Annotated in this window: 57 protein-coding genes and 1 tRNA gene (1 of these 58 cut by a window edge); 22 read left to right on the top strand and 36 right to left on the bottom strand. The window is 61.0% G+C overall.

From position 1 onward, the window contains the following. The 25 genes from HX811_RS05625 to HX811_RS05505 form a co-directional block, all read right to left on the bottom strand. Positions 1–253, bottom strand: the 5' portion of a protein-coding gene (locus tag HX811_RS05625; RefSeq protein WP_177045155.1) for a fused response regulator/phosphatase. 1,466 nt of this gene lie to the left of the window's left edge; the window shows 253 of its 1,719 coding nt (coding positions 1–253); it begins with the start codon at positions 251–253; its stop codon lies off the left edge, out of view. Beyond that, a complete protein-coding gene (locus HX811_RS05620; protein ID WP_177045153.1) occupies positions 250–555 on the bottom strand; it encodes an STAS domain-containing protein in 306 nt (101 codons plus the stop codon). The genes HX811_RS05625 and HX811_RS05620 overlap by 4 nt, the downstream gene beginning before the upstream one ends. Positions 556–643: 88 nt before the next feature. Further along, positions 644–1,093: a flagellar export protein FliJ gene (gene fliJ / locus HX811_RS05615; protein WP_008434833.1), complete on the bottom strand. Its 450-nt coding sequence runs from the start codon at positions 1,091–1,093 to the stop codon at positions 644–646. A gap of 3 nt (positions 1,094–1,096) precedes the next feature. Further along, positions 1,097–2,455: a flagellar protein export ATPase FliI gene (fliI, locus tag HX811_RS05610; RefSeq protein WP_087694334.1), complete on the bottom strand. Its 1,359-nt coding sequence runs from the start codon at positions 2,453–2,455 to the stop codon at positions 1,097–1,099. After that, positions 2,445–3,209: a flagellar assembly protein FliH gene (gene fliH, locus HX811_RS05605; RefSeq protein WP_008434837.1), complete on the bottom strand. Its 765-nt coding sequence runs from the start codon at positions 3,207–3,209 to the stop codon at positions 2,445–2,447. Before fliH ends, fliI begins: the two co-directional genes overlap by 11 nt. Positions 3,210–3,219: 10 nt before the next feature. Continuing rightward, complete coding sequence (gene fliG / locus HX811_RS05600) at positions 3,220–4,239, bottom strand: flagellar motor switch protein FliG (protein WP_003214577.1); 1,020 nt, start codon at positions 4,237–4,239, stop codon at positions 3,220–3,222. Further along, positions 4,232–6,007, bottom strand: coding sequence for a flagellar basal-body MS-ring/collar protein FliF (gene fliF / locus HX811_RS05595; protein ID WP_177045151.1), 1,776 nt, complete (start codon positions 6,005–6,007; stop codon positions 4,232–4,234). The genes fliG and fliF overlap by 8 nt, the downstream gene beginning before the upstream one ends. Positions 6,008–6,021: 14 nt before the next feature. Next, positions 6,022–6,354, bottom strand: a complete 333-nt coding sequence (gene fliE / locus HX811_RS05590; RefSeq protein ID WP_003214581.1) for a flagellar hook-basal body complex protein FliE — start codon at positions 6,352–6,354, stop codon at positions 6,022–6,024. A gap of 129 nt (positions 6,355–6,483) precedes the next feature. Beyond that, positions 6,484–7,866, bottom strand: coding sequence for a sigma-54 dependent transcriptional regulator (locus tag HX811_RS05585; protein WP_177045150.1), 1,383 nt, complete (start codon positions 7,864–7,866; stop codon positions 6,484–6,486). Between the two features lie 6 nt (positions 7,867–7,872). Beyond that, positions 7,873–9,084, bottom strand: a complete 1,212-nt coding sequence (locus tag HX811_RS05580) for a PAS domain-containing sensor histidine kinase (protein ID WP_032899354.1) — start codon at positions 9,082–9,084, stop codon at positions 7,873–7,875. Positions 9,085–9,194: 110 nt separating this feature from the next. Next, entirely contained in the window at positions 9,195–10,670 is a 1,476-nt protein-coding gene (locus HX811_RS05575; RefSeq protein WP_003214588.1) for a sigma-54 dependent transcriptional regulator, read from the bottom strand. Positions 10,671–10,841: 171 nt separating this feature from the next. Continuing rightward, complete coding sequence (locus tag HX811_RS05570; protein ID WP_003214590.1) at positions 10,842–11,138, bottom strand: hypothetical protein; 297 nt, start codon at positions 11,136–11,138, stop codon at positions 10,842–10,844. Between the two features lie 24 nt (positions 11,139–11,162). Further along, positions 11,163–11,558, bottom strand: a complete 396-nt coding sequence (fliS, locus tag HX811_RS05565) for a flagellar export chaperone FliS (RefSeq protein ID WP_003214591.1) — start codon at positions 11,556–11,558, stop codon at positions 11,163–11,165. A 129-nt stretch (positions 11,559–11,687) separates the two neighbouring features. Beyond that, a complete protein-coding gene (gene fliD, locus HX811_RS05560) occupies positions 11,688–13,079 on the bottom strand; it encodes a flagellar filament capping protein FliD (RefSeq protein ID WP_087694336.1) in 1,392 nt (463 codons plus the stop codon). Between the two features lie 80 nt (positions 13,080–13,159). Further along, positions 13,160–13,519 carry a flagellar protein FlaG gene (locus tag HX811_RS05555; RefSeq protein ID WP_177045148.1) on the bottom strand — a complete coding sequence of 120 codons (360 nt, stop codon included), beginning with the start codon at positions 13,517–13,519 and terminating at the stop codon, positions 13,160–13,162. Between the two features lie 74 nt (positions 13,520–13,593). Next, positions 13,594–15,027, bottom strand: a complete 1,434-nt coding sequence (locus HX811_RS05550) for a flagellin (RefSeq protein WP_087694338.1) — start codon at positions 15,025–15,027, stop codon at positions 13,594–13,596. A 266-nt stretch (positions 15,028–15,293) separates the two neighbouring features. Next, positions 15,294–16,223: a ketoacyl-ACP synthase III gene (locus tag HX811_RS05545; protein WP_003214601.1), complete on the bottom strand. Its 930-nt coding sequence runs from the start codon at positions 16,221–16,223 to the stop codon at positions 15,294–15,296. Positions 16,224–16,526: 303 nt separating this feature from the next. Then, positions 16,527–18,110 carry a flagellar hook-associated protein 3 gene (locus tag HX811_RS05540; RefSeq protein WP_003214602.1) on the bottom strand — a complete coding sequence of 528 codons (1,584 nt, stop codon included), beginning with the start codon at positions 18,108–18,110 and terminating at the stop codon, positions 16,527–16,529. 14 nt (positions 18,111–18,124) lie between these two features. Next, on the bottom strand, positions 18,125–20,161 hold the full coding sequence (gene flgK, locus HX811_RS05535; protein ID WP_177022174.1) for a flagellar hook-associated protein FlgK: 2,037 nt from the start codon (positions 20,159–20,161) through the stop codon (positions 18,125–18,127). Positions 20,162–20,171: 10 nt separating this feature from the next. Beyond that, positions 20,172–21,434 (bottom strand): flagellar assembly peptidoglycan hydrolase FlgJ, encoded by a 1,263-nt coding sequence (flgJ, locus tag HX811_RS05530; protein ID WP_003214604.1) that lies wholly within the window; start codon positions 21,432–21,434, stop codon positions 20,172–20,174. A 4-nt stretch (positions 21,435–21,438) separates the two neighbouring features. Then, on the bottom strand, positions 21,439–22,527 hold the full coding sequence (locus HX811_RS05525; protein WP_032899355.1) for a flagellar basal body P-ring protein FlgI: 1,089 nt from the start codon (positions 22,525–22,527) through the stop codon (positions 21,439–21,441). A gap of 27 nt (positions 22,528–22,554) precedes the next feature. Continuing rightward, a complete protein-coding gene (gene flgH, locus HX811_RS05520; RefSeq protein WP_003214607.1) occupies positions 22,555–23,250 on the bottom strand; it encodes a flagellar basal body L-ring protein FlgH in 696 nt (231 codons plus the stop codon). Positions 23,251–23,303: 53 nt separating this feature from the next. Beyond that, positions 23,304–24,089: a flagellar basal-body rod protein FlgG gene (gene flgG, locus HX811_RS05515; RefSeq protein ID WP_003214609.1), complete on the bottom strand. Its 786-nt coding sequence runs from the start codon at positions 24,087–24,089 to the stop codon at positions 23,304–23,306. Positions 24,090–24,152: 63 nt separating this feature from the next. After that, positions 24,153–24,893 (bottom strand): flagellar basal body rod protein FlgF, encoded by a 741-nt coding sequence (locus HX811_RS05510; protein ID WP_003214611.1) that lies wholly within the window; start codon positions 24,891–24,893, stop codon positions 24,153–24,155. Positions 24,894–25,200: 307 nt separating this feature from the next. Continuing rightward, positions 25,201–26,766 (bottom strand): sigma-54-dependent phenylalanine hydroxylase transcriptional regulator PhhR, encoded by a 1,566-nt coding sequence (locus HX811_RS05505; protein ID WP_003214613.1) that lies wholly within the window; start codon positions 26,764–26,766, stop codon positions 25,201–25,203. Positions 26,767–27,032: 266 nt separating this feature from the next. Here HX811_RS05505 and phhA point away from each other — a divergent pair, with 266 nt between their 5' ends. From phhA to HX811_RS05490, 3 genes are all read left to right on the top strand, one after another. Beyond that, a complete protein-coding gene (gene phhA, locus HX811_RS05500) occupies positions 27,033–27,824 on the top strand; it encodes a phenylalanine 4-monooxygenase (RefSeq protein ID WP_003214615.1) in 792 nt (263 codons plus the stop codon). A gap of 104 nt (positions 27,825–27,928) precedes the next feature. Next, positions 27,929–28,285, top strand: coding sequence for a 4a-hydroxytetrahydrobiopterin dehydratase (locus HX811_RS05495; RefSeq protein ID WP_010166022.1), 357 nt, complete (start codon positions 27,929–27,931; stop codon positions 28,283–28,285). Further along, positions 28,285–29,481, top strand: a complete 1,197-nt coding sequence (locus HX811_RS05490; protein ID WP_177045146.1) for an amino acid aminotransferase — start codon at positions 28,285–28,287, stop codon at positions 29,479–29,481. Before HX811_RS05495 ends, HX811_RS05490 begins: the two co-directional genes overlap by 1 nt. A 125-nt stretch (positions 29,482–29,606) precedes the next feature. Here HX811_RS05490 and HX811_RS05485 read toward each other — a convergent pair whose 3' ends face one another. After that, positions 29,607–30,416, bottom strand: coding sequence for a UDP-2,3-diacylglucosamine diphosphatase (locus HX811_RS05485; protein ID WP_003214618.1), 810 nt, complete (start codon positions 30,414–30,416; stop codon positions 29,607–29,609). 133 nt (positions 30,417–30,549) lie between these two features. Here HX811_RS05485 and HX811_RS05480 point away from each other — a divergent pair, with 133 nt between their 5' ends. Both HX811_RS05480 and HX811_RS05475 read left to right on the top strand, forming a co-directional pair. Then, positions 30,550–31,341: an AraC family transcriptional regulator gene (locus HX811_RS05480; RefSeq protein WP_177045144.1), complete on the top strand. Its 792-nt coding sequence runs from the start codon at positions 30,550–30,552 to the stop codon at positions 31,339–31,341. A gap of 154 nt (positions 31,342–31,495) precedes the next feature. Continuing rightward, entirely contained in the window at positions 31,496–32,386 is an 891-nt protein-coding gene (locus HX811_RS05475; RefSeq protein WP_003214622.1) for a DMT family transporter, read from the top strand. Here the strand turns inward: HX811_RS05475 and HX811_RS05470 are convergent. Beyond that, entirely contained in the window at positions 32,380–32,667 is a 288-nt protein-coding gene (locus tag HX811_RS05470; protein ID WP_003214624.1) for a SelT/SelW/SelH family protein, read from the bottom strand. The two genes, HX811_RS05475 and HX811_RS05470, sit on opposite strands and share 7 nt — an antisense overlap. Before the next feature lie 83 nt (positions 32,668–32,750). Here HX811_RS05470 and HX811_RS05465 point away from each other — a divergent pair, with 83 nt between their 5' ends. Continuing rightward, complete coding sequence (locus HX811_RS05465; protein WP_177045142.1) at positions 32,751–34,940, top strand: patatin-like phospholipase family protein; 2,190 nt, start codon at positions 32,751–32,753, stop codon at positions 34,938–34,940. Between the two features lie 132 nt (positions 34,941–35,072). On the opposite strand, the gene HX811_RS05460 is transcribed toward HX811_RS05465, so the two are convergent. Continuing rightward, positions 35,073–35,507, bottom strand: a complete 435-nt coding sequence (locus tag HX811_RS05460) for a MarR family transcriptional regulator (RefSeq protein WP_004371158.1) — start codon at positions 35,505–35,507, stop codon at positions 35,073–35,075. Positions 35,508–35,628: 121 nt separating this feature from the next. Further along, positions 35,629–37,755 (bottom strand): DNA helicase RecQ, encoded by a 2,127-nt coding sequence (gene recQ, locus HX811_RS05455; protein WP_177045140.1) that lies wholly within the window; start codon positions 37,753–37,755, stop codon positions 35,629–35,631. A 276-nt stretch (positions 37,756–38,031) separates the two neighbouring features. Between recQ and HX811_RS05450 the strand changes: the two genes are divergently transcribed. Next, complete coding sequence (locus tag HX811_RS05450) at positions 38,032–38,619, top strand: YecA family protein (protein ID WP_004371163.1); 588 nt, start codon at positions 38,032–38,034, stop codon at positions 38,617–38,619. A 20-nt stretch (positions 38,620–38,639) separates the two neighbouring features. Continuing rightward, the gene (locus HX811_RS05445) at positions 38,640–39,032 is read left to right on the top strand and encodes a YbaN family protein (RefSeq protein ID WP_004371165.1); all 393 of its coding nucleotides are present in this window, start codon (positions 38,640–38,642) and stop codon (positions 39,030–39,032) included. Positions 39,033–39,149: 117 nt separating this feature from the next. On the opposite strand, the gene HX811_RS05440 is transcribed toward HX811_RS05445, so the two are convergent. Next, positions 39,150–39,836, bottom strand: coding sequence for an HAD-IA family hydrolase (locus tag HX811_RS05440; RefSeq protein WP_177045138.1), 687 nt, complete (start codon positions 39,834–39,836; stop codon positions 39,150–39,152). A gap of 155 nt (positions 39,837–39,991) precedes the next feature. Here HX811_RS05440 and HX811_RS05435 point away from each other — a divergent pair, with 155 nt between their 5' ends. The 4 genes from HX811_RS05435 (at position 39,992) to HX811_RS05420 (ending at position 45,059) form a co-directional block, all read left to right on the top strand. Continuing rightward, complete coding sequence (locus HX811_RS05435; protein ID WP_177045136.1) at positions 39,992–40,519, top strand: sigma-70 family RNA polymerase sigma factor; 528 nt, start codon at positions 39,992–39,994, stop codon at positions 40,517–40,519. Next, on the top strand, positions 40,512–41,447 hold the full coding sequence (locus HX811_RS05430; RefSeq protein WP_177045134.1) for a FecR family protein: 936 nt from the start codon (positions 40,512–40,514) through the stop codon (positions 41,445–41,447). Before HX811_RS05435 ends, HX811_RS05430 begins: the two co-directional genes overlap by 8 nt. 95 nt (positions 41,448–41,542) lie before the next feature. Then, positions 41,543–44,275: a TonB-dependent receptor gene (locus tag HX811_RS05425; protein ID WP_177045132.1), complete on the top strand. Its 2,733-nt coding sequence runs from the start codon at positions 41,543–41,545 to the stop codon at positions 44,273–44,275. A gap of 1 nt (position 44,276) precedes the next feature. Beyond that, a complete protein-coding gene (locus HX811_RS05420; RefSeq protein ID WP_177045130.1) occupies positions 44,277–45,059 on the top strand; it encodes an energy transducer TonB in 783 nt (260 codons plus the stop codon). 168 nt (positions 45,060–45,227) lie between these two features. Here the strand turns inward: HX811_RS05420 and HX811_RS05415 are convergent, their stop codons facing one another. Further along, positions 45,228–46,076, bottom strand: coding sequence for an oxidoreductase (locus tag HX811_RS05415; protein ID WP_177045128.1), 849 nt, complete (start codon positions 46,074–46,076; stop codon positions 45,228–45,230). A gap of 97 nt (positions 46,077–46,173) precedes the next feature. Between HX811_RS05415 and HX811_RS05410 the strand changes: the two genes are divergently transcribed. After that, positions 46,174–47,070, top strand: a complete 897-nt coding sequence (locus tag HX811_RS05410; RefSeq protein WP_177045126.1) for a LysR family transcriptional regulator — start codon at positions 46,174–46,176, stop codon at positions 47,068–47,070. Positions 47,071–47,094: 24 nt separating this feature from the next. Next, entirely contained in the window at positions 47,095–47,451 is a 357-nt protein-coding gene (locus tag HX811_RS05405) for a DUF2784 domain-containing protein (RefSeq protein WP_177045124.1), read from the top strand. Here HX811_RS05405 and HX811_RS05400 read toward each other — a convergent pair. Next, complete coding sequence (locus HX811_RS05400) at positions 47,438–48,406, bottom strand: SDR family oxidoreductase (protein WP_177045122.1); 969 nt, start codon at positions 48,404–48,406, stop codon at positions 47,438–47,440. The two genes, HX811_RS05405 and HX811_RS05400, sit on opposite strands and share 14 nt — an antisense overlap. Before the next feature lie 96 nt (positions 48,407–48,502). On the opposite strand from HX811_RS05400, the gene HX811_RS05395 reads away from it, so the two are divergent. The 5 genes from HX811_RS05395 (at position 48,503) to HX811_RS05375 (ending at position 51,635) form a co-directional block, all read left to right on the top strand. Beyond that, positions 48,503–49,387 (top strand): LysR family transcriptional regulator, encoded by an 885-nt coding sequence (locus HX811_RS05395; RefSeq protein ID WP_177045119.1) that lies wholly within the window; start codon positions 48,503–48,505, stop codon positions 49,385–49,387. A gap of 54 nt (positions 49,388–49,441) precedes the next feature. Continuing rightward, entirely contained in the window at positions 49,442–50,020 is a 579-nt protein-coding gene (locus tag HX811_RS05390) for a DUF4337 domain-containing protein (RefSeq protein WP_008434886.1), read from the top strand. A 68-nt stretch (positions 50,021–50,088) separates the two neighbouring features. Continuing rightward, positions 50,089–50,751 (top strand): M24 family metallopeptidase, encoded by a 663-nt coding sequence (locus tag HX811_RS05385; RefSeq protein WP_177045117.1) that lies wholly within the window; start codon positions 50,089–50,091, stop codon positions 50,749–50,751. Positions 50,752–50,768: 17 nt separating this feature from the next. Continuing rightward, on the top strand, positions 50,769–51,122 hold the full coding sequence (locus HX811_RS05380; RefSeq protein ID WP_177045115.1) for a gamma-glutamylcyclotransferase family protein: 354 nt from the start codon (positions 50,769–50,771) through the stop codon (positions 51,120–51,122). A gap of 243 nt (positions 51,123–51,365) precedes the next feature. Beyond that, on the top strand, positions 51,366–51,635 hold the full coding sequence (locus tag HX811_RS05375; RefSeq protein ID WP_087692753.1) for a short-chain dehydrogenase: 270 nt from the start codon (positions 51,366–51,368) through the stop codon (positions 51,633–51,635). 75 nt (positions 51,636–51,710) lie between these two features. Here the strand turns inward: HX811_RS05375 and HX811_RS05370 are convergent, their stop codons facing one another. The 3 genes from HX811_RS05370 to HX811_RS05360 all read right to left on the bottom strand — a co-directional run bounded on the left by HX811_RS05370 (position 51,711) and on the right by HX811_RS05360 (position 52,607). After that, positions 51,711–52,169, bottom strand: a complete 459-nt coding sequence (locus HX811_RS05370; protein ID WP_087692754.1) for a DUF2442 domain-containing protein — start codon at positions 52,167–52,169, stop codon at positions 51,711–51,713. Positions 52,170–52,172: 3 nt separating this feature from the next. Continuing rightward, a complete protein-coding gene (locus HX811_RS05365) occupies positions 52,173–52,406 on the bottom strand; it encodes a DUF4160 domain-containing protein (protein ID WP_087692755.1) in 234 nt (77 codons plus the stop codon). Between the two features lie 111 nt (positions 52,407–52,517). Continuing rightward, positions 52,518–52,607 (bottom strand) — tRNA-Ser (locus HX811_RS05360). Between the two features lie 333 nt (positions 52,608–52,940). Between HX811_RS05360 and HX811_RS05355 the strand changes: the two genes are divergently transcribed. From HX811_RS05355 to HX811_RS05345, 3 genes are all read left to right on the top strand, one after another. Next, positions 52,941–53,630, top strand: coding sequence for a crotonase/enoyl-CoA hydratase family protein (locus HX811_RS05355; protein ID WP_102369687.1), 690 nt, complete (start codon positions 52,941–52,943; stop codon positions 53,628–53,630). A 215-nt stretch (positions 53,631–53,845) separates the two neighbouring features. Further along, positions 53,846–54,601, top strand: coding sequence for a 1-acyl-sn-glycerol-3-phosphate acyltransferase (locus HX811_RS05350; protein ID WP_008434894.1), 756 nt, complete (start codon positions 53,846–53,848; stop codon positions 54,599–54,601). A 71-nt stretch (positions 54,602–54,672) separates the two neighbouring features. Further along, positions 54,673–55,644: a magnesium and cobalt transport protein CorA gene (locus tag HX811_RS05345; protein ID WP_004371189.1), complete on the top strand. Its 972-nt coding sequence runs from the start codon at positions 54,673–54,675 to the stop codon at positions 55,642–55,644. Positions 55,645–55,775: 131 nt separating this feature from the next. Here HX811_RS05345 and HX811_RS05340 read toward each other — a convergent pair whose 3' ends face one another. Further along, a complete protein-coding gene (locus tag HX811_RS05340; RefSeq protein WP_177045113.1) occupies positions 55,776–56,504 on the bottom strand; it encodes an amidotransferase in 729 nt (242 codons plus the stop codon). Positions 56,505–56,581: the final 77 nt, after the last annotated feature.

The raw sequence follows: 56,581 nt of genomic DNA, 5'->3' as shown, positions 1-56,581 counted from the left end.
CCAGCGCCTCCCCCGCCCGCTGCTTGATCTGGCGGGCCGCCTCGAAGCCGTCCATCACCGGCATCAGGGCGTCCATCAACACCAACTGCGGCCGTTCACGGGTAAACACATCGACCGCTTCCTGGCCGTTACTGGCGGTCAGCACCTGGTGGCCCTGGCGGCGCACGATGGTCGACAGCAACAACAGGTCGGCGGCGCTGTCTTCGGCGATCAACACCGTCAGCGCCTCGAGGACCGGGGCCAGGACGCTCAAGTGAGGTCGAACAGTTTGTCGAAGTTGGAAATGGCCAGGATCTTGCGCACATCGGAGTTGGCGTTGACCACCTGCACTTCGGCATTGTCGCCTCCGGCATGGTCACGCAAGAGCAGGAGCATGCCCAGGGCCGAGCTGTCCATGTAGGTGGTTTCCTTCAAGTCCACCACGTAGATCTCGGGCACCTTGTCGAACCGCTCGTAGGCATCACGAAAGGCCTGGTGGCTACCGAAATCGAATCGCCCCCTGACGGTGATCGTCAACTTCGTCCCGTCCAGGGACACTTCTGATTCGACTGACATACGACTGCTTCCTTGTCATTGGCAATGTGCAACAAGGTGTAGCAGGTGATAGGGAAGTGGGCAAATCCATGTAGGAGCGAGGGCGTGGTTAATAGGGGTTTTGGCGGGGAAGACGCTGGGACAATTCATCCAGCAATTTCTGCTCGCGCTTGTCTTCCAGTGCACGGGCTTCGTCGATGTAGCGCTGCACCAGTTTGCGCAGGCCTTCGACCCGGGCATAGGCCTGTTGCCAGCTGTCGCGGGCCTTGTCGACGTTGGCCTGGTGCCAGGCCAGGCTCTGGCGCTGCTGGCCGACGGCGGTTTCCAACTGGTTGAGAAAGCCCTGGTAGCCCATCAGCCACTGCCCGGAGACGCCCTTGCTGCCACGCTCGATCCACTGCTGCTGATACTCGCCGCGAAAGCGCTCCAGATCCCCCAGCTTGCTTTCCGCCAGGCGAACCTGGCCCTGGAAGTACCCCAGGCGCTGGACGGCGGTCTTTTCAGCTTTTTCGGCCATGTCCACCACCGGGGCAAGGCGCGCGGCGCGAGTGTTGGCCATGGTTTATCCGCCCGGCGCCGGCGCGAAGATGGTGCCCAGGTGTGCCTCGCTTTCACCCATGCTGATCTTGTCGTTGAGGCCCTGGCGCAGGTACGTCACCAGTTGCGGTTGCAGGGCAATCGCCAGGTCGGTCTCGCGATCGCCGCCGGCCACATAGGCGCCGACGCTGATCAGGTCGCGGCTCTGTTGATAACGCGACCACAGTTGCTTGAACTGCTGCGCGCGCATCATGTGCTCCGGGGTGACCACCGACGGCATCACCCGGCTGATGGAGGCTTCGATGTCGATGGCCGGGTAGTGCCCTTCTTCGGCCAGGCGCCGGGACAGCACGATGTGCCCGTCGAGCACGCCCCGCGCCGAGTCGGCAATCGGGTCCTGCTGGTCATCGCCCTCGGAGAGTACGGTGTAGAACGCAGTGATCGAACCACCACCGGCTTCGGCGTTACCGGCACGCTCCACCAGCTTGGGCAGCTTGGCGAACACTGACGGCGGATAGCCCTTGGTGGCCGGCGGCTCGCCGATGGCCAGGGCGATTTCCCGCTGGGCCTGGGCGAAACGGGTCAGGGAGTCCATCAGCAGCAGGACGTTCTTGCCCTTGTCGCGAAAATATTCGGCGATGCGTGTGCAGTACATCGCGGCGCGCAGGCGCATCAGCGGCGCGTCATCCGCCGGCGAGGCCACCACAACCGAACGCTTGAGGCCTTCTTCGCCGAGGCTGTGCTCGATGAATTCCTTCACCTCCCGGCCCCGCTCGCCGATCAGCCCGACCACGATGATGTCGGCCTCGGTAAAGCGCGTCATCATCCCCAGCAACACCGACTTACCGACGCCGGTACCGGCAAACAGGCCCAGGCGCTGGCCGCGGCCCACCGTCAATAAACCGTTGATGCTGCGAATGCCCACGTCCAGCGGCACGCTGATGGGGTTGCGCTTGAGCGGGTTGATGGTCGGGCCGTCCATCGGCACCCAGTCTTCGGCCTTCATCCCGCCCTTGCCGTCGAGGGCGCGCCCGGCGCCATCCAGCACGCGGCCGAGCATGCTCATGCCCATCGGCAGGCGGCCGGTGTCGGCCAGCGGCACCACGCGAGCGCCGGGGGCAATGCCGGCAACGCTGCCGACGGGCATCAGGAATACTTTGCTGCCGGAGAACCCCATCACTTCGGCTTCGACCTGCACCGGGTGGTAGCTGTCGTCGTTGATCACCATGCAGCGGCTGCCCATGGCGGCGCGCAGGCCTTCGGCTTCCAGGGTCAGGCCGACCATGCGCAGCAGCCGGCCCTCCAGGATCGGCTGGCCGGGCAACTCGGTGACTTCGGCATAGCCACCCAGGCGCTTGGCGAAGCTGGTGCGATCAAGGCGCATCGGGGGTGTCCAGCTCGACACTCAAGTCCGGCTCTGCCGGGTGCAGCGCCTGCTCGTGCAACTGATCGAACAGCTTGGCCATGATCTGCGTGATGCGCGTCTCCACCGTGGCATCGATGCGGCTGTGCTCGGTCTCGACCCGGCAACCACCGGGCAGCAGCGCAGCGTCTTCGACGATGCGCCAGGTTTCTTCATGGCGCTCGCGCAGGGCTTTGACCTGTTCGAAATCCTGCGGGTTGATGTACAGCCGCACGTTGCCGACGCCCAGGGGCAGCAGCTTGAGGGCTTCGCGCATCACGCTTTCGATTTGCGTGGAGTCCAGGGCCAATTCGCGCTGAATCACCTGGCGGGTGATGTGCTCCACCAGCCCGACCATGGCTTTTTCAATCTGCGAGTCCTGCTCGGCGATGGGCTCGAACAGGCTGCCCATCAGGGTTTCCAGGCTGGCCAGCTTGACGCTCAGCGCGGCCTCGGCTTCCTGGCGGACCTTGAGGGTGGTGCTGCGAAAACCGTCCTTCTCGCCGGTGGAGAAACCTTCGTTGTAGGCTTCCTGACGAATGCTTTCGAGCTCTTCCAGGGTCAGTGGCTGGACTTCCTCCAGCGGCACTTCTTCCATCTCGGCCGGGGGTTCTTCTACCGGCTCCGGCTCAGGCTCCGGACGATGCGGGTCGAAACTGGGCAGCGACCAGACGTCGAACCCTCCGACGTCCCGTGCGCGAATCAGATCGCTGGGCGTCTCATCTTTGTTCGACATGCGCGGCGCCTTAAATCATTTCTTCGCCGCCCTTCCCACCGAGAACGATTTCTCCGGCTTCGGCCATACGGCGGGCAATGGTGAGGATTTCCTTCTGTGCAGTTTCCACGTCGCTGACGCGCACCGGGCCCTTGGCCTCGAGGTCGTCGCGCAACAGTTCGGAAGCCCGCTTGGACATGTTCTTGAAGATCTTTTCCTTGACGCCTTCGTCGGAGCCCTTGAGGGCCAGCACCAGCACGTCGGAGGAGACTTCCCGCAGCAACGCCTGGATGCCACGGTCGTCGACATCGGAGAGGTTGTTGAACACGAACATGAGGTCTTCGATCTGCACCGACAGGCTGTCGTCGATCTCGCGGATCGAGTCCATCAACTGGCCTTCCACCGAGCTGTCGAGGAAGTTCATGATGTCGGCCGCACGCTTGATGCCGCCCAGGGTGGTGCGCGAAGCGTTGGAATTGCCCGAGAACTGCTTCTCGAGAATCGTGTTCAGTTCTTTCAGGGCCGCCGGCTGCACGGTGTTCAACGACGAGACGCGCAGGATGATATCCAGGCGCACCTTATGGTCGAAGTGGCCGAGCACTTCACCGGCCTGGTCGGGGTCGAGATACGCCACCACGATCGCCTGGATTTGCGGGTGTTCGTAGCGGATCACGTCGGCCACGGCCCGCGGCTCCATCCACTTCAGGCTGTCGAGGCCGCTGGTGTTGCCACCCAGCAGGATGCGGTCGATCAGGCCATTGGCCTTGTCTTCGCCCAGGGCCGAGGTGAGCATCTTGCGAATGTAGCTGTCGGAGCCGACGCCCAGGCTGGTCTGGTCGCCGACGATCTCGACGAACTCGCTCATCACCTGCTCGACTTGCTCGCGGTGCACATTGCGCATTTGCGCCATGGCCACGCCGACACGCTGAACCTCTTTGGGCCCCATGTGGCGCAGCACTTGGGCGGCGTCGGTTTCTCCGAGGGACAGCAACAGCACGGCGGCTTTGTCGACCCGGGAGAGTTTGGCTACTGCAGCTCGGCTATCACTCATCTGCGTTAATCCACTCTTTCACGACCTGGGCCACACGACCCGGGTCTTCGGCCACCAGGCTCTTGATTGCGTTCAACTGAGCGTCGTACCCCTCGCTCGGGCTCGGCAACAGAATGCTTTGCGGGCCACCGAGGCTCACGCGGTCGTTGGCCAGTTCGCCATCGAGGCCGCCCATGCCACCCAGCTCGACGTCGCCACCGGCCAGGGCCAGTTGCTTCTTGCCGTGGCCGGTGATGTTGTTGAGCACCGGGCGCAGTACGCCGAACACCAGCACCAGGATGAACAACACACCCAGCACTTGCTTGACGATGTCCCAGAACCACGGCTGAGTATAGAACGCTGCCTCGGCGATGACTTCGCCACGCTCGGCGGAGAACGGCATGTTGATCACGCTGACGCTGTCGCCACGGCTGGCATCGAAGCCCACCGCGTCCTGCACCAGGCGAGTGAAGCGCGCCAATTCATCGGCGCTCCATGGGGCGCGGGTGATGGCGCCGTCTGCGGCATTGACCTTGACCTGGTCATCCACCACCACCGACACCGACAGGCGATTGATCCGGCCCTGTTGCTGCTTGGTGTGGCTGATGGAACGATCAAGCTCGAAGTTCTTGGTGGACTGGTTGCGCTTGTCGGCCGGGTACGGCGCGAGCATGGGCTGGCCGGTGGCCGGGTCCATGATCTGCTGGCCGTTGGCGTCCAGCAGCGGCTGGCCAGGCTGCACCGCGCCTGCGGTAGCGGCAGCGCCACCGGTGGTTTGCGGGGCAGTGGCCGGGGTTGGCGGCTGGTTGCTCAGGGCACCCGGCACGCCTTGCGGGCCATTGCTGGCGGTACGTTGCTCGGTGGTCGATTGCTCGCTGCGCAGGGCCGGCTGGTCCGGGTTGAACTGCTCGGAGGTCGATTCGACGGCACTGAAGTCGACGTCGGCCGACACCTCAGCCTTGTAGCGATCATTGCCCAACACCGGTTGCAGGATGTTGTGCACCCGCTGGGTCAGCATGCTTTCCATGCGACGGCTGTAGTCGAACTGCTTGCCGGCCATGGTCAGCGAAGAGTTCTCCGCGAGGTCCGACAGCAGGTTGCCCTTCTGGTCGACTACGGTGATCTGCGACTTGCTCAATTCAGGAACGCTGGTGGCCACCAGGTTGATGATCGCCAATACCTGGCCAGGCTCAAGGGAGCGGCCGGCAAAGAGTTCGACCAGGACCGAGGCACTGGGCTTGCGTTCATCACGCACGAACACCGAGCTTTTCGGAATCGCCAGGTGCACGCGGGCGCCCTTGACGTTGTTCAGGGCAGAGATGGTGCGCGCCAGTTCGCCTTCCAGGCCGCGACGGTAGCGGGTGGCTTCCATGAACTGGCTGGTCCCCAGGCCCTGGTCCTTGTCGAGGATTTCAAAGCCGATATTCGCGTCGGACGGGGTAACGCCGGCAGCCGCCAGTTTCATCCGCGCACGGGCCACATCGTCGGCCTTGACCAACAGGGCGCCGGAATTCGGTTCGACGGTGTAGCTGATGTCTGCCGCCGCCAGGGTTTCCATGATCTGCTTGGAATCCATGCCCGCCAGGCTGCCGTACAGCGGGCGGTAATCCGGTTGCTGGGACCACAGCACCACGGCAAAACCAATCGCCACGCTGGCAGCCAGGCCGACCATCAGGCCTACCTGACGCAACATGGTCATCTCGGAGAGGTTTTCCAGGAACGACAGGCCAAACAGCGGCGGCTTGCCGTCTGCCTTGGCGGGTGCGTTATCCACGAGTGCTTCTGCCATGACTCAAATCGTCCTTAAACCGGCATCTGCATGATGTCTTGATAGGCTTGAACCAGTTTGTTGCGCACCTGGGTCAAGGCCTGGAATGAAACGCTGGCTTTCTGCGAGGCGACCATCACGTCGGTGAGGTCCACGCCGCTCTTGCCGATCTCGAAGGCGGTCGCCAACTGATTGGATGCCTGCTGGGTGTCGCTGACTTTGTTGATGGCCTGGCCGAGCATGTCGGCAAAGCTGCTCTGGCCCAATTCCGGTACGGCTTGCGCGGCGGATTTCGGTTGAGCCATGGCATCCATTTGCATGGACCGCATATCCAACATCAACCGATTGAACTCAACACCTTGGCTCATGAACTTTCTCTCCGACGACCCGCAATTTTTTGACACTACACAGCGATTACAGGGGTGGTAGCAACAAGGGTGCCAGCTCCGTGGCATTCTGTAAGAAAAGGCGACTGGCCCTGTCGGCTTTGAGAATTTTCAGGTGGCGTAGAGGTAGGCTTCCACGTCCATCCCGGCGTCACGCATCTGCGCCAGCTTGTAGCGCAGGGTGCGCGGGCTGATGCCCAGGCGCTCGGCGGCTTCTTTGCGGCGCCCGCGCTCGGAGCGCAGGGTGTCGATGATCATCTGGAATTCCCGGCGACGCAGGTCGTCGCCCAGGGCGCCGGCGGATTCGGCAGGCACGGCTTCGACCTGTGGCGCGGCAGCCAGGCTCGGCTGCGGGGCTGCGCCCGCGCCCATGGCCAGGCAGAAATCCTGGGGCTGGATCAGGCCGCCCTGCTGCAAAATCAACGCACGCTGGATCGCGTTGTCCAGTTCCCGCACGTTGCCGGGCCACGGGTAGCTGATCAGACAGGCCTGGGCCTCGGCCGACAGGCGCGCCTGGGCATGCTTCATTTTATTGACGTGCTTGCCCAGCAGGCGCTCGGCCAGCGGAATGATGTCTGCCGGGCGCTCGCGCAACGGGCGCCAGGCCAACGGGAACACCGAGAGCCGGTAGAACAGGTCCTCACGGAAGCGCCCCGCCGCCACTTCGCCCGCCAGGTCGCGGTTGGTGGTGGCGACCACACGGATGTCCAGTTGGATCGGCTTGCGTGCGCCCACCCGCTCCACTTCGCGCTCCTGCAATACCCGCAGCAACTTGGCTTGCAGGCCCAGGGGCATTTCGGAGATTTCGTCGAGCAGGATGGTGCCGCCGTCAGCCTGCTCGAACTTGCCGGCCTGCGCCGCGATGGCGCCGGTGAACGAGCCCTTCTCATGGCCGAACAAGGTGGCTTCGAGCATGTTGTCGGGAATGGCCGCGCAGTTGATCGCAATGAACGGCTGGCTGGCACGATGGGATTGCTGGTGGATGTAGCGCGCCAGTACTTCCTTGCCGGTACCGGACTCGCCGGAGATCAGCACGGTGGAATCGCTGCGGGCAACACGGGCCGCCAGTTCCAGCAATTGCGCGCTGGCCGGTTCGAAGGCAATCGGGCCTTCACCCTCGGCAGCGCCCAGGGTGCCAAGGGCATGCCGGGCGACCAGTTCGATCAAGGCTTTGGGTTCGAAGGGCTTGACCAGGTAATCCGCAGCGCCCTGACGCATGGCGTCGACGGCACGCTCCACGGCGCCGTGGGCGGTCATCAGCAGCACCGGCAGTTGCGGCTGGCGCGCACGCAACAGGCCGAGCAACTGGTGTCCGTCCATACCCGGCATGTTGACGTCGCTGACCACCAGACTGAAGGACTCCTGCTCCACCGCGTCCAGGGCTTCTTCGGCAGAACCGACCGTCCGATAGTCATGGCCCGCCAGCAACAGCGTGTCAGCCAATGCTTCACGCAGGGCGCGATCGTCTTCAACCAATAAAACCTTGATAGCCATGACCTTTTACTCCGCGCTGACGGCGCATGAAAACAGCGGCAGCGTGATCAACGCGCACGTGCCACGACCCAACCGGGAATGCAGCTGCAATTCTCCCTGATGCGCACGGGCGACTGCCTTGACCACGGTCAGGCCCAGGCCGGTCCCGTTGGTCTTGGTGGTAAAAAAAGGCTCGCCGAGGCGCTGCAGCACCACCGGGTCAATCCCGCTGCCGCTGTCGCTGATGCTCAGGCGCAGGGTCTCGCCACGGTTGTACAGGTGCACCTTGAGCCGCGCCCCGGGGCCGCTGGCCTGGGTCGCGTTTTCGATCAGGTTGAGCAGCGCGCCCACCAGGGTGTCGCGGTTGCACAGCAACTCGCCGTAATGGCTGTCGCACTGCCAACGGACTGACGCTTCCTGGATATGAGTGGCGGCCGCCGCTTGCAGGGACTGCATCAAGGCGGCCGGGGTGACGCGATCGGTCAGCGGCAATTCGCCGCGGGCAAACACCAGCATGTCGCGCACCTGATGCTCCAGTTCGTGCAGGCGCTCCTTGAGGCGGCCGGCAAAACGCTGGTGGGTGGCGGCGGGCAATTGCTCATCAGTCAAATGACTGGCGTAAATCAGCGCGGCCGACAATGGCGTACGAATCTGGTGGGCCAGGGAAGCGACCATTCGCCCCAAAGACGACAGGCGCTCATGGCGGGCCAACTGGTCTTGCAGGTGCCGGGTTTCAGTCAGGTCGTTGAGCAACACCAACTGGCCAGGCTCGGCATCCAGGGAACGCGTGGCGATGGACAGGCGGCGTCCATCCTTGAGGGAAATTTCGTGGCCGTCGTCTTCCCGGGGGGCAAAGCAGCGGGTGATGACCTCGCGCCACAGCTCGCCCTCCAGCGGCAGGCCAAGCATGTTGCAGGCCGCCGGGTTGGCTTCGCGCACACGGCCCTGCTCGTCGATGACGATCACGCCACCGGGCAACAGGTCGAGGAGGTTTTGCAGACGGTTGGCCAGTCGCTCTTTCTCGGCCAGCTCTTCCATGCGCTGGGCACTGACCACGGCCAACTCGCCTTTAAGCTCGGAAACCCGGGCTTCCAGCAGGCTGTAGGAGTCAGTCAACTGGCTCGACATCTGGTTGAACAGGGAAAAAGCCTGTTCAAGCCCCAGACGGCTGATCTGCTCTACGGAGGGGGCCGGCCCCTGAGTGTCAGGGACCGAAGATAGTTGGGCGGCGTGGGGCATCATGCTCTCTCGCTTGGCTGACCGTCAGTTAAACGGAACGTTGCGAGTGCTGTAGCAATACCCGTGCCTAAAAAAATAGGCTTAGTTTTCAGTCAGTTGAAAAACAGGCGTCAATCATCCGCCTGTTCATCACCTTCCTTGCGACTCATGCCGTACTTGCGCATCTTCTCCACCAGGGTGGTACGCCGGATGCGCAGGCGCTCGGCGGCACGGGCGACGATACCGTTGGCGTCGTCGAGTGCCTGCTGGATCAGGCCTTGTTCGAGGCTGCCGAGGTAGTCCTTCAAGTCCAGGCCTTCCGGCGGCAGCATGGCGGTGGAGCCGAAGTCCGGCGTGTGGCCGTTGATGGCCACGCGCTCTTCCAGGTCGCTGCGCAGGCTGTCCACCAATTGCTCGTCTTCGTCGTCGACGTAGCGGAATTTCTTCGGCAGCTCGACCACGCCGATCACCCCGTACGGGTGCATGATAGCCATGCGCTCCACCAGGTTGGCCAACTCGCGGACGTTGCCCGGCCAGCCGTGGCGACACAGGGACATGATCGCCGCCGAGTTGAAGCGAATCGAACCACGCTTTTCGTGCTCCATGCGCGAGATCAGTTCGTTCATCAGCAGCGGGATGTCTTCGACGCGCTCGCGCAGGGGCGCCATTTCGATCGGGAATACGTTGAGGCGGTAGTACAGGTCTTCGCGGAAGCTGCCGACCTCGATCATGCTTTCGAGGTTCTTGTGGGTGGCCGCGATGATGCGTACGTCGACGCTCTGGGTCTTGTTGCTGCCCACGCGCTCGAAGGTGCGCTCCTGCAATACCCGCAGCAGCTTGACCTGCATCGGCAGCGGCATGTCGCCGATTTCGTCGAGGAACAGGGTGCCGCCGTTGGCCAGTTCAAAACGCCCGGCACGGCTGGTGATCGCCCCGGTAAAGGCACCCTTCTCGTGGCCGAACAGTTCGCTTTCCAGCAGTTCTGCCGGGATCGCCCCGCAGTTGACCGGCACGAACGGCCCGTCACGACGCTTGGAATGGTAGTGCAGGTTGCGTGCGACCACTTCCTTGCCGGTGCCCGACTCGCCAAGGATCAGCACACTGGCGTCGGTGTCGGCTACTTGCTGCATCATCTGGCGCACGTGCTGGATCGCACGACTGGTGCCGACGAGGCTGCGGAACAGGTTGGGTTCGCGGTGACGGCCGCGCTCGCGGGCCTGGTCGTACATCTCGCGGTAGACCTGGGCACGGTGCAGGGAGTCGAGCAATTTGCTGTAGCTGGGGGGCATTTCAAGGGTGGAGAGCACGCGGCGGCGCTGGTCTTCCGGAAGGTCCACGGAAGAAATATCGCCCATCAGCAACACCGGAAGGAACTCATCCCAGGTCGACAGTGTCTTTAACAAGCCCAGCACTGCACCAGGAGCGTTTACCGTCCCGATCAGCACACAAATGACTTCGCGGCTCGACGACAAAGAGCTGACCGCCTGCTGCCAGTCGTGGCTGCCGCAGGGTAGATTTTCTTCGCCAAGAAAATTCAGGATCACCGCCAGATCGCGGCGCCGAACGCTATCGTCATCGATCAGCAGAATTTTGGTTTCACGCCACATGCAATAGCAACTTCCCTAGTAAAACTCTAATGCCCTCGAGTTGGGGCAATCTAGATTGCTGTAGGCATTTTCTGCGCTACGGCTTTCTGACGTCTGAAAATAGCACTAGTTAAGTCAAAAAATCGTGCACAGTCAAATTTATGACGCGCGGTGTTCGGATTAACTGAGCCTTCAGCCGAACATATGGTAAACCTTTGACGCATGTTTAGCTCGGTTGAACTGCGACATCTCTTCGAAAATAGCCTGTCGCTCCCCTGTCGTCGCCTCAAGCAACTGCTGGTAGACCGAAAGCAAGTCTTCCAGTTTTGCCCGAATGGCTGCCTCATCCGCCGATTCCTCGTTGAGCGCAGCATCGATCAACGCGCGGCAGCCCAAATCCAGTTCGCCGATCGCACCCCAGTTGCGTTCAGCCAACGCCTCGGACAGCGCCTCACGGGTCTCGTCGATTTTTTGCAATGCTTGGCTCATGACATCGTCCTCAGGCCTTACGGCCTACTGTACCTCTGTGGCAATACCGTCCCAGCCTTCCTTGAGCGTAATCATCAGACCTGCGACCTCATCGATCATCGCAGCGTCATTCTGACGGTTGGCTTCCAGCAGGCGCATGGTCATGAAGGCATACAGGTTATCCAACTGCTGCAGTGCAATCGGGTCCGGGGTCTTCTCGGGGTTCAGGCCGTCACGCAACCCGACGAGGATGTCCACCGCCTTGCCCAGCATCAACCCCTTCTGCGCGATATCACCGCGAGCCATCGCACCCTTGGCCTGCGCCATACGATCCAGTGCGCCTTCCATCAGCAACTGCACCAGGCGGTGCGGGCTGGCTTCGGAGATCTGGGCGTGGGTGTTGACCTTCTGGTATTGGCGAAGGGCTCTCATGGGATTCATGTTTCTACCTCGTGACAGGCGACAGCTAAAAGGGTGGACGCTGATTATTATGTCGACGGCGTTACACAAAACTTTAGCCCGCCTGGCGCTTTGACTCAGCGCCTTCGGCGGGTTTTATCCATCCGCCAATCAGGTGGACTTCGGATTGTTCAGCGAGTTGAGCGTGGTCATGACGCTGTCGCCCTGAGCCTTGAGCTGGGCAACCAGGGAGTCCATGGCGTTGTATTTCAGGGTCAGGGACGCCGTCAGGGCATCAGAGCGCGTGTTCAGGGCGGTCTGTTGGTTGGTCAGGTCCTTGAGGTTGTCCTGCAGGGTCGTGGACTTTTGGGCGAACACCCCGGTCTTGCTCAGCGCATAGTTGGCTGTGGCATTCGTCAGGCTCGTCAACAGCCCATTGGGGCCGGTGAAGATGCTGTTGATGTCGGAGCCGTTAGTGAGGGCGGCCTTGTCAAACGCCACATCACTGACGCTCAGCGTGCCCGCTGTCTGGTCCGTGGTCACGCCAAACTGCGCCAGGGATGAAAACGTGCCGCTACCGGTCACCGAGTTCATCACGTTGCGGATCGACGCCATCATGGTACGCACAGAGCTGTCCCCGGTCAGCGCGCCTGGCGTGACGGAACCGTCGGCATTGGTGGTGACCTGAGTCTCGGCATTCACAGCCTTGACCAACGCTGTGTAAGTGTCCGTGAAACCCTTGACTGCCGACTTCAGGGTGGCGGCGTTCGCAGACACCTTGATCGTCGAATCGCCGTTAGGGCCGTCGGCAGCTGCCGAAACCCCCGTCAACGTGATGCTCACACCACTGATTGCGTCGGGCAGGGTATTACTCGTGGACTCTTGAGGACTGCCGTCCAGGGTATACACGGCGTTCACCGGTGCCGCGCCCACGACAGTCGCGCCCGTATCCAGGCCCGAGGACCCCTTGAAGGTGATGTCACTACCTTTACCGGTAGTCGAGGACGTGACCACCAACCGGGAACCGTTGGAGTCAGTCAGGATGTTGGCACTCAAGCCCGAATTGCCGTACTGCGTGTTGAGCGAGTCACGCACCTGCTGCAGGGTCCCGCCCGGCGGCACACTGACGCTGTAATCCTTGCCGGACTGGGAGACCGTAAACACCGTCGCCGAAGCCCCGGAATTGACGACGGCCGTCGGCCCGCCAGGAATCACTGCCGTGGAGACTTTGGACGCCGTGGCCAACTTGGTAACGTTCAACGTAAAGTTACCGGCCGCGGCACCCGGGCCCAACGTGACCGTCGCGAGCTTATCGTTCGAAACCGTCGAACTCAGGCCGCTGAAGTTGACGGTCTTGGTCATATTGTCCAGCGCGCCCCGGAACGCGTCCAGGGCCGCCTGGATTTTACCGATCGAGGTCAGTTGCGCAGTGGATATTTTGGTCTGGCTGTCGATCTGCGCTTGCTTGGGTGCGGTTTGCGAACCCACCAATGACTTAACAAGACCTTGAACGTCGATACCCGTACCCGGGCCGTTGACCGTTAGACCTGCTACGACTGTCATCGTCTTTCTCCTAATCCGGGGCTGATGCTTTATTGACGAATCACACTCTAGGCAGTTTTCGCAACAAAGTTCATGCCAGTTTAGACCTTGGCGTCAAACAGCAAGCTGCTGGCGTCATGAAGGCTCTGGGCGAGTTTCAGGGCCAATTCCGAAGGAATCTGGCGAATGACTTCACCGCTCTCGGTTGCGATGACCTTAACCACAACCTGGTGGGTGGAGTCATCAATGGAAAAATCCAGTTTGCGCTGGGCAGCCTGGATGAATTCGTTTATGTCCTTGACCGCTTTTTTCAAATCGGTGTGGCTCGATGACTGCTGGGCATCTTTCGCGCCAGCAACGGAGTCCACCTTGGGTTTCTGCGGATCGGCACTGACAGGAGCTGGAGCATTCTGTGGCGCTGCCGCAGGGTAAGACAGGTTCAGTTTGACGCTCATGTCCATGACCAATCACCTCATTAGACAAAAGACAAAAGGGCACGTAAACGCGCCCTTCCGTCAGTTACCAAGCGCCGTTATTACTGAAGCAGCTTCAGTACAGCGGATGGCAGTTGGTTCGCCTGGGACAGGATCGCAGTCGAAGCCTGTTGCAGGGTTTGTTGCTTGGTCAGCTGAGCGGTTTCAGCAGCGAAGTCAACGTCCTGGATCACGCCACGGGCAGAAGTGGAGTTGTCCGAGATGCTCTGCAGGTTGGCGATGGTGTTGTCGAAACGGTTTTGTACAGCACCGAGGTCAGCACGCTGGGAGTCGATGGTGGACAGTGCCTGGGTCAGCACGTCAACAGCGCTCTGTGCGTTGGCAGCGGTGGTCACGTCAGTGTTGCTGACAACGACTTTGCCCGAGTTGACAGCAGTAGCACCCGCTGCGCCGAACACGCCGGTAACGCCGTCGCCAGCCAGCGAGTAGCTGGAGCTGGAGTTCAACGAGACTTGGCCAGTAGCAACCAGGTTTGCAGCGGTCAGGGTTGCGGCAGTGCCGAACTGACCGTTGCCGCCCTTGGTTTGCACGCCGATGGTCTGGCCGCCAGCGTCAGCACCGGAGAAGGTGAAGTTCTCACCCGAGTCGGATTTGATCGACAGGGAGTCGGTCGACTGGTCGAAGTTAACGCTGATGCCCAGTTTGGCAGCGTTGGAGTTCAGTTGGTCAGCCAGGTCAGAAGCTTTGGTGATACCGGTGAAGCTAACCGAAGCGCTGCCTACGGCCAGAGTGAAGCTGCCACTTGGGTTAGGAGCCGCGAAGGCTGGAACAGTGAACTTGGCTTCGTTGCTGGCAGAGGCCTGCAGGCCGCCGACCGCGCCGTTCAGTTGAGCAGCGATAGCCTTGGCAGAGGCGCCGGCAGCAATGGTCAGTGCAGCAGAGGTCTGGCCGCCACCGGTAACAGTGATAGTGCCGCCTGCAACGCCGGCGCCTGGAGTCTGAGCACTGGACAGCAGCTGCTGCGAACCAATGTTGTTAGCCGATACGTTGCCCAGGCTCATGTTGATGGTCTGGTTGGCGTTGGCGCCCACTTGGAAAGCGGTAGTACCGAAAGAACCGTCCAGCAGGTTACGACCACCGAAAGTGGTGGTAGAAGCGATACGGGTCAATTCAGAAGTCAGAGCCGCGTACTGAGCCTGGTTCGACTTACGGTCGTCAGCGCTGAGGGAGCCGTTAGCGGACGACAGAGCCAGGGAACGCATGGTCTGCAGGATGTTGGTGGATTGCTGCATCGCGCCTTCAGCAGTTTGCGCGATGGAGTTACCGTCACCGGCGTTCTTGATGGCAACGCCCAGGCCGTTGATCTGGCTGGTCAGACGACCAGCGATTTGCAGGCCGGCCGCATCGTCTTTGGCGCTGTTGATACGCAGGCCGGAGGACAGGCGCTGCATGGAAGTTTGCAGGGCGCTGGAAGCCTTGTTCAGGTTGTTCTGAACGGTCAACGAAGCAAGGTTGGTGTTTACTGTTAATGCCATGACGAAATCCTCGTGGGTGGTGTACTGCGGCTTCCGGCCCTGGCAACCGCCGGGTGTGGCCTAGAGAACCTTCGTAATAGTTATCGTCGTGAAAGCAGGTTGCTTGAGGACTTTTTTGATTTTTTTTACTGGCGCCGTGCCACCCCTTTTAATTCAAGCATTTACGATAGCCCAAACCCCAGCAATTGTTGGCTTTCTGGCGCCAAATAAAAAACGCCCATGATCTTTCGATCATGGGCGTTTTTTTGTGCAGCGCCTTTAAGTCGTCAAGGGCGGTGCAAAATCGCCGAGCCCCAGGACAGCCCCACACCAAAACCACTGATGGCGACGCGCTTCCAGGTGGAGTCGAGCATGTGCTTTTCCAGCAGCAGCGGAATGCTCGAGGACACGGTGTTGCCGGTCTCGACCATGTCCTTGATGAACTTGTCCACCGGCGCGTCTTCGAAACGCCGGGCCACGGCGTCGACAATCGCCGCACTGCCCTGGTGGATGCAGAACGCATCGATCTCGTCAGCCTTGAGGTCCGATTCGTTGAGCAGCTCGTGCAAATGCGCCGGCACCTTGAGCAAGGCGAAGTTGAACACCTGGCGGCCGTTCATGAAGAACACGCCATCGCTGACCTTCAAGTGCGGCGCACCGGAGCCGTCAGTGCCGAACTTGGACTTGCCCAACTGCCACGGCGCGTCTTCACCCATCCAGGTGGCGGTAGCGGCATCGCCGAACAGCATGGTGGTGTTGCGGTCTTCCGGGTCGACGATCTTCGAGTATGGATCGGCGGTCACCAGCAGGCCGTTCTTCAGGCCGGTAGCCTCCATGAAGCCCTTCATCGCATAGATGCCGTAGACGTAGCCCGAGCAGCCCAGGGAAATATCGAAGGCCGCCACGTGCGTCGGCAGGCCCAGCTTGTCCTGGACGATGGCGGCGGTGTGAGGCAAGCCCTCTTCGTCGCCATTCTGGGTAACGACGATCAGCGCATCGATGGACTCGCGCTTCAAATCGGGGTTGTTGGCAAACAAGGCGTTGACCGCCTCGACGCACAGATCGGAGGTTTCCTGCGCGGCATCCTTGCGCGGCAGGAACGCCGAACCGATCTTGCCAATGATGAATTCTTCATCCTTGGCGAATTTGGCACCCTGGGCGTAGTTATCAATCCCGTCTGCCGGCACGTAACTGGCGATGCTTTTTATGCCAATCATTGTGGCTTCCCAATACTAAATAGCTGGAGAACACCCCGCGAGACACGTCGCCGGGTGCTGACAATAATGGGGATGACCCCGCAAAAAACTCGCCGAAAACCGCCTTTGTACCCTGGCGGCAGGCCCTCGCAGAGACCTGGCGACGACCTATCCTTTTCACACGATACAGTGAAGATGCGCTTTATGACTCACAGGTCACTCAATTTTCTGCGCTTTGTGCGAAACACGGGGACATACAAACGCCAAAAACCACAACGGCCCACCCCGTTTCCAGGGTGAGCCGCCGGTTTGCAGCTGCGGACATCACATTTTGTTGAACAGGCTCAACTGAGAGATTTTCACAAAGGCCAACTGAGAGGCCTGCAACATGGTTTGCTGAAGCTGCAGGTTGATCGCCGCCTGACCCATGTCGACGTTGCCCAGGGAACTCATGGTGTTGGTATTGGCAGTCCCCAGGCTGGTGTTTTCATCTGTTTGAAGATCCAGGGCATTCTGGCGAGCACCAATGGAGCCGCGCACCTGGTCAATCTGTGAACTGGCGTTGTTCAGGTTGCCGATGGTTTTGGCCACCACATCCTTGAGGTTGTTCTGCGCGACCAGATTGCCGTCAGCCGGCGTTTCCAGGGCTTTGCGCAATTGGCTCAACGTGTCCAGGGCGTTTTCGTTCTTGTTGCTGACGGCGCTGACCGCAAACTGGTCGCCCGCCCCTGGCGCACCACTGATGTCGAACGTCACGCCGGCCGCGTTGATCGAGGTGGCACCGGCAGCCATGGTGCCGGTCGCGATGGTCTTGCTGTTCGGACTGTAGGGCTGCGCATACACCTCATACGTGGTGCCGCTGGTGAATTTGATCACCGCACCGGTATCAGGGAAGGTGCTGGCGTAGGCCGCCTGATCCGTCACCTGGCCACCGGTCACTTGTGCAGTCGACGCGTTGCCTGGCGAACGCGAAGCACTGAAGGTGTCCGGCTTGGATTGCAGGGTGAACGCCTTGCCCGCCACCAGTGCGTCGGAGTCAGCGCCGGGCGCAACGTCCGCGCCGAGCGTCAGGCTGATATCGAACTTGACGCCGCGCAGGTTGACGCTGGAAGCGCCCTCTTTAGTCGCGTCGAAAGTGCCGTTGCCGGGAATCTCCGAGGTAACGTCGTTACCGTCCTTGTCGGTCACGGAATACTGCGTGCTGCTGCTGAAGGTCAGCTTGTAGGGCTGGCCGTCGGTAAAACTCTTGGTGTAGGTGACACCGGAGGTCACCGTGCCCGCCGATACCGCGACCTTGCCGTCATTGACCGCAGGCGGCAACAACGTAGCCTGGGTGCGACCGGTGTTGGTCGAACTTTCCATCATCGACTTACCGGTGTCGCCCCCCGCCATCGACAGATTGTCCGAGATCTGCAAGCTCAGCGGCGTCTCGTCACCCTGATACGTGTAGGTGCCGTCGTTATTGCGGATGTAAGGCGGCGTGTCGGTTTTCGACCCGGAAAACATGTAGTTGCCGTTGGCATCCTTGGAGTTGAGCAAGCCCAGCACCTGGTCCTCAAGCGCGCCCACTTCGCTGGCGATGGATTTACGATCGTCATCGCTCAGGGACTGGTTGGCCGCACGCAGCGCCAGTTCATTACCGCGCTGCAAGGCGGTGTTGATGCTCTTTAACACCGATTCTTCGTTGGTCAGCGAGTTCTGCAGGGTGTTGATGTTGCCGTTGAACTGGCCAAGCATGTCTTTCTGTTGCTGCAATTGCAGCAAGCGCGCGGCGGCGACCGGGTCATCGGAGGCGGTCTGCACCCGGATACCGCTGCTCGCCTGGTCCTGGGCTTTCACCACACCGGAATAGTTCGTCTGGTACTTGCTGGCGCTGGTGTCGAAATACTGCTGTGTAGAAATACGCATCGTCCCAGACTCCTTTAAAGGGCATTAATCAGTGTGCTGAAAGTTTCTTGCGCAGCCTTGATGATCTGCGACGACGCGGTGTAGTACTGCTGGAACTTGATCATGTCACCCGCCTCTTCATCCAGGTTGACCTGGGACACCGAGTTGCTGGCCGCCTTGTTCGCTGCCAACAGCGCACCCGTCGCGGTGGAGTCGGTAGCGGCCTGGCTGGCTTTGGAGCCCACCTGCGACACGAGTCGGGCGTTGGCGCTGACCAGGCTCACACCCGGGCTGCCGTCGCTGGCGCCCACGGTGGCCTTGGTCTGCAAGTCCAGCAATTGCTGGGCGTTGCGGTTGTCGGAGGTGCCCGAAGCGTTGAACGAGAAAGTCGTGCTGTCACCATTGGCAGGCGAGCCGCCGACCGTGGTGTCGAAGTTGAAGCTTTTGCCCGGGATCAACGCACCGGAGGCATCGCGCATCGGTACGTTGATGCTGATCTTGTTGCCCTGGCCCGGGATGATGGTGCCACTGCCGATCGGATTGCCTTGCGCGTCGCTCACCGTATACGACTGGGTGCCGTCGGCGGCCGGCTTGCCAAAGAGCATTTTTACCGGCATGGAGTTTTCGATGCCGGCGCGCAACTGGGCGGTATCAGCGCCGCCATGAATATCCAGCGGCACAGTCAGCTGAGGCGGTGTGAACGTACCGGTGCCGGTGTTGGTCTTGCTTGCGTTCCCCGCCAAGGGGCCCGCGAAGGCGAGCTTGTTGACGTCCTTCAGGTCGACACCGATGCCCGTGGCCCCGTTGGCCGTGGGGCTGACCTTGAAGCTGTCACCGGCAGCCATGGGCCCTTTGCCGTCCAGTGCCAGGGTAAAGCCATCAATCACCGGCGGCGGCGTGGTGGTGGTGTCGAACGAACCCATGGCCTTGCCGTCGGAGCGGACGACGCTGTACTGGTTACCACTGGTAAACGTGACTTTGTAGTCGTAGGTCGTCAGCTGGCTGCTGTCCTTGATCGTGACATTCAGGTTGCCAGACCCCGCGCTGTTGCCGGCGGCCCCTTGGCTACGCTGGGAAATCGCCGCCGCGCTGTTGATATCGGTGAACAGCGACGAACCGAATTCGCCGTTGAGGTCCAGGCCCTGGCCCAACTGGTTGTTGATCGTGTCTGCCGTGGCAATCGCGATGCGCCCCAGATCATTGATGGCCGGCATCAGCACGTCACTGCGATAGCGCAGCAAGCCACCGATACTGCCGCCGGTGACCACATTGCCAAGGTCAATGGACGAGTCGCCCATCGAGAGCTGGATGGTGTACTGGCTATTGTCGGTGCTACTCGGTACCGCAGAGATATTATTGGATATCCCGCCTTCCACCAGCGACTGCCCCGTACCGGTCGTAATACTGAACTGTCCGTTTTTTTCCGTGGCCGTAACGCCGATCAGCTCGTTGAGCGAGCGCACCGCTTCGTCACGCGAGTCCAGCAGGTTGGCCGGCGCACTGCTGGAAGTCCCCTGGGCCTGGGCAATCTGCTTGTTGAGCGAGGCGATCGAGGACGTCAGCTTGTTGACCTGGTCCGTCATGGTGCTCAACTGACTGTTGATCGTTTGTTTCTGCTGGTTCAACTGGCCGGAAATGGAGTTGAAGCGGTTGCTCAGGGTCTGGGCGCTGGTCAGCAGCAATTGGCGCGCGGACACGTCGCCCGGGGTGGCAGAAGCCGTCTGCGCCGCCGCGAAAAAGGCACTGAGCACCGAAGACATGCCGGTGTTGGAATCCGACAAGGTCTTGTCGATGGCACTGGCCTGGTCCAGGTAGGCGTTGGCATCGCTGTCGAGTGCCGTGCTGTTCTGGTAAGCCGTGGTGAGAAACTGGTTGTACACCCGACGCACGTCCGCGAGGGTCGTACCGGTGCCGATAAATACGCCGCCGTAGGCGTTCGACGCATTCGCGGTCTGAGCGCTCTGTTGACGCGAGTATCCCGGGGTGTTGACGTTGGCGATGTTGTTACTTAAGACCGACAACGATCCCTGGGCGGCATTGAGCCCCGACATCCCGATATTGAGCAAACTCATGATTCAGACCTTATAAATGAGTGGAAGCGCCCGCGGCAGCGTAGTTCTGGTAGCTGTTCATCGTTTTTGCGATCTGCGAAATCTTGCTGGCGTAATCCGGGTCGGTTGCATATCCGGCTTTTTGCAACTCGCGCACAAACTGTTCCGGGTTGTCGGCTGATTTCACAACTTCTTTATAGCGATCATTGCTTTGCAGCAACGTGACCAGGTCATGGAAGCTGTCCTGGTAGGAATTGTAGGAACGGAACTGCGCCGTCTCCTTGACCATCGCGCCATCGCGAAACTCGCTGGTGATCGCCCGGGCCTGTTCGCCCTGCCAACTCTGGCCGGCCTTGATGCCGAACAGGTTGTGGCTGCTGGTGCCATCCTCGGCACGCATCACCGATTTACCCCAACCGGTTTCCAAGGCGGCCTGGGCCACCAGGTAGCGTGGGTCGACGCCAATCCTCGCAGCGGCCTGCTTGGCCATCGGCAACATGGTGGCGACAAATTCATCCTGCGAGCTGAAGGCTTTCTTCGCCGGTGCCAGCGGTGGCTGGGCGACGGCACGGCCGTAAACCTGCATCTGCCCGCGAGGCGGTATGGCGGCAAGGCTGCGGGCGGTGCTGTTGACCACGCCATCATCGGCAGCGCTGTTGCGCAGCGGCGCGGCCTTGGCGGCAGTGGAAGCCTCGGCACCCGGCACGATGCCGGCCAGCAGGCGATCCGTCAGCTTGCTCGGCAACGAGATGCGTCGCTGGTTCATCAGCGCCATGTCGTTGGCGTGGGAGTTGGTGCCTTCAGGCACCGCCACGCGGTATGCCCACAATGGCCGCTGACCATTGCTGCGGCCCAGCGGGCCATCGGCCTTGGTACCGGCGGCAATTTCAGTCGGCACATCCACCTTCTTCGCGGGCGCAGCCGGGCCTTGCAGGGTGGCCGCCTGGGCGTCCACCGGTTTGTTCTTCTGCATCTGGCGCAGCAGCACGTCCGCCAGGCCGATACCACCGCCCTCGCGAGACAGGGAAACCGCCAACTGCTGGTCGTACATTTCCTGGTACTGCTTGGCCGCCGGGGTATTCAGCGGGTTGTCCTTGCCCAGGGCTTCGGTGGCCGAACGCATGGACTTGAGCATCTCGCCGAGAAACAGCGACTCGAATTCCTGCGCGACCTTGCGCATGTTGCCGTCGCTGTTCTTGTCGCCGACCTTCAACTGGTTAAGCCGGTTGAGGTCGGAATAGGAACCCGAATCCGCCGTGCTGGTCAGGCCGCTCTTGCGCATGTCCATGGCCATGGCGTCAGATCACGATCAGGTCGGCTTGCAAGGCGCCGGCCTGTTTCAATGCTTCGAGGATCGCCATCAAGTCGCCGGGCGCTGCGCCCACCTGGTTCACCGCACGGACAATCTCGTCCAGGGTGGTGCCGGGGCCGAACTTGAACATCGGCTTGGCTTCTTGCTGGGCATTCACCCGCGAACGGGGGACCACGGCAGTCTGGCCGTTGGACAACGGGCCAGGCTGGCTGACGATCGGGTCTTCGGTGATGGTCACGGTCAGGCTGCCGTGGGTCACGGCCGCTGGCGAAACCTTGACGTTCTGGCCGATCACGATGGTGCCGGTCCGCGAGTTGATGATGACTTTCGCCACCGCCTGGCCCGGGTCAACCTCAAGGTTTTCCAGCAGAGACAGGTAGTCCACACGCTGGCTTGGGTCCAGCGGTGCCGTCACACGAACCGAGCCGCCATCGATGGCCTGGGCCACGCCCGGGCCGAGCAGCTCATTGATCTTGTCGACCACGCGCTTGGCGGTGGTGAAGTCAGAGCGATTGAGGTTCAGGGTCAGGCTGTTGCCCTGGTTGAAGCCGCTGGGCACGGTGCGCTCCACCGAGGCACCACCGGGAATCCGCCCGGCCGACGGCACGTTGACGGTGATCTTCGAACCGTCGCGGCCTTCGGCATCAAAGCCACCCACCACCAGGTTGCCCTGGGCAATGGCGTAGACGTTGCCGTCGATACCTTTGAGCGGGGTCATCAGCAAGGTGCCGCCGCGCAGGCTTTTCGAGTTACCCATGGACGAGACGGTGATATCGACCACCTGCCCCGGCTTGGCGAACGGCGGCAAGTCAGCGCTGATGGACACCGCCGCGACGTTCTTCAACTGCACGTTGCCCGAGCCCGGCGGTACCTTGATGCCGAACTGCGAGAGCATGTTGTTGAAGGTCTGCAGGGTGAACGGGGTCTGGGTGGTCTGGTCACCCGTGCCGTTAAGCCCCACCACCAGGCCGTAGCCGATCAGTTGGTTGGACCGCACGCCGGAAATGCTCGCGATGTCTTTCAAGCGCTCGGCCTGGGCGCCTGCGCTCAGGGCCAGCAGCAACATCGCAGCCATCAGCTGTTTGAAGTTCAAAGTGATCACCTAGAAAGGGAACAGCGGGCTAAGGAAGAAACGGTCAAACCAGCCCGGCTGACTGGCGTCAGCAAACGAACCCGTACCCGAGTAGGTGATGCGTGCATCGGCAATCCGTGTCGACGGCACGGTGTTGTCGGTGGAGATATCGTCGGCGCGAACCATGCCCGCAATGCGCACCAGTTCGTCACCGGTGTTGAGGGTCATCCACTTCTCGCCGCGTACGGCAATGATGCCGTTGGGCAGCACGTCGGCCACGGTCACGGTGATCGAGCCGGTCAGGCTGTTGCCCTGCCCTGCCGCACTCTTGCCGTTGGTGGCGCGGTCGCCGCTGTAGCCGGCGTCCAGGCTCAGGTCACCGCTGCCCAGCGGGTTGTTGGTGTTCGGTACACCGCCAAACAATGAAGTCAGGCCGATACTGGTCTTGCTGGTCTTGCCGATCTGCGAGTTGGCGTTCTTGCTCGCCTGGGTCTTCTCGTTCAGCGTGATGGTGATGATGTCACCGACCCGGAAGGCCTTGCGGTCGCTGTACAGGTTCTGTTCGAACCCGGCCTGGTAGATCGAGCCATTGTTGGCGGCCGCCGGCAACGGCGTGCGCGGCAACACCGGCGCATAGTACGGGTCATTGGGCTTAGGCGTCGGGGCGACACAGCCCGCGAGCACAGCAATCCCACTCAATGCCAGAACAGAAACATAGCGATTCATGACCCATACCTCACGGTGTTGCAGGCGCCTTCAAGGGCGCCCCATAGACTTGATTACAGATTCTGCGTTACGAACGAAAGCATCTGGTCGGCGGTGGAAATCACCTTGGAGTTCATCTCGTAGGCGCGCTGAGTGGTGATCATGTTGACCATCTCTTCAACGGTGCTGACGTTGGACGTTTCCAGGGTGCTTTGCAGGGTGGTACCAAAACCGTTGAGGCCCGGGGTGCCGATTTGCGGCGCGCCGCTGGACGCGGTTTCCAGGAACAGGTTGTTACCGATCGCCTGCAGGCCGGCCGGGTTGATGAAGTCAGCGGTTTGCAGGTTGCCGATCACCTGGGACGCCGGGTTGCCGGCCACGGTGATCGACACGGTGCCGTCGTTGCCGACGGTGAAAGTCTGGGCGTTGTTCGGCACGACAATCGCCGGCTCCAGCGCGAAGCCATTGGCGGTCACGACCTGGCCGTTGGAGTCCAGGTGGAACGTACCGTCACGGGTGTAGGTGGTGGTGCCGTCCGGCTGCAGGATCTGGAAGAAACCCTTGCCGTTGACTGCCAGGTCGAGTGGCTGGCCGGTCTGCTGCAGGTTACCGGCGCTGAAGTTCTTCTGGGTGCCAACGATTGCCACACCGGTACCCAGTTGCAGGCCCGACGGCAATTCGCTGTCCTGGGTCGACTGGGCGCCAGGCTGCTTCTTGATCTGATAGAGCAAGTCCTGGAACTCGGCGCGGTCACGTTTGAAACCCGTGGTCGACACGTTGGCCAGGTTGTTGGAAATGGTGGTCAGGTTGGTGTCCTGGGCGGACAGGCCTGTCTTGGCAACGTATAGAGCCGGAAGCATGTTCTTCTCCTTCGTGCGCCTGTTTTATGGCGCCGCGCTACAAAAATTAGTGTGTGGCTGCTATCAGCTCATCGCCAGGACGCGGGTCATGGCCTGGTCGTCTTCTTTGGCGCTGTTCATCATCTTGATGTGCAATTCGAACTGCTTGGACAGGGCCAGGACTGCCGTCATTTCTTCGACGGCGTTCACGTTGCTCGCCTGCAGGAAGCCCGACGTCAGCTTGACGTTGGCATCGGCCTGGGCCGGCTGGCCATCCTTGGTGTGGATGGTGCCGTCGAGGCCCTTGGTCATGTTCTTGAGGTCGGGCTGCACCAGCTTGATCCGGTCCACTTCAGCCATCACCCGCGGGCCTTCGCCCATGGCGCGGATGCTGATGGTGCCGTCCTGGCCGACTTCGATCTGCTGCTGGGGCGGCACGGCAATCGGGCCGCCGTTGCCCATGATCGGCATACCGTTGCCGGCCCGCAGCACGCCCAGCGCATCGACGTTCATGCTGGCGCTGCGCACGTAGGACTCGCCGCCATCCGGGTTTTGCACGGCCATCCAGCCGTCACCGCTGACGGCCACATCGAGGTCACGGCCGGTTTCAATCATCGCGCCAGGGGAAAAGTCCGTGCCTGGGCGCTCGGTCAAGGCAAAGGCCCGCGCCGGAAAGCTGTCACCGAACACCGGCATCGAGCGCGCCTGTTCCAGGTCACGCTGAAAACCATTGGTGGAAACGTTCGCCAAGTTGTTGGCGTGGGCCTTCTGCGCCAGTGCATTCTGGCTGGCGCCGGTCATTGCCACGTAAAGGTACTTATCCACGCTCTTTCCTCTTTCTGACGGACGCTTGCCGCCCACCGCTGTACTGATGAGGCTTAAGCAATTTGCGAACCAACTTTTTGAAATGAGGAAAAGTCCAGGCGGGGCGGGGGTTTGCCGGCAGGTGGCAGCTGAGGGCAGTAGGAAGAGAGTCGAAAAAACGGCGGACTTATGCCGCTAACGGCAAGTACAGGTATCAAGACCGACAAAGAACCCATGTGGGAGCGGGCTTGCTCGCGAATGCGGAGTGTCAGTCACCGGATAATTCGACTGACCCACCGCATTCGCGAGCAAGCCCGCTCCCACAGGTTTAACCGCGTTCGGCTTTGACGACTTCGTAGTCGCGCAACTTGTTGGCAATAGTGGTGTGGGACACGCCCAGCCGCTTGCCCAACAGCCGGCTGCTGGGATGTTCGGCATACAACTGCGCCAGCACCGCCTTTTCAAAGCGCCCGACGATCTCCTCCAACCCGCCTTCCAGGGAAAAATCCCCCAGCGGCTGGCGCACGCCATAGTCCGGCAGGCGAATGTGCTCGGCCTTGACGGTGCCGCCCTCACACAGCGAAACCGCCTGGAACAGCACGTTCTCCAACTGCCGCACATTCCCCGGCCAGTGGTAATGGCTGAGGCGTTCCATCGCCGCCGGTGCGAGCTTGGGCAGCGGGCAGCCGATCTGCCGGCTGGCCTGATCCAGGAAGTGCTCCACCAGCGGCGGCAAACCGTCGAGGCACTCGCGTAGCGGCGGGATATGCAGCGAGAGCACATTGAGACGATGGTAAAGGTCCTGGCGGAATTCGCCCCGGGCGCACAGTTCGGAAAGGTCCACCTGGGTCGCGCAGATCACCCGCACATCCAGGTACACCTCTTCATCACTGCCTACACGGCGAAAGCAGCCGTCCTGCAGAAAGCGCAGCAACTTCACCTGCAATCGCGCGCTCATTTCGCCGACGCCGTCGAGAAACAACGTACCGCCCGCCGTCAGCTCCAGCAGTCCCAACTTGCCCTCCGCCCTCGCCCCTTCAAAGGCGCCGGGACCATACCCGAACAACTCGGTCTCGGCCATGGACTCGGGCAAACCGGCGCAGTTGAGCGCCATCAACGGCGACTGGCCGCGCGGGCTGGCCAGGTGGCAGGCGCGGGCCAGCAACTCTTTGCCGGTGCCGGTTTCGCCTTCTATTAATAGAGGCGCATCCAACGGCGCCATGCGCCGAGCCTCACGCACCACGGCGGCCATGACCCTGGAGCTTTGGAAAATGCTGTCGAAGCCGCGCAGTTCCTGCTTGCGCACATTGTAGATACGCTCACCCACCCGGTCGGCGCGGTGCAGGGTCAGTACGGCGCCGGCCATGGCTTCGCTGTCGTCATGCTCGGAGGATTGCAGCGGCGCAATATCGGCCAGGAATACATCGCCCTTGACCTTGACCCGCAGGCCGTTGATTCGCGATTTGCTGGCCCGTACCAGTTCCGGCAAATCGAAGTCTTCGGCGTAGCGCGACAACGGAATGCCCGGCACCTCATCCACCCGTACTCCGAGCAACTGCGCCGCCGCGCGGTTGGCCGCGACGATGGAGCCGCCCATGTCGATGGACAGCACCGGAAACTCCAGCGCCCCCAGCAGCGCGTTGAGCTCCATATGCCGACGCTCGCTGGGCATCAGCCCTACCCGCTTGACGCCAAATACCCCGGCAATCGCCTCGAACTGCGGGCGCAATGCCTGGAACTGCAGGTTCACCAGGTTCGGGCAATAGAGGTAGATGGCGTTGCCGTGCTCGCCACCGACCTCGCCCTTGGCAACGTTTACGCCGTACTCCACCAGCAGGTTGAGGATGTCCCGCAGGATGCCGATGCGGTTCTGGCAATGCACTTTGATACGCATGAGAAGGCCCGAAGAGGTGGAGTCGCTGCGTCTTTTTGCCGCCGGCCGCAGATAATCGTCAAGATTATGTGACAGCTGCGAGGCGATTCACACCCAAAATACGCCACAGGGAGAACGAATCGCCTCAGCCGTAACGAAAACTTTACGAATACCGGTAACTTTTCCTACAAAAGCGTGGCGCAGGAGGATGGCTTCCTGGCCCAGGCGGCGTATCAATAGGCTCATCCCAGGACATAACAAGAACGAATACCTAGCAGGAGAGCAGTATGAAGCAGACGCAGTACGTGGCCCGCGAGCCCGACGCGAACGGTTTTATCGACTACCCGCCCGAAGAACACGCGGTGTGGAACACCCTGATCACGCGCCAACTGAAAGTGATCGAGGGCCGCGCCTGCCAGGAATACCTGGACGGCATCGACAAGCTCGGCCTGCCCCACGACCGCATTCCACAGCTGGCGGAAGTCAACAAAGTGCTGGCCGAGACCACGGGCTGGCAAGTCGCCCGGGTGCCGGCGCTGATCCCCTTCCAGACTTTTTTCGAATTGCTCGCCAACAAGCAGTTTCCGGTGGCGACGTTTATTCGTACCCGTGAAGAGCTGGATTACCTGCAGGAACCGGACATTTTTCACGAGATCTTCGGCCATTGCCCACTGCTGACCAACCCCTGGTTCGCGGAATTCACCCACACCTACGGCAAGCTCGGCCTGGCCGCCACCAAGGAACAGCGCGTGTACCTGGCGCGCCTGTACTGGATGACCATCGAGTTCGGCCTGGTGGACACGCCCGAAGGCCGGCGCATCTACGGTGGCGGCATCCTGTCTTCGCCCAAGGAGACCGTGTACTGCCTCTCGGACGTGCCCGAGCATCAAGCCTTCGACCCGCTCGAAGCGATGCGCACGCCGTATCGCATCGACATTCTGCAACCCGTGTACTTCGCCCTGCCCAACCTCAAGCGCCTGTTCGAAGTGGCGCAGGAAGACATCATGGGTATGGTCGAACGCGGGATGCAGCTGGGGCTGCACGCACCGAAGTTCCCGCCCAAGCCAAAAGCTGCTTGAACTGCGGCTTTTAGGGCCAGGTGAGTCTGTTCCCTGGCCCCGCGTTGCTTTAGGGTGACGCTACTGACGACCGTTTCCAAATACTCGATTTCAGGAATACCCACATGACCACGTTGAACCAAGCCCACTGCGAAGCCTGCCGCGCCGACGCCCCGCAAGTCAGCGACGAAGAGTTGCCGGTGCTGATCAAGCAGATCCCCGACTGGAACATCGAAGTACGCGATGGCGTGATGCAGCTGGAAAAGGTCTTCCTGTTCAAGAATTTCAAATTCGCCCTGGCCTTCACCAACGCCGTGGGCGCGATCTCCGAAGCTGAAGGCCATCACCCGGGCCTGCTCACCGAATGGGGCAAAGTCACCGTGACCTGGTGGAGCCACTCCATCAAGGGCCTGCACCGCAACGACTTCATCATGGCCGCGCGCACCGACGAAGTGGCCAAGGATGCCGAGGGCCGCAAGTAATGCATTTCGACGCAATTGGCCGGGTGCCCGGAGACCCGATCCTCGGGCTGATGGAGCTGTATGCCCAGGACCCGAACCCGCTCAAGTTCGACCTCGGCGTGGGCGTGTACAAGGACGACCAGGGCCTGACGCCGATCCCGCATTCGGTGAAACTGGCCGAGCAGCGCCTGGTGGAGCAACAAACCACCAAGACCTACATCGGCGGCCATGGCAACGCCGCGTTCGGCTCGCTGATCAGTGAATTGGTGCTAGGCGCTGGTTCGCCGCTGCTGAGTGAACGTCGCGCCGGCGCCACCCAGACGCCAGGCGGCACCGGCGCGCTGCGCCTGAGCGCCGACTTTATCGCCCACAGCCTGCCCGGCCGTGGCGTGTGGCTGAGCAACCCGACCTGGCCGATCCACGAAACCATCTTCGCCAAGGCCGGGCTCAAGGTCAGCCATTACCCGTACGTGGGCAGCGACAATCGCCTGGACGTAGCGGCGATGCTGGCCACCCTGTCCACCGTACCAAAAGGCGATGTGGTGCTGCTGCACGCCTGCTGCCACAACCCGACCGGTTTCGACCTGTCCCACGATGACTGGCGCCAGGTGCTGAAGATCGTCCAGGAACGTCAGTTGCTGCCGCTGATCGACTTTGCGTATCAGGGGTTTGGCGATGGCCTGGAACAGGATGCATGGGCGGTGCGGCTGTTCGCGGCTGAGCTGCCTGAAGTACTGATCACCAGTTCCTGCTCGAAGAACTTCGGCTTGTACAGCGACCGTGTCGGCGCGTTGATTGTGTGCGCGGCGGACGCCGAGAAACTGACGGATGTGCGCAGCCAGCTGGCGTTCATTGCGCGTAATTTGTGGTCGACGCCGCCGGACCATGGTGCTGCTGTGGTGGCGACGATTCTCGGTGACGCCGGGCTGAAAAAGCAGTGGGCCGAGGAAGTTGAAGCGATGCGGGCGCGGATTGCGCAGCTGCGTTCCGGGCTGGTGGAGGCGTTGGCGCCCCATGGGTTGTCGGAGCGGTTTGCGCATATTGCGGCGCAACGCGGGATGTTTTCCTATACCGGGTTGAGTGCGGACCAGGTGAAGCAACTGCGGGACAAGCACAGCGTGTATATGGTCAATTCCGGGCGTGCGAACGTGGCGGGGATTGATGCGACGCGGTTGACACTGTTGGCCGAAGCCATCGCGGATGTTTCCCACACCTGACTGAACAAACCGGATTCAAGTGTGGGAGCTGGCTTGCCTGCGATGCAGACGACTCGGTCTATCTATAAAACCGAGTCGATGCTATCGCAGGCAAGCCAGCTCCCACATTGGGACCGAGCCAGTCTTTAGCCCGCGACCATCTCGGCTTTGAGCTGTGCCTCTTTCGCCTGGGCATCCGCCAACCGATACAGCTCGATATGCCCGTCCCAGTGCTCGATCAGCGCCGTGCACGACTCCACCCAATCCCCGCAATTGAGGTAGTCGACCTCGCCCACCTTGCGAATCTCCGCATGGTGGATGTGCCCGCACACCACGCCATGCAGCTCGCGCTTGGTCACTTCATGGGCGATCGCTTCTTCAAAATCACTGATAAAGCTCACCGCCGTCTTGACCTTGTGCTTGAGGTACGCCGACAACGACCAATAGCCGTAGCCATAGCGCGCCCGCCAGTGGTTCAACCAGCGGTTGAGCGTGAGGGTGAATTCGTAGGCCGAATCGCCAAGGAACGCCAGCCAGCGGTGATACCGGGTGATCACGTCGAACTGGTCGCCATGGATCACCAGCAAATGCCGGCCATCGGCAGTCACGTGCACCGCTTCGTCCACCAACTGGATATTGCCAAGGATCAGCTTCGAATAACGCCGCAGGAATTCATCGTGGTTGCCGGTGACGTAGATCACCTCGGTGCCGCGCTTGCTCATGGTCAGCAGGCGGCGGATCACGTTGGTGTGGGCCTGGGGCCAATACATGCCACTGCGCAGCTTCCAGCCGTCGATGATGTCGCCCACCAGGTAGACCTTGTCGGCGTGGTAGCCCTTGAGGAAATGCGAGAGGTGTTCGGCCTGGCAATCCCGGGTGCCCAAATGCACGTCGGAAATCCACAGGGTACGCACGCGTTGCTTGCGGCTGGGTTTGGCGAGTTCGGCGCTGGTCATGGGCATGCCTCACGGTGTTTTCGCGAGCTTGCGCCCATGGGATTAATAGCCCATGACAGTGTTGCGTCAGTCTGATGACAGCGCCCACAGGCGGCGAAGCGATGTAAACTGCGGGCCTGCCCAGGAGACTGCGATGAGACCCAACCTCACGCTACGCCACTACCCCGATGCGCCTATCGCCCATAGCCACGACCATGCACAGCTGGTGTTTGGCCTGTCCGGGCACCTGGACTTCGAGGTGGATGGCCGGGGCGGCCAGGTGCAGCACAGCAGTGTGATGGTGCTGCCCTACTCCGCCCATCACGCGTGCCGCAGTCGCGATGGCAGCCGCTGCCTGGTGCTGGACGTGCCCGATGAGCAATGGCTGGCGCAGTCCCTGGGCGAGCATGCCGACGCCAGCCGCCGCTTGCTCGACCGGTGCGCACACCTGACCCTCGACAATCGCCAAAGCCAACTGGTGCAGTGGTTGGCAAGCAGCCCGGTGGACGACCCGCTGATCGCCCAGCAAGGCGCCGTGTTGCTGCTGGCCAGCCTCAACCTTGCGCAGCCGCCGGTGGGCAAGCGCCTGCCCTATGCCGCGTTCGATGCGCATATCCAGCGGCACGCCGCGCACCCACTGCAAGTGGCGGACCTGGCGAAGCTCGCCGACCTGTCCGTCGCCCGCCTGCATGCACGGTTTATCGCGGAAAGCGGGCAGACGCCGATGGACTACATACGCACCCGGCGCTTGCAGATGGCCCGCGGCCTGTTGCGCGACAGCCAGCTGCCGATCGGCGAGATTGCCGCGCGGGTGGGCTATGGTTCGCAAAGTGCGTTTGCTGCGGCGATGTTGCGCGAGTTTGGCCTCTCGCCCCGAGCCTTCAGACGAGCACCGCCCGGTGTGGGAGCTGGCTTGCCTGCGATAGCATCACCGCGCGCTACCTGAACGACCGAGTTGTCTGCATCGCAGGCAAGCCAGCTCCCACAGGGATCTTCACCAAGCAAGAGTCCTGCGACAAAAGCCGCGAGCCCAACGACAGACGCGAACGCCTGCAACCCTCTAGACTGCGATCCTGTAAACCCGTCGTTTAAGGATCGCAATGACTCCCCGCACAGCCCTCGGCGCCCTGCATATCGGCGCATTGATGTTTGGCCTCACTGGTGTGTTCGGCAAACTGGCGGCCGCTTCGCCGGCGATTATCGTGTTCGGCCGCGCCGCGTTCGCGGTCATTGCCCTGGCGATCTTTGCGCGCTTTGCCAGCAACACGCCCTGGCAGAAGCTGCAAGCCCGCGACTGGCGCCGCCTGCTGGTCAGCGGCCTGCTGCTGGCCGGGCATTGGGTGAGTTTCTTTATTGCGGTAAAGGTCGCCGGTGTGGCCATCGCCACCCTGGGCTTCGCCACCTTCCCGGCGTTCACGGTGATTCTCGAAGGCCTGATTTTCCGCGAGCGAATTCGCGCCAACGAGATCCTGCTGGTGGTGCTGGTGAGCATCGGCCTGGTGCTGGTCACGCCGGATTTCAATCTCGCCAGCCAGGCCACCAGCGGCTTGCTGTGGGCGGTCGGCTCCGGCTTGTTGTTCTCGCTGCTGTCGCTGAACAACCGCGCCAGTGGGCGCATCCCGCCGGTGCAGGCCGCCTTGTGCCAGAACGTGGTGGTAGCGCTGTGCCTGTTGCCCGTCGCCGCGCCCGGGCTGGCCGAAGTGCGGCCACTGGACTGGCTGTGGATCGGCCTGCTCGGGGTGTTCTGCACCGGCCTGGCCCATAGCCTGTTTGTCGCCAGCCTCGCGGTGCTCAAGGCGCGCACGGCGGCGGTGGTGTTTGCCATGGAGCCGGTGTACGGCATCACCGCGGCCTGGCTGCTGTTTGCTGAAACACCAACCCTGCGCATGCTGATGGGCGGCGCGCTGATCATCGTGGCCATCGTGGTGTCCGGGCTGATGGGCGGCGCCAAACCGGCCAAGCAGCCGGCCACCACGGCCGAGGTTCACTGAGTACGGTCGTTATGCCCCAGGTCCCGTTGCGGGTCGATCTGGTCGCGCACTCTTTGCTTGAGCACCTTGGCTTCCGGGAAGCCACCGTCGGCCTTGCGTTCCCAGATCTGCACACCGTCGCAGGTAATCCGAAACGCACCGCCGGTGGCCGGCTCCAGGGCCACTTTGCCGAGGTCATCGGCGAACGTGCTCAGCAGTTCCTGGGCCAGCCAGGCGGCGCGCAGCAGCCACTGACACTGGGTGCAATAGGTGATGACAATCTCGGGCTTGGCCGCTGACATGAATTGACTGGCTCCTGCTTGGCGGGTTGAAAGGATCGAGTGGCTATAATACCGGCCTTTATCGTCCTGCCTTGAGATTGATGATGCGCCGCCTGTTGTCCTGTCTGTTGCTGTGCCTGTTCCCTGTCCTCGTCCAAGCCGTCGAAAACCCGCGCCCGAAGATCGGCCTGGTGCTCTCCGGCGGTGCCGCCCGTGGCCTGGCGCACATTGGCGTGCTCAAGGCCTTGGAAGAACAGGGCATCCACATCGATGCGATTGCCGGCACCAGCATGGGTGCGGTGATCGGCGGGCTGTATGCCTCGGGCTACAAGATCGACGAGCTGGAAAAACTCGCGCTGAACATCGACTGGAAGCTCGCCCTGTCTGACGCGCCACCGCGGGAAGACGTGCCATTCCGGCGCAAGCAGGATGACCGGGATTTCCTGGTCAAACAGAAACTCAGCTTCCGCGACGACGGCAGCCTCGGCCTGCCACTGGGGGTGATCCAGGGCCAGAACCTGGCCTTGCTGCTGGAAAGCATGTTCGCCCACACCAGTAACGTGCGGGATTTCGACAAGCTGCCGATCCCCTTTCGCGCCGTGGCCACCGACATCACCAGTGGTGAAAAAGTGGTGTTCCGCAAAGGCCACCTGCCCCAGGTGATCCGCGCCAGCATGTCGATCCCGGCGGTGTTTGCCCCGGTGGAGCTGGATGGCCGGCTGCTGGTGGATGGCGGCATGACCGATAACATCCCGCTGGATGTGGCGCGGGAAATGGGGGTCGACATCGCCATCGTCGTCGACATCGGCACCCCGCTGCGCTCACGCAAGCAACTCAACACCGTGGTGGACGTGCTCAACCAGTCCATCACCCTGATGACCCGGCGCAATTCCGAAGAACAACTCAAGGCCCTGGCGCCCCGCGACGTGCTGATCCAGCCGCCCCTGGCCGCCTACGGGGTGACGGATTTCGGGCGCGCCAAGGACATGATCGACGCGGGCTACCGCGCCACCCGCGCACTCGACGTGCGCCTGGCGCACCTGCGCCCGGCCGAACCGGTGGACCCGTCGCTGGTGGCCGCGCGAACGCCCGGCGAGCGCAACCCGGTGATCACCGCAATCAGGGTAGAGAACGACTCCAAGGTAGGCGACGAGGTGATCCGCTACTACATCCGCCAGAACCTCGGCGAGCCCCTGGACCTGGCCCGTCTGCAAACCGACATGGGCACCCTGTACGGCCTGGATTACTTCGAACAGGTGCAATACCGCGTGGTGAAAAAGGGCAAGGACAACACCCTGGTCATCAGCGCCCGGGGCAAACGCAGCGGCACCGACTACCTGCGCCTGGGCCTGAACCTGTCGGATGACATGCGCGGCGACAGCGCCTTCAACCTCGGCGCCAGCTACCGCATGAACGGCATCAACCGCCTCGGCGCCGAATGGCTGACGCGGGTGCAGATCGGAGACAAGCAGGAGCTGTACAGCGAGTTCTATCAGCCGATGGACACCGGTTCACGCTACTTCGTCGCGCCCTATATCAGTGCCCAGGCGCAGAACGTCGAACTGATTGAAGACAACAACCCGATTTCCGAATACCGCCTGGAACGCTACGGCTTCGGCCTGAACGTGGGCCGGCAGATCGGCAACAGCGGCGAGATTCGTTTCGGCGTCGGCGAGGCCTGGGGCAAGGCGGATGTGCGCATTGGCGACCGGAATTCACCGAGCATCAACTTCAGCGAGGGTTTCTATGAGCTGAAGTACTCCTTCGACTCGTTCGACAACGTGTACTTCCCCCATACCGGCGAAGACATTGGCCTGGCCTTCCGGGAGTTCGAACCGGGGCTGGGTTCGGACCAGCGCTATCGCCAGTGGGAGTTCAAGCTGGACAAAGCCATGAGCAGCGGGCCGGACACACTGATCCTCGGCGGGCGGTATGGGCGCACCCTGGATAAGTCGGACGTGGTGATTTCCAGCTTCCTGCTGGGGGGCGCGCGGCAGCTGTCGGGCTTCCGGGAGGATGCGATTGCCGGGCAGAACATCAGCCTGATGCGCGCGGTCTACTATCGCCGGCTGACGCCGCGGTCTTATTTGCCGCTGGATTTCCCGTTGTACCTGGGCGCATCACTGGAACGTGGGCGAGCGTGGAACAACGACAATGAATACGACAGCGGGTACATCAACGCCGCCAGTATTTTCCTGGGGTTTGATACGCCACTGGGGCCGTTGAATTTCAGTTATGGGTTTAACGATGACAGTCAGCAGGCGGTGTACCTGAACCTGGGGCAAACCTTCTAACTACGCCGCAAAACCCATGTGGGAGCGGGCTTGCTCGCGAAGGCGGTGTGTCAGTCAGCACATGTATTCACTGACACTCCGCCTTCGCGAGCAAGCCCGCTCCCACATTTTTGATCTTCTGTGTACCTGGGGTCAGGACTTCTCGAGATTTCCGAGGATGTGTTCATGCACCCGCATGCACACCCGCAGATCCTCTTCATCAACCCCCACAAACAGCTCATGGCGCAAGGCCGTGGCGATGGTCTCGATCTGCTCGATCAGCGGCTTCGCGGTGTCGCACAGCACAATGCGCTTGGCGCGGCGGTCTTCCACCACGGCCTGGCGTTGCACCAGGCCCTGGCTTTCCAGGCTGTCGAGCAAACGGGCCAAGGTGGGCCCCTCTACCCCGACACTCTGCGCCAGCTCACGCTGGGTAGGTGGTTCGGTAAAACGGGCCAGGTGCAGCAGCACCAGCCAGCGTGCCTGGGACAGTCCCAAACCTGCCAAGCGGCGATCCAGCTCGGCACGCCATCCTCGGGACATATGCGCCAACTGCATGCCAAAACGGTGTTGATCGGTTAACGGCATAAAAAACTCATGGATTAGACTGAAAATAAAGTGTGGCTAATTATTAGTCAGCTAAGCATGACCCATGCCAGTAGGCAAGACCCGGTATGTACTGATTCGTTACATTGTCGTAATCGGCACATCAAATCTCGAATTCCGACTGCAAAGCGGCCCTTACGCAGTACAAAACGCCCTCGGGAACGCGGCCGGTAAACAGTGGCGCAACCTCGGAAACAGGTGGCAATTCGCCTTCTCCGTCCAGGAATGCATCCTGGATTTCACCGAGCAAATCTTCCGGCAGATCAAGGGCCTGCTCCAACGACAACTGCTGCTTGCCAATGGACTCGGCGAGCAAGGTGTAGACGTTCTTTTCCGAGCACTGCAGCTGCCCGGCAATCTGGATCGGGGTCATGCCGGCACGGGCGAGGCTGATCAACTCGTGGCGGATGTCGGCGACCTCTTTCGGCGCCTCGACCTGGCCGCCGAGCACTTCGAGGAAGGCCTGGCCATAACGCTCCAGCTTGCGCGCACCGACGCCGCTGACCCTGGCCATCTCGCCCAGGGTAGTGGGATGGTCGCGGAGCATTTCCAGCAAGGTGGAGTCCGGGAAGATGACGTAAGGCGGCACACTGTGTTCCTGCGCCAACTTCTTACGCAGCGCGCGCAGGGCTTCCCACTGTTCGCGCTCTTCGAAACGCACCAGTTGGCTGGCCTGGCTGGTGCTGCTCTTGGCGGTGGTTTGCGGCTTGAGGTCGCGGCGCAGCTCCAGGCTGACTTCGCCCTTGAGCAGCGGCCGGCAACTGTCGTTCAGGCGCAGGCCGCCGTAGCCTTCCAGGTCGATGTCCACCAGGCCACGGGCGACCATCTGCCGGAACAGCGAGCGCCACTCACCTTCGGCGCGAGCCTTGCCCACACCGTAGACCGAGAGTTTTTCGTGGCCGAAGCTGCGAATCTTTTCATTGTCCTTGCCCAGCAACACGTCCACCAGGTGGCCGACGCCATAGCGCTGGCCGGTGCGGTAGATCGCCGACAACGCCTGGCGCGCCGGCTCGGTGGCGTCCCAGGTCTGCACGCCGTCCACGCAATTGTCGCAGTGGCCGCAGGGCTTGGGCATGTCTTCGTCGAAGTAGGCGAGCAAGGTCTGGCGACGGCAGCGGGTTTCTTCACACAGCGACAGCATCGCGTCGAGCTTGTGCTGTTCCAGGCGCTTGTGGCGCTCGTCGCCTTCGGAGTTCTGCAGCATCTGCTTGAGCATCACCACGTCTTGCAGGCCGTAGACCATCCAGGCATCCGCCGGCAGGCCGTCACGGCCGGCACGCCCGGTTTCCTGGTAGTACGCCTCAAGGGATTTGGGCAAATCCATGTGGGCCACGAAGCGCACGTTGGATTTGTCGATACCCATGCCGAACGCGATGGTGGCGACCATGATCAGGCCTTCCTCGTTGAGGAAGCGCTTCTGGTGGTAGGCCCGCAGTTCGTTGGGCAAACCCGCGTGATACGGCAGTGCCGGGTAGCCTTGTTCACTGAGGAATGCGGCGACCTCATCGACCTTCTTGCGCGACAGGCAATAGACAATGCCGGCGTCGCTGCGCCGATCGGAGAGGAACGCCAGCAACTGCTTGCGCGGCTGTTCCTTGGGCACAATGCGGTAAAAGATATTCGGCCGGTCGAAGCTCGAGAGGAAGCGCTCGGCGTTCTGCAGGTGCAGGCGCTCGACGATTTCTTCGCGGGTCCGTTTGTCGGCGGTGGCGGTCAGGGCGATGCGCGGGACGTTGGGGAACAGTTCCGCCAGTTGGCCCAGTTGCAGGTATTCACGACGGAAATCGTGGCCCCATTGGGACACACAGTGGGCTTCGTCGATAGCGAACAGGGCGATTTCCAGGCTCTGCAGGAACGCCAGCATCCGTGGCTGCACCAGGCGCTCGGGGGCGAGGTAAAGCATCTTCACTTCGCCGCGCTTGATCCGGGCGGCGAGGTCACGCTGCTGTTCGGCGCTGAGGGTGGAGTTCAGCGAAGCGGCCGCCACGCCGAGCTCTTCAAGGGTGGCCACCTGGTCGTCCATCAGGGCGATCAACGGCGACACCACCACCGCAAGCCCTTCCCGCAGGAGTGCCGGTACCTGGAAGCACAGCGACTTGCCGCCGCCGGTAGGCATCAGCACCAGGGCGTCACCGCCGTTGGCCACGCGCTCAATGATCGCACCCTGGCGGCCACGAAAACTGTCGTAGCCGAAGATGTCCTTGAGGACGCGTTGAGCCTGCTCGAGCATGAAAAACTCCAAATATCGCCGAAATCCCTCTGTACAGGCTGGTCGAAAAAGCACGCTTGAGCGGGAAATAATCCGTAAGCGAACTTTTCCCGCGACTGGCGCTTGGCCTGCAGGGGCATCACAAAACGCGGCAGTATACCCGAGCGTTACCCGGCAAAGGGTGCCGTTGGTGAATTGCCGCCGGGCTCAAATACCTCTCAAATCTGTGCTGCGGCTGGCCTGGCAGCTCAAGAAAGCCTAGAATTGCCCATCGTTTATTCCCAAGGTAGTCCGTCAATGTCCTTCGCTGAGCAACTAACCCGCCTGCAAGCCTTCCTCGATGCCGATGAGCTGCACGACGAGGCGCTGGACTACGTGGCCGCCCACGGCTATCTGACCGCGCTGTCGATCTGCTCCGATGTCGTTCCCGACCGTGAATGGATCGACGCCCTGTTCTCCGAAGAGCCTCACTACAGTGATGCCGCCCAGCGCGAAGAAATCGAATCGACCCTGCTGGCCCTCAAGGCTCACATTGGCCGCCAACTGGCTTCCGATGAAGAGTTCGAACTGCCTTGCGACCTGGACCTGGGCGAAGACCCGGACGACTCCGAACTGCGCGGCTGGTGCATCGGTTTCATGGAAGGCGTGTTCCTGCGTGAAGAAGCCTGGTTCGAAACGGCTGAAGAAGAAGTCAGCGAAATGCTGCTGCCGATCATGGTCGGTTCCGGCCTGTTCGACGAACAGCCTGAATTCTCCGACATCGCCGCCGACGCCAACCTGATGGACGACATGATCGTTCAGATCCCGGAAGCGCTGACCGCCCTGTACCTGCTGTGCAACGCACCTGACGAAAAGCCGGCGATCCTCAAGCCTCGCCACCACTAAGACCGTTGCCCGTGGCGCCCATGGGCAACCGTTCCGTGATCCTGCGTTACGTTCTGCTGGCCATCGGCTGGTTGAGCGTGGCGCTCGGGGTAATCGGCATCTTCCTGCCGGTGCTGCCCACTACCCCCTTCCTTCTGCTGGCTGCCGCCTGCTTTGCCCGTAGCTCCCCGCGCTTCTACCACTGGCTGGTGGAACACCCGCGCCTGGGGCCGTGGATTCGTGACTATCTGGATGGCAACGGGATTCCGCTCAAGGGCAAGGTGTATGCCATTGGGTTGATGTGGGTGAGTATCGGGTTTTCCTGCTACCTGGTGCCGCTGATCTGGGCGCGAGGGTTCATGCTGACCAGTGCGGTGTTGGTGACGGTTTATATTTTGCGGCAGAAGACATTGCCCAAGGCACCGCAGGACTAAATGTGGGAGCGGGCTTGCTCGCGAATACGGTGGATCAGTCAGCACATGTATCGGCTGACACACCGTATTCGCGAGCAAGCCCGCTCCCACATTTTTAATCCAGTGGCTTCAGAGGGATCAGCGCATCGGCGGCAAGCCATACGCCGCCAAATCAAAGTCAGCCAACTTGCGAATAATCTGGTCGGCATGGTGGTACTTGCTGTCCGCCATCGCCTCATCCGGCACCGCAATCGCGGTCATGTGCGCAGCCTTCGCCGCTGTCACGCCAAACGGCGAATCCTCAAACACCAGGCAATTCTCTGGTGCCACACCCAAGCGGCGCGCCGCCGTCAGGAAGATATCCGGCGCCGGCTTGGCCGCCCCGACCTCCGGGTCATCCGCCGTGACGATGGTGTCGAACAACCCAAACCACTCACGGTGCAACGTGGTCTTGTGGCCAAACGAGTTGCGCGACGAACTGGTGCCCACGGCAATCGGAATGTTATGCGCCTTCAAGTGCCGCACCAGCGCCTCAGCACCCGGCATGCCCAAGGCCTTGGGGAAACGCTCGCTCATCAGCGGCTCGCGGATCACCAGGAATTCTGCGGGGGTAATCGGCAGGTCCAGCGCCTTGACCACGTAATCCGCCAGGTCCTGGGCGCCGCGACCAATGATGTGCTGCTTGATCCCCCAGTCATAGGTACGGCCGTAGCGTTCGGCGATGATCTGTGTGACTTCGGTGTAGATGCCTTCTGTGTCCAGCAACAACCCGTCCATATCGAAAATGACAGCCTTGATCGGGACAGCGGTACGCGGTGCATTCATCACTACAGATCCGTGGGCAAAAGGACTAAAAGGATTCAGCACAATAACGGCCAGCCTGCGCTGCAAGCAACCGTTAAAGGCCGGTATTGATAATTACTCTCAATTAACTTAACGTCGCGGCGCTTCCAGGCTCTGATCTCCTTTTGAGTTTCGCTGTGACTGACAACGCCGCCAGGCTGCAACTCTACCTCGACCACCGCCCCGCACTGATCAACTACGCCAAGGTTGTGGTGGGCGAACGTGCACGCGCCGAGGACGTGGTGCAGGACGCTTTTTTGCGCTTCTGCGCCAGCGATGAGGATACCGTGGAGCAACCAGTGGCCTACCTGTACCGGATCGTGCGCAACCTGGCGCTGGACGCGGTGCGCCGCCAGGCCACGGAAAAACGCCAGCAGCAGATGCCGCCACAATGGATGCGTCCTGGCCGGGAACTGTCGCCCGAACAACGGGTGGTTCACGGGGATGACGCCAGCCGCATCGCCGCCGCCCTGGCGAGCCTGCCCGAACAAATGCGCATCGCGGTGGAGATGCATCGCCTGGGTGGTTTCACGTTGCAGCAGACCGCCGATCATCTCAATATCTCGCTTTCCACCGCCCATCGCCTGGTCAAGGACGCCATCGTTCACCTGGCCTCCAGTGTCGCCACCCACACCGAGCACAGCAAGGAACGCCCGTATGCATGACGCCCACCTGTCTCGGACCGTTTCGGCGCAGAGCCTGGAAGACGCCGGCCAGTGGCTGCTGGACCTGCAAACCCAGCCCGAGCGTTTCGAGGACTTCGATCGCTGGCTGCACAGCGACGACGAGCATTTCGAGGCCTGGGCCCAAGTCAATCGCACGTGGGACACACTGGGCAAACAACCGGCCACCACCCAACGCCACTGGCCACGACGGGCACGCCTGCCCCTGCTCGCCGCCGCGTGTGTCAGTGCCTTGGCGGTGTGCGCGACCCTGGCGTTGAGCCCGGGCTGGCGCGCCGACTACAGCACCGGCACCGCGCAAACCCGCGAGGTCACCCTGGCCGATGGCAGCCGCCTGACCCTGGCGCCACAAAGCGCGGTCAACGTGCGCTTCAACGAGAGTCAGCGGGAGGTCACGCTGCTGCAGGGCGAAGTGTTTTTCGACGTAGTCCACGACGCCAAAAAGCCCTTCGAGGTGCGCAGCGAAGACGCCGTGATTCGCGTGCTTGGCACCGCGTTCGATGTGGCCCGCCGCACCACCGGCCTCAGCGTGGAAGTGCGCGACGGCACCGTGGGCGTCAACGGCCAGTACCGGCTGGCTGCCGGGCAACGCGTGTGGATCGACCGCCAAAGCGGCCTCGGCACACCGTCAACCGTGGTACCAGCCGAAGTTGCCGGCTGGATCAACGGCGCGCAATTCTTTGAAAACGTCAGCGTGGCGCAGGTGGTGGAACAACTGGACCGCTATCAGCGCGGCTGGATCGTGATTCAGGATCCGGCCCTGGCCAACAAGCGCGTTACCGGCCTGTACGACATGCGCGACACGCAGCGCGCCTTGCAAGCGCTGGTCGCACCGATCGGCGGGGAAGTGCGCCAGTACTCACCGTTGCTCACCGTCATCGGCAGCAAAAAAACCGTCGCCGAAAAATAATTGCAGTGCCGCTGAAAAAAACGCCCGAGGTGTACGTCTTTGTAGCTCCTTGTATTGCGAATGAATCGCAATACCAAACACCAAGGCGATGAACCATGGGTAACCGATCACCTGCCGCACTGGCCATTTTGTGCGTAGCCATCAACAGCGCGATTTTCCAGCCAACCCTGGCGGTGGCCGCAGAGCCCACTACCACACCCGGTGATCAGGCGACCCGTTTCTTCGACATTCCCGCCCAACCGCTGGCGACCGCCCTGAGCGCTTTCGCGCGCCAGGCCAACCTGCAACTGGGCGTGGAAGCCGGCCTGGTAGATGGCCTGCAAGCCCAGGCGTTGCGCGGCAACTTCACCCAGGACCAAGCCCTGCAACGTCTGCTGGGCGAGGCGCCGGTGAGTTGGAAAATCGACGGCCAGCGCAGCCTGATCCTCAGCCGTCGCAGCCAGGCCAACGCCGCTCCAGACGACCTCGACGAATCGGCACTACTCGGCCCTATCACCATCAAGGGCGGCGAGACCAGCCGGTTGACCGGCGATGCGGCGCAGGTCTACACCAAGGCCGGCTCCAGCGTATTCATCTCCGGCGAGACCATCAACCGATTCCGCGGTTCCTCCCCCGCCGACATCCTCAAGGGCGTGCCTGGCGTGCAGACCGGTGACAGCCGCAACGGCGGCGCCCTCGACGTGAACATTCGTGGGATCCAGGGCCAAAGCCGGGTGCCGGTGACCGTCGACGGCAGCCAGCAGGCGATTGATGCCTACCGGGGCTACAGCGGCATGCAGCAGCGCAGCTACATCGACCCGGACCTGATCAGCTCCATCACCGTCGACAAGGGCCCGAGCCTGGGTGCCGACGCGGCGGGCGCCATTGGGGGCATGGTCAAGATGAAAACACTGCAACCCAAGGACATTCTCAAGGACGGCGAAACCTACGGCCTGCGCCTCAAGGGCGATATCTCGAGCAACAGCGTCGACCGCCCGACCGAATACAAATCCACGCCCCACCACGGCAGCAATGGCCTGACCGATCCGAACTCGCATTCCGCCAGCCTCGCGTTCGCCAGCACCAGCGCCATCGTGGATTTTGTCGCCGCCTATTCCCAGCGCGACAACGGCAACTATTACGCAGGCAAAAAAGGCTTCAAGGGTTACCAGGTCTTCCAGCAGGTGCGCAAATACGACCCGAAAACCAGGAAGTACATCTACGTCACCCAGGAAGCCAACAGCGCGGCCAAGTTCTTCAAGCCCGACAGCGAAGTGTTCAACACCTCCAGCGACACTGAATCCGTGCTGCTAAAGACCATCATCAAGCCCTCGCCAGACCAGACACTGGAGCTGACCTACCGCTACACCGATGGCGAATATGGCGAGGTGATGCCTTCGCAAGTGATCCGCAATACCTCCGGCAGCGTGCCGCAATGGCAGCCCGGCACCATGCGCATCAACGCCTACACCGCGCGCTATACCTTCAAGCCCGAAGACAATCCGTTGATTGATTTCAGCGCCAACGCCTGGACCACCAAGGCCCAGAGTGAAGCGTTCAACGGCCTTGTCACCGTGACGCCGCTGTATGGCCATGACGACGACGCCGACCCGCTCGGTGAAACCTATCAGGACGCCTTGCGCAACCGCACCAAGGACAAGCGCTGGGGCATCGACCTTAACAACACCTCGCGCTTCGATACCCGGGCTGGCAAATTCGCCTGGTCCTACGGCGGCTCCTACCAGGAAGAAAACCTCGGCCCCGATGACAACTCACCGGTGTTGCAATCGGACCTGGAAAAGAACCGCTTCATCCGCAGCGGCGAGCGCCAGGAGGGCAGCCTGGTGAGCTCTCTGGAATGGAAGCCGGTGAAGCCGCTGACGATTACCGTCGGTGGACGCTACAGCGAGTTCAGCAGCAAGGACCACAACCGCAAGGCCAAGGCGGCCACCTTCGACGAGAACGATGACCCCACCAGCTACACCTACGCGCCCCCCATCGAACGCAAGGATCACGCCTTTGCGCCTTCATTCGGGGTCAAACTCAACGTCACCGATAACAGCTTCGTGTACCTCAACTACAACCAGGGCGTGCGCATGCCGAGCCTGTTCGAGTCCACCCTGGGCCTGTTCACCGCCGCCGTGCCCGGCGACAACCTGAAGCCCGAGCGCAGCAAGAACTGGGAGTTCGGCGTCAGCACCTTGAAAAACAGCCTGCTGGTGGATGGCGACACCGCCGCCGCCAAACTCGCCTACTTCAACAACAAGATCGAAAACTACATCACCCGTGACTACACCGACATTTTTGCCGGCAACCTGCAGAACGTCGACAGCTTCACGGTCAAAGGCATCGAACTGCAAACCAGCTACGACATGGGCCGAGTGTTCACCGACGTCTCCGCCACCTACTACCTGAACGCCAAGACCTGCGCCCCGGACATCGCGAAAAGACTGCGGGAAGAGGATGATCCCAACACGCCCAATTGCGTCGACGGTGGCTTCCCGGGCTCCTACACCAACACCCAGAACCCACCCAAGTATTCGATCAACACCACCCTGGGCAGCCGCTGGTTCGACAACAGCCTGGTGCTCGGCGGGCGCATGGTCTACAACAGCGCGCCCACCGCCAAGCTCAACAAGCCCTGGAACGACGGCATCACCACCAACCAGATGTACTACCGAAAATCCGCGATCTTCGACCTGTTCGCCAGCTATGAAATTGTAAAAGGCACCCAACTGGATTTCTCGGTACAAAACCTCACCAACGTGTACTACCTCGACCCACTGGCACAGAGCTTTATGCCCGCACCGGGACGAACATTGCGTACGGGGCTGACGGTAAAGTTCTGACATGACCCACGACTACCTGAACCCACCCCGCAAAACGTTATGGAGCGTGGCGACACTGATCACCCTGAGCATCTACGCGGGCATCACCGCGTGGCTGCTGTACTCGCCTACGGTGTCGGTGGCCGAGGCCGTGCCGGCAGCCATGATCATCGAACTGGCCGCCGCGCCCGTGGCGCAAACCGTGGAAGAGGACCTGCAAGTGGCGCCGGACAAGGTGGTGCAGAAACAGCTGAATACCCCGTCGGAAAAGCCGCCGAAAGAAGTAGTGAAAAAGGTCATACCGGCGAAGAAACCGAGCCCGGCCAAGCAGGCCACATCGCCTCTCAAGGACACGGCCCAAGGCAGCTATTCATCGGCGCCGGAACACGCTCGGGAGTTTGAAGCAGCGCCAGAGAAACATGAGGAACAACCGGCGCCGTCGGCCACTACCGCGCCACCCAAGCTCGATGCGCAAACCGCTGACACCACGGCGGCGAACCAGTCGTCTCGTGGCAATGCCGACCCGGCGCTGAAGGTGCAATGGGAAGCGCAATTGCTGGCACATCTGGAGCGATTCAAACGTTACCCGCAAAACGCCCGAGACCGTGGCGACCGGGGCGTGGCGTATCTGCGGTTTGAAATCGACAGCAACGGGAAAGTGTTAAGTGCGAGCGTGGTTCGCTCGGCAGGTTTTGCGGAGTTGGACGCCGCGACGCTGGACATGATAAGCCGGGCCTCCCCGGTACCGCGCCCGCCGGAGGGCAGCAAGCTGCGGTTTACGGTGCCGGTGGTGTTTGCCAAATAAGGCAGGCAGTTAACCTGGCAGAGAACCCATGTGGCGAGGGAGCTTGCTCCCGCTGGGTTGCGTAGCGACCCTAAAAAAGCGGGAGCGCTGCGCACTCCAGCGGGAGCAAGCTCCCTCGCCACAGCAAGCTCCCTCGTCACCAGTCACCCGCCATGACGGCTTTGAATGTTACTCGGGAAAATCAGCGCCCTCAGTTACTTCAGCCCACGCATCAAAATCCGCACTCAGCGCCTTCACCTTGGTCCGCGCAAAGGTCAACGCAGCCTTGCCCAACAACAGGCGCAATGGCGGCTGCTCGGCCTCCACCGCCTTGACGATGGCAATCGCCGCACGCACCGGATCACCCGGCTGCTTGCCGCTGTAGTTGCGAACCATATTGGCCCGTGCCACCGCCGTTTCCTTGTAGTCGGCAATCCCGTGAGCCGCCTCGTTGGCCGAACGCCCGGCCCAGTCGGTGCGGAACGGGCCCGGCTCGACCAGCAACACCTTGATCCCCAACGGCGCGACTTCCTGGGACAGCGCCTCGGAAAGGCCCTCCACCGCAAACTTGGTCGCATTGTAGAAACTCAGCGACGGGAACGCCGCCACACCGCCCACCGAGGAAATGTTCACGATGCTGCCCGAACGCCGGGCGCGCATGCCGGGCAAGGCCGCGCGGGTCATGGCGCTCAGGCCCCACACGTTGATTTCGAACATGTTGCGCACGTCATCCAGGTCGCTTTCTTCGAAGGAGCCGAAGTAGCCGACACCGGCGTTGTTGACCAGTACGTCGATATGGCCGAAACGTTCTTCAGCCGCTTTGACCGCCGCCTCGACCTGGGCCTGGTCGGTAACGTCCAGCATCAGGACCAGGGCGTTTTCTTCGTGACCGGCAACGATGTCCTGCACCTGCTGCGGATTACGCGCGGTGACCACGGTCGGGTAGCCAAGGCTCAGGGTGTGCAACGCCAGCTGACGGCCGAAACCGGTGGAGCAGCCAGTGATGAACCAGACGGGTTTTGCGGTGGAAGTCGTCATAAAGGGCCAATCCTCGTGTGTGTAGGAAAAGTATGCGCGCCGCTGTTCTTGCTAAAAAGATGCATAATCCACAAGGCCCTTTCGGAAATACCACACAATGGACACGCCCGATTTTCAGCAGTTGCGACTGTTCCTGCAGGTCGCCCGCTCGAAAAGCTTCACCCAGGCAGCCGACGCCAGCAGCCTGTCGGTGTCGACCGTCAGCCATCGCGTGCGCGCCCTCGAGAAACAGCTGGGTGTGCAACTGCTCAACCGCACCACCCGCAGCGTCAGCGTGACCGAGGCCGGCGAGCAATTGATCCAGAAGATCACGCCGCTGCTGGAAGAACTGCAAACCAGCCTGCACAGCGTAGCAGCGGCGACGGTCGACGCCGCCGGCACCTTGCGCCTGAACATTCCCTCCACCGCCAGCCGAATGGTCCTGCAACCGTTGCTCCAGCGCTTCCTGCGCAAATACCCGGGCATCAACCTGGAAGTGGCGGTGGACAACAGCCTGGTGGACATCGTCGCCCAGGGTTTTGACGCGGGCATCCGCTACGACCATGTGCTGGCCGAAGACATGGTGGTGGTGCCGGTGGCGACGCAGTTGCGATTCGTCATCGTCGCCACGCCGGAGTATTTGCAGGGGCGCAAACTGCCCACTCATCCCCACGACTTGCTCGAGCATGAGTGCGTCAACTACCGCAGTGCGCAGACCGGCTCGCTGCACCGCTGGGACTTTGAAAAAGCCGGCAAGCAGATGCGGGTTACGGTAAAAGGCCGGCTGGCGACCAACGATGTTGAATTGATGGTGCGCGGTGCGCTGGACGGGTTTGGCTTTGCCTACGTGGCGCGCTCCAGCGTCGAGCAGTACCTGCAACGCGGTGAGTTGGTGGAGGTTTTGGACGACTGGATTGCCCACAGCGCGCTGTATTTGTATTACTTCAACCGTACGAACACGCCGAAGAAATTGCGGGTGTTTATCGAGTTCCTGAAGGAAGAATTCGGGACCTGATCCATTCAAAAAGCGAACCCCATCATGCTCTACCGCTTCGCCGCCGACGGCCTGGTGCTGTTTCATTTGTCGTTCATTCTGTTCGTGCTGTTTGGCGGTTTGCTCGCCCTCAAATGGCGGCCCGTGATGTGGCTGCACTTGCCCGCTGCTGCCTGGGGCGTTGCGGTGGAAGTGTTCCATCTGCCCTGCCCGCTGACCCGCTGGGAAAATCTGTTTCGTCATTTGGCCGGGCAGGACGGATATGGCGGCGGCTTTATCGAGCATTACATCCTGGCCCTGATCTACCCGGCCGGGCTGACGCCGCAGATACAGCTGGGGCTGGGCGCGCTGGTGCTGTCGATCAATATCGCGGTGTATGTGCGGCTGATCAAGCGCGCTTAGGCAAGCAGCCGATACCCACCAATGTCGCCTCAACCGCCTCGTCCAAAGGCGTGTGCGGTTCGCTGCCCAATATCTGTACGAGGCGGCGGTTGTCCATGCGCACCTCGGTTTGCCACAGGTAACGCATTTCCTGCATCTCGCGGAAGGTGGTGACAAAGGGCGCGGCCAGTTTCAGCAGCCACCACGGGAAAGCACGTACAGAAGGCTGTTGGCCGGTCCTGCGTGACACCACCCGCTGAATCGCCTGGCTCATCTGCCGACCATCGGCATCTATGTGCCCCGCCATATGAAAACGGGCGAAGGCATCAAGGCTGTCGCGGCGTGCAATCAACTCGACCATGGTCCTCGCCACGTCAGGCAGGTAAGCCCACTGATGCCCCACGCCCGGCGCCCCTGGATAGCTCACGCTGGCCACCGGCTTTGCGGGTTTGACCAGGCCTTGGGAAAACCAGCTGCTGCCGGCCTTGGCGCCGAAAAAATCGCCTGCCCGCACGATCAACACCCGGGCGCCCTGCTGGGTCGCCTCAAGCAAACGCTGCTCCATCTCCACCCGGATCGCGCCCTTGCGGGTAAGTGGATGCTGCGGCGAATCTTCCTCCAACCGCGCGAAGGCATCAGGCCCGAAGTTGTACACCGTGCCCGGCAAGACAATTGTCGCCCCTTCAGCGATTGCCGCCGCGATGCTGTTATCGATCATCGGCAACACCAGCTCTGCCCAGCGCTGATAACCAGGCGGGTTGACCGCATGCACGATCACCGAACACCCCTTGGCCGCCGCGACGACTTCCCCACGGTTCAGCGCATCACCTTTTATCCAGGTGAAATCGGCGTTCTGTTTGTGGGCCTTATCCACATCCCTCGTCAGGGCACATACCTGCCAGCCGGCAGCGAACAACTGCCGCGCCACCTCGCCACCAATCCCGCCTGTCGCGCCCAATACCAGAACCTTGCTCATGCTTTTTCCCCTGAGGGTTGTTTGATGGAGCGATTCTGTTCGCCGGCGGGCTATAGAGGAATTGCCGAAGATCATCCAGACGCTATACATTTATGCATGGCATCAAATATTGGTTGGGAGCTTTACCGGTCGTTCCTCGGGGTACTCAAGGAAGGATCGTTGTCGGGGGCCGCACGGCAGCTCGGCATCACGCAGCCCACCGTCGGGCGGCACATCGCTGCGCTGGAAAAATCCCTCAACGTGGTGCTGTTCACCCGCTCCGCCAGCGGCCTGTTGCCCACGGCGGTCGCCCTCACCCTGCGCACCCATGCCGAAACCATGGAAACCACGGCTGCCGCACTCGAGCGCGCCGCGTCGCCCCAAGGCCCCGAAGTGCGCGGCGTGGTACGGGTATCTGCCAGCGAAGTGATCGGCGTGGAAGTCCTGCCGCCGATCATCACCCGCCTGCGCCAGCAGCACCCGCACCTCAAGGTCGAACTGGTGCTGAGCAATCGCCTGCTGGACCTGCTGCAACTGGAGGCCGACATCGCGGTGCGAATGGTCCGACCCAGCCAGGAACAACTTCTGGCGAAAAGGATCGGCGTTATTGAAGTCGGCCTGCATGCGCGCAACGACTACCTGCAACAACATGGCATCCCCCAGGGCCTGAATGATCTCTCAGCTCATTCAGTCATCGGCTACGACCAGGAAAGCGCCTTCATCCGCAGCCTGGCCGTCAAAGGCTTCGAGCGCAGCGCCTTTTCCCTCAGCAGCGACAGCGACCTCGCACAACTGGCCCTGATCCGCGCCGGCGCCGGCATCGGTGGCTGCCAGGTCAAACTGGCCCGGCAAGACACCCGCCTGAGCCGGGTCCTGCCGGACGCATTTGCCCTGCAACTGGACACCTGGGTCACCATGCACGAAGACCTGCGCAACAGCCCGCGCTGCCGCGTCACCTTTGACGCCCTGGTGGCCGGTTTGCAGCATTACGTACAGGATTGAGACAGCTTCGCTGGTGAAGAATCAGAGTCCCTCAAACCCTTCATAGACGGCCCCATGTCCGAAGCCTTCGAAGTCCCCAGCCCCCACGAAAAACACGTCGAACACGCCACCGAACATGCCCACCGCAGCGGAGACAATTTCGCCAGCCGCATCGCCGTGATGACCGCCATCATGGCCACCGTCGGCGCCATGCTCAGCTACCAGGCCGGCTCCACCGAAAGCGAAGCGGCGATGGACAAAAACAACGCCGCCATCTTCAAGACCGAAGCCGCCAACCAGTGGAACTACTACCAGGCCAAATCCAGCCGGCAGAACCTTGCGGAGCTGGCGACACATATTCCGGGGGTTGATGCCAAGCACTACACCGACGAGATCGAGCGTTATAAAACCCAGAAGGAAGACGTGCGCAAACAGGCCGAAAAGCTCGAAGCCACCTCGAAGGAATGGGATGAAAAGTCAGAGCAGGCATTGCATCAACATCACCGCTGGGCACAGGCAATGACCGCGATTCAGATCGCGATTTCGTTGGCGGCGATCACGTTGCTGACAAGGAAGGAATGGTTGAAGCGCATGGCGTATACCGCCGGTGGTGTGAGTGTGGTGTTGGGTGGGATGGCGTGGTTGCATATTTAGGTTCCATCCTGCCATCGCTATATAGTAAAACGCATAACGCCTGACACTATAAAGCCGAGGAAAAGCCGGTGACCGCACAATCATCCAAGGAAGCTGTGGGCGTCGCCTACAGCATCGACTCAATGCGCTACGCCCAGGCCATGACTTGGCGCGCCATCGAAGCGCTGTCCAGGCTCATCCGCCCCGGCATGCTCGAATCCGAAGCCCGCGAACTCGGCAAAAAGGTCCTCGCCGACCTCGACATGCAGCGCATCTGGCACCCCCTGCTGGTGCGCTTTGGCGCCAACACCCTCAAGACGTTCAAGGAACGCTCCGACGGCGACCCGGTGCTGGGAGAAAACGACATCTACTTCATCGACATGGGCGCCGTGTGGCAAGGCCATGAAGGTGATGCGGGGGCGACATTCAGCACCGGTAACGACCCCGAGATGAAGGCATGTGCGAGCGCGGCAAAAGAGCTGTTTGATCGGGTTGAGCGGCGCTGGAGGAACGACAAAGTCGTCGGCCTGGAGCTGTATCGTTTTGCCGAAGAGCAAGCGAAGGAAATGGGTTGGGTGCTGAACCTCGACATCAAAGGGCACCGCGTCAGCGATTTCCCCCATGCGATTTATCGTGGCGGTGATCTTGGGGACTTTGACCAGTATCCCAATGAAGGGCTGTGGATTCTGGAGATACAGATCGCGCACCCGAGCGGGGCTTATGGTGCGTTTTACGAAGATTTGCTGGCTTAACTTTTCAAGGAATAAAGATGGAATGCTCGACCGAATTTCCCGTGCTGTTGTTTTCCTACGGCACGTTGCAGGACAAGGCTGTGCAGTTGGCCAACTTTGGTCGGGAGTTGGTGGGCCAGCAGGATGCGATGCTGGGGTATTCAAAAAGCTGGGTGGAGATTACCGATCCTGAGGTATTGGCGGCCAGCGGCAAGACCCATCATCCGATCGTTGCTCCCAGCGGGCGCAATGAAGACAGTGTTGAGGGGATGGTGTTTCAGATTACCGAGAAGGAGCTGGCGGCGGCGGATGCGTATGAGGTGTCGGACTATAAGCGGGTTTCGGTGGGGTTGGCTTCGGGGTTGACGGCTTGGGTGTATGTGCAGGCTTGAGGGGGTGCAGTTGGTCAGTCGGAGTGATTTCCTACAGATCAATCTGAAAGCATGCCCTGCCCGCCTCGTAATGCTAGGTCTATAGTTCCTCGGTCGCCGTCATGGCGACCGAGTTTGGCGACTCGAAGACAAATCTGAAAACTAAAACTCTGCGAACCAGTTTTTCAGGCGGCGGCTGTTTTATGAAGGTCTAACTTGAAAAAAGGTTAGCTATTTTTCTATTTGTCTCAGATGGACTCCCGTATGAATCAATATATGGCACTCACCAGCAACGACTGCACCACACCCGCCCTTTTCGTAGACACAACAGCACCGCTGGATGTCCTGCTTGATGCTGCAAACTATCGGATTCGCGCCGTAACCCAAGTTCTAGAAAACCTGGCGCTGCGTGCAGAAATCAGTAGTGATACGGTCGTGCTGGGCGACTTTTCCTTGCTCTGCGCAATTCCGTTACGCGATGGATGCGATCTGCTGGATGTCATAGGTCGGAGGATGGCAGCGCAGTATTCCTGAACCCATTGGCTTGACCCCGCAAAAACGAAAAAGGGACGACCTCTCAGTCATCCCTTTTTGCGAACATTACCCAACCTAAACGCAACGTGTGCCACGAGCCTTATGCTCGTACTCCCACCCCTTACACGCCAACCCTACATGCTTGGGAATCAGAGCGGCCCCGCTGCTGTAGGAAGTAATGGTCCTACGAGTGAAGCCTAGTTCCACAGCCGCAGCGGAGAGCGACAGATTGTTGCTGAGCATCCACTTTCTGAAGTCCTGCGTCAGCATGACCTCGCCGGACTGTTCCAGCGCCAAACGATGCAAGGTGACGGAGGACAACTCCAGGTCATTGCCCCAAGTCACGTCAAAGCCCCACTCACCGACTTCAACCCGACCAAATAGAGCCAAGTCCTGAAGGGGTTTTAGAATCGGGAAGGTATTTATGTGATCAGTGAGATCAACGGTGTGCCGCTTACCGTTATTCCACTCAATTTCGATGGCATGCTTGCCGGCAACTGGTTGCACAGCAGAGATGCGAAGCTTGCTGGTCATAAGTCAGTTCCTCCGGTTTTGTTCATTCCATACGCGCCAAAGATCAGTGGTATGGACTTTTGCCCAAAGCAGGGCAGCTTTCAAGGCCTTGGTTTCGGCACCTTTGCCGAGAACCACCAGCCCTTCTATCTGAACCAACGACTCTCCGTCCGGCGTTTGCACGTGAAAGTGCGGCGGCGCGTGGTCGTCGGGATAGATTTTTATTTTCCAGTTTCGTTCACTGTGAAGGGTAGCCATGGGGACAGATGCTAGAGAAAATTTTTCTCTAGCACAACCCTGTATTCAAACCCCAGAAACCACAAAACCCCTGACTTCTCTCGAAACCAGGGGTTTTGTTTACATCGAATTTGGCGGTGAAGGAGAGATTCGAACTCTCGATACAATTTCTTGTATACACACTTTCCAGGCGTGCTCCTTAAGCCACTCGGACACTTCACCGTATCTCGTCAAACTGATTCAGTCTGTCGAGGCGCGCTAATGTAGTCGAAAGCTTTTCCGATGGCAAAGGTTTTTTTCAGAATTTTCATGCGCTTAGGCGGTTATGCCGTTCCAGCCCTCTGCGGCGCCACGCACACCACGGCGATTCTGCCATTCTCGGGCACTCGCGGCGCTTGTCTATAGTAGCTGCTGCGCCTTGCCGAAGGCCGCCTGCGGGTGGGCATGGGGGAAAAGTCTGACTGGGTAGTCAGTCATGGCGCTTTACCAGGGCGGGCGCGGTGGGTAACGTCTGCCGTCTGTCCTTCTATTACAAGCATTACAAGGAATCGCGTCATGAGTGAGTTGATTGCCTACCACCTCGAAGACGGTATCGCGACCCTGACCCTGAGCAACGGCAAGGTGAATGCCATTTCGCCGGCAGTGGTCAGTGCGTTTAATCAAGCGCTGGATCAGGCCGAGAAGGATCGGGCGGTGGTGATCATCACGGGCACGCCGGGGATTTTGTCCGGTGGCTATGATTTGAAGGTGATGACCGCCGGCCCTAAAGAAGCGGTAAGCCTGGTGACGTCGGGCTCCACCCTCGCCCGCCGCCTGTTGTCGCACCCGTTCCCGGTGATCGTGGCGTGCCCCGGGCACGCGGTGGCCAAGGGGGCATTCCTGCTGTTGTCGGCGGATTACCGGATCGGTGTAGACGGACCGTTCAGCATTGGTCTGAATGAAGTGATGATCGGCATGACCATGCACCACGCCGGGATCGAGCTGGCGCGGGATCGTCTGCGCAAGTCGGCCTTCCACCGATCGGTGATCAATGCCGAGATGTTTAACCCGCAGGACGCATTGGGCGCCGGGTTCCTGGACAAGGTGGTGGCGCCGGAAGAGTTGCAGGCAGCCGCACTGGAAGCGGCTCGCCAGTTGAAGAAGATCAATATGAACGCCCACAAGCACACCAAGCTGAAGGTACGTAAGGCGCTGCTGGAAGCCCTGGATGACGCGATCATTCAGGATCAGGGGCACTTGGGTTAATCAAACCTACGCCTGCTGAATCGAAGCCCGACCTTGAGTCGGGCTTTTTCTTACAAAGAATTCCGGATTGCCTACAACCGCTCTAAACAGTGTCTGTCACAGCATGTTGAAACATGCGCTTAAACATCGCCTATCTCCTGACTCTATAGGGGCAATTGCCGAATACAGTGCACATCCGTACACTGCGCCACCTTTTGTCCCGATGGGCTGTGTCGATGCTTTTTTTGTTACGCATGTTGTTGATGGGCCTGCATTTTATGATTGCGGGCGTGCTGGGCGTGCTACTGGGGATCTGTCGGCCGTTCAATCCGGACAACAGCCGTTACTGCGCGCGCCTGTATGCGGTGCCGGCGATGTGGCTATTGCGCCTGCGAGTGAAGGCCGATGTCGACTCGCTGCGTCACAAGCCCAGCAGTTGCGTGATCATCGCCAACCATCAATCCAACTACGACCTGTTTGTGTTCGGCACCGTGGTGCCGTACCGCACGGTGTGTATCGGCAAGAAGAGCCTGAAGTGGGTGCCGTTGTTCGGACAGTTGTTCTGGCTGGCGGGCAATGTGTTGATCGACCGGGGCAATGCGCACAAGGCGCGGCGTTCGATGCTGACCACCACCCACACCTTGGCGCATGCCGACACCTCGATCTGGGTGTTCCCGGAAGGCACGCGCAACTTCGGTGAAACCCTGCTGCCGTTCAAGAAAGGCGCGTTCCAGATGGCGATCGCCGCAGGTGTGCCGATTGTGCAGGTGTGTGTCAGCACCTATGTGAAGCAGATGAAGCTCAATAGCTGGAACAGTGGCGATATTCTGATTCGCTCGTTGCCGCCGATTCCTACGAAGGGGCTGACGATGGATGACATGCCGCTGTTAATGCAGACCTGCCGCGAGCAAATGCGCGACTGCATCGAGGCGATGGACCGCGAGCTGCAAACCACGCCTGCAATCACGGCTGAACCCCGCCGAATTTGCTGACTCTGATTGGGCAGGGCAGCTAAGCTGCCTGACAGTTGTCATCTGCCATTCAAGAAGAAGCGATCAGCACTATGGGTAGAGTTGTTGCGGCCGCCGTCTATAGCGCCGGAAAGAAAGTCACCGATATCACCCTCGACGAAGGCGCCGCGTGGGCCGCCAAGCCTGACCACTTTGTGTGGATCGGCCTGGAGGAGCCCAGCGCGCTGGAACTGGCCAACCTGCAGCGCCAGTTCAACCTGCACGAACTGGCCATCGAAGACGCCCTGGAAAAACACAGCCGGCCCAAGCTTGAAACCTTCGGCGACGCGCTGTTTATCGTGACCTACTCACCGGTGCGCGATAACGGCAAGCTGGAGTTTATCGAAACCCATATCTTTGCCGGCAACGGCTACATAATCACCGCCCGCAACGGCCATTCGGCGTCCTACGGCTATGTGCGCCAGCGCTGTGAGGCGCGGCCGCTGTTGCTGGAGCATGGGGAAGATTTCGTACTCTATGCGCTGCTGGATTTTGTTACCGAGAACTACCAGCCAGTGAGCGAGGCGATTCATGCCGAGGTCGATGAGCTGGAGCGCAACGTGTTGTGCAACTCCCTGAGTGAAGCGGATATCCAGAAGCTCCACGGCCTGCGCCGCGATGTGCTGCGACTGAAGCGCTATGTGGCACCGATGGTGGAGATCAGTCAGGAATTGCAGAAACTGAGCTTCCCGTTTATCGACAAGAACATGCGCCCGTACTTTCGCGATGTGCAGATTCACGTCACCCGGCAGATGGAAGACCTGACCACCTTGCGGGATATCGCCAGCCAGACCATCGAGATTGGGGTGTTGCTGGAAGCCTCGCGCCAAAGCGTGGTGCAACGCAAGTTTGCCGCGTGGGCAGCGATTCTGGCGTTCCCGACGGCGGTGGCCGGGATTTACGGGATGAACTTCCAGAACATGCCGGAGCTGCAGTGGCACTACGGCTATTTTGCGGTGCTGGGGTTTATTGCGGTGGGGTGTACAAGTTTGTGGGCCAGCTTCAAGCGTTCAGGCTGGCTGTAGGAAAACTGCTGTTGTGGCGAGGGAGCTTGCTCCCGCTGGGGTGCGAAGCGCCCCCAAGGCTTGCGACTGCTGCGCAGCCGAACGGGAGCAAGCTCCCTCGCCACAAAAAGCTCGTCAATCAACCCGAATAGTTAGGCCACGTCCGCTTTTGGTTTGTGCGCCACAAACCGCATCATCCATTCCGCCACGGTGACGCCGTGATGGTCTCGCTCCAGGCTGGCCACACCGTTGGTGTAGACCTTCTCCCCCAGCGTTGTCTGAAGAATCTCCAGCAACTCGCGGGAATAGTCGTGGATAAATTCCGGGTGGCCCTGGAAGCACAACACCTGGTCTTCAATGTGGTACGCCGCAAACGGGCAGAACTCGCTGGAGGCGATCACTGTGGCGTTTTCCGGCAAGGTGGTGACCTGGTCCTGGTGGCTGATCAACAGCGTCAGTTCTTCCACCACCGGGCTCATCCACGGTGCCTTGGCGTTCAGATTGTAGTCATGGATGCCCATGCCCCAGCCCTTGGTCGCCCGCTCAGTCTTGCCACCCAACAGCAGCGCCAGCAACTGGTGGCCGAAGCAGATGCCGATCAGCTTGTCGCCGCGGGCATGGCGGTCCAGCAGGTAGGTCTTGAGGGTCTGGATCCACGGATCGGTGCCAAAGGAGTCGGCCTTGCTGCCCGTCACCAGGTACGCGTCGAACACTTCTTCATCCGCCGGGTATTCACCCTGCACCACGTTATAGATGACGAACTCGGCGGCAATCGGCTGTTTGGAGAACAGGCGCTTGAACATCTGCCCGTACCCTTGGTACTGATCGATCAGCCCAGGACGCAGGATATCGGTTTCCAGGATGCACACGCGTAACGACATAAAAAATACCTGACACGGCGATGGGAATAATGAACACCCCCAGAGCCTGCCTTGAAATACCCTTCCAAGGCAAGCCC

Origin of the sequence: Pseudomonas sp. F8002 (assembly GCF_013385495.1) — a bacterium.
Classification (GTDB): Bacteria; Pseudomonadota; Gammaproteobacteria; order Pseudomonadales; family Pseudomonadaceae; genus Aquipseudomonas.
This window is presented reverse-complemented; position numbering and strand designations above follow the sequence as displayed.

Coding starts and splice junctions, on each gene's coding strand:
- HX811_RS05620 (WP_177045153.1), bottom strand. CDS start 555: ATGTCAGTCGAATCAGAAGTGTCCCTGGACGGGACGAAGTTGACGATC.
- fliJ (WP_008434833.1), bottom strand. CDS start 1,093: ATGGCCAACACTCGCGCCGCGCGCCTTGCCCCGGTGGTGGACATGGCC.
- fliI (WP_087694334.1), bottom strand. CDS start 2,455: ATGCGCCTTGATCGCACCAGCTTCGCCAAGCGCCTGGGTGGCTATGCC.
- fliH (WP_008434837.1), bottom strand. CDS start 3,209: ATGTCGAACAAAGATGAGACGCCCAGCGATCTGATTCGCGCACGGGAC.
- fliG (WP_003214577.1), bottom strand. CDS start 4,239: ATGAGTGATAGCCGAGCTGCAGTAGCCAAACTCTCCCGGGTCGACAAA.
- fliF (WP_177045151.1), bottom strand. CDS start 6,007: ATGGCAGAAGCACTCGTGGATAACGCACCCGCCAAGGCAGACGGCAAG.
- fliE (WP_003214581.1), bottom strand. CDS start 6,354: ATGAGCCAAGGTGTTGAGTTCAATCGGTTGATGTTGGATATGCGGTCC.
- HX811_RS05585 (WP_177045150.1), bottom strand. CDS start 7,866: ATGGCTATCAAGGTTTTATTGGTTGAAGACGATCGCGCCCTGCGTGAA.
- HX811_RS05580 (WP_032899354.1), bottom strand. CDS start 9,084: ATGCCCCACGCCGCCCAACTATCTTCGGTCCCTGACACTCAGGGGCCG.
- HX811_RS05575 (WP_003214588.1), bottom strand. CDS start 10,670: ATGTGGCGTGAAACCAAAATTCTGCTGATCGATGACGATAGCGTTCGG.
- HX811_RS05570 (WP_003214590.1), bottom strand. CDS start 11,138: ATGAGCCAAGCATTGCAAAAAATCGACGAGACCCGTGAGGCGCTGTCC.
- fliS (WP_003214591.1), bottom strand. CDS start 11,558: ATGAATCCCATGAGAGCCCTTCGCCAATACCAGAAGGTCAACACCCAC.
- fliD (WP_087694336.1), bottom strand. CDS start 13,079: ATGACAGTCGTAGCAGGTCTAACGGTCAACGGCCCGGGTACGGGTATC.
- HX811_RS05555 (WP_177045148.1), bottom strand. CDS start 13,519: ATGGACATGAGCGTCAAACTGAACCTGTCTTACCCTGCGGCAGCGCCA.
- HX811_RS05550 (WP_087694338.1), bottom strand. CDS start 15,027: ATGGCATTAACAGTAAACACCAACCTTGCTTCGTTGACCGTTCAGAAC.
- HX811_RS05545 (WP_003214601.1), bottom strand. CDS start 16,223: ATGATTGGCATAAAAAGCATCGCCAGTTACGTGCCGGCAGACGGGATT.
- HX811_RS05540 (WP_003214602.1), bottom strand. CDS start 18,110: ATGCGTATTTCTACACAGCAGTATTTCGACACCAGCGCCAGCAAGTAC.
- flgK (WP_177022174.1), bottom strand. CDS start 20,161: ATGAGTTTGCTCAATATCGGGATGTCGGGGCTCAATGCCGCCCAGGGA.
- flgJ (WP_003214604.1), bottom strand. CDS start 21,434: ATGGCCATGGACATGCGCAAGAGCGGCCTGACCAGCACGGCGGATTCG.
- HX811_RS05525 (WP_032899355.1), bottom strand. CDS start 22,527: ATGGCTGCGATGTTGCTGCTGGCCCTGAGCGCAGGCGCCCAGGCCGAG.
- flgH (WP_003214607.1), bottom strand. CDS start 23,250: ATGAATCGCTATGTTTCTGTTCTGGCATTGAGTGGGATTGCTGTGCTC.
- flgG (WP_003214609.1), bottom strand. CDS start 24,089: ATGCTTCCGGCTCTATACGTTGCCAAGACAGGCCTGTCCGCCCAGGAC.
- HX811_RS05505 (WP_003214613.1), bottom strand. CDS start 26,766: ATGCGTATCAAAGTGCATTGCCAGAACCGCATCGGCATCCTGCGGGAC.
- phhA (WP_003214615.1), top strand. CDS start 27,033: ATGAAGCAGACGCAGTACGTGGCCCGCGAGCCCGACGCGAACGGTTTT.
- HX811_RS05495 (WP_010166022.1), top strand. CDS start 27,929: ATGACCACGTTGAACCAAGCCCACTGCGAAGCCTGCCGCGCCGACGCC.
- HX811_RS05490 (WP_177045146.1), top strand. CDS start 28,285: ATGCATTTCGACGCAATTGGCCGGGTGCCCGGAGACCCGATCCTCGGG.
- HX811_RS05485 (WP_003214618.1), bottom strand. CDS start 30,416: ATGACCAGCGCCGAACTCGCCAAACCCAGCCGCAAGCAACGCGTGCGT.
- HX811_RS05480 (WP_177045144.1), top strand. CDS start 30,550: ATGAGACCCAACCTCACGCTACGCCACTACCCCGATGCGCCTATCGCC.
- HX811_RS05475 (WP_003214622.1), top strand. CDS start 31,496: ATGACTCCCCGCACAGCCCTCGGCGCCCTGCATATCGGCGCATTGATG.
- HX811_RS05470 (WP_003214624.1), bottom strand. CDS start 32,667: ATGTCAGCGGCCAAGCCCGAGATTGTCATCACCTATTGCACCCAGTGT.
- HX811_RS05465 (WP_177045142.1), top strand. CDS start 32,751: ATGCGCCGCCTGTTGTCCTGTCTGTTGCTGTGCCTGTTCCCTGTCCTC.
- HX811_RS05460 (WP_004371158.1), bottom strand. CDS start 35,507: ATGCCGTTAACCGATCAACACCGTTTTGGCATGCAGTTGGCGCATATG.
- recQ (WP_177045140.1), bottom strand. CDS start 37,755: ATGCTCGAGCAGGCTCAACGCGTCCTCAAGGACATCTTCGGCTACGAC.
- HX811_RS05450 (WP_004371163.1), top strand. CDS start 38,032: ATGTCCTTCGCTGAGCAACTAACCCGCCTGCAAGCCTTCCTCGATGCC.
- HX811_RS05445 (WP_004371165.1), top strand. CDS start 38,640: ATGGGCAACCGTTCCGTGATCCTGCGTTACGTTCTGCTGGCCATCGGC.
- HX811_RS05440 (WP_177045138.1), bottom strand. CDS start 39,836: ATGAATGCACCGCGTACCGCTGTCCCGATCAAGGCTGTCATTTTCGAT.
- HX811_RS05430 (WP_177045134.1), top strand. CDS start 40,512: ATGCATGACGCCCACCTGTCTCGGACCGTTTCGGCGCAGAGCCTGGAA.
- HX811_RS05425 (WP_177045132.1), top strand. CDS start 41,543: ATGGGTAACCGATCACCTGCCGCACTGGCCATTTTGTGCGTAGCCATC.
- HX811_RS05420 (WP_177045130.1), top strand. CDS start 44,277: ATGACCCACGACTACCTGAACCCACCCCGCAAAACGTTATGGAGCGTG.
- HX811_RS05415 (WP_177045128.1), bottom strand. CDS start 46,076: ATGACGACTTCCACCGCAAAACCCGTCTGGTTCATCACTGGCTGCTCC.
- HX811_RS05410 (WP_177045126.1), top strand. CDS start 46,174: ATGGACACGCCCGATTTTCAGCAGTTGCGACTGTTCCTGCAGGTCGCC.
- HX811_RS05405 (WP_177045124.1), top strand. CDS start 47,095: ATGCTCTACCGCTTCGCCGCCGACGGCCTGGTGCTGTTTCATTTGTCG.
- HX811_RS05400 (WP_177045122.1), bottom strand. CDS start 48,406: ATGAGCAAGGTTCTGGTATTGGGCGCGACAGGCGGGATTGGTGGCGAG.
- HX811_RS05395 (WP_177045119.1), top strand. CDS start 48,503: ATGGCATCAAATATTGGTTGGGAGCTTTACCGGTCGTTCCTCGGGGTA.
- HX811_RS05390 (WP_008434886.1), top strand. CDS start 49,442: ATGTCCGAAGCCTTCGAAGTCCCCAGCCCCCACGAAAAACACGTCGAA.
- HX811_RS05380 (WP_177045115.1), top strand. CDS start 50,769: ATGGAATGCTCGACCGAATTTCCCGTGCTGTTGTTTTCCTACGGCACG.
- HX811_RS05375 (WP_087692753.1), top strand. CDS start 51,366: ATGAATCAATATATGGCACTCACCAGCAACGACTGCACCACACCCGCC.
- HX811_RS05370 (WP_087692754.1), bottom strand. CDS start 52,169: ATGACCAGCAAGCTTCGCATCTCTGCTGTGCAACCAGTTGCCGGCAAG.
- HX811_RS05365 (WP_087692755.1), bottom strand. CDS start 52,406: ATGGCTACCCTTCACAGTGAACGAAACTGGAAAATAAAAATCTATCCC.
- HX811_RS05355 (WP_102369687.1), top strand. CDS start 52,941: ATGAGTGAGTTGATTGCCTACCACCTCGAAGACGGTATCGCGACCCTG.
- HX811_RS05350 (WP_008434894.1), top strand. CDS start 53,846: ATGCTTTTTTTGTTACGCATGTTGTTGATGGGCCTGCATTTTATGATT.
- HX811_RS05345 (WP_004371189.1), top strand. CDS start 54,673: ATGGGTAGAGTTGTTGCGGCCGCCGTCTATAGCGCCGGAAAGAAAGTC.
- HX811_RS05340 (WP_177045113.1), bottom strand. CDS start 56,504: ATGTCGTTACGCGTGTGCATCCTGGAAACCGATATCCTGCGTCCTGGG.